This is a genomic window from Sphingorhabdus sp. Alg231-15, assembly GCF_900149705.1.
GTDB lineage: Bacteria > Pseudomonadota > Alphaproteobacteria > Sphingomonadales > Sphingomonadaceae > Parasphingorhabdus.
The window spans coordinates 3,235,903-3,293,573 of sequence record NZ_LT703001.1 but is presented as its reverse complement, the minus strand read 5'-3'; the positions used below and the strand labels follow the sequence as shown (position 1 = coordinate 3,293,573).

The window sequence follows — 57,671 nt, the reverse complement described above, 5'->3', positions numbered from 1 at the left end:
CACGTCGATTGCCATATCCAGCGATACTGACAACAGCGGAGAGACCGTTACAGCAGCATTTGCCGATATCCATTTGGTCCCGGCAGGTTCCAAATGTCAGTATAGATAACTGCCGACTACAAAACCTGAATCAGTCTGTTATAGATTTGATCCTCACCGCTACAGGAACTGATCATGTCTTCGTCCCCCCTCACCTTCTACACCAACCCGATGTCTCGTGGTCAAATTGCGCGATGGGCACTGCATGAGGCCGGAGCCGACTATGATCAGCAGATCATTGAATATGACGGCAAGATGAAGTCCGCAGATTACCTTGCGGTCAATCCGATGGGTAAGGTTCCTGCTATTGTACATAACGGAAAAACGGTGACGGAATGCGCTGCGATCTGTGCCTACTTGGCCGATACTTTCCCAGATGCAGGCCTTGCGCCCAAGTCGGAAGAACGCGCTGACTATTATCGCTGGCTTTTCTTCGCCGCAGGACCGATCGAACAAGCAGTGATGGACCGAAATCTCGGATTGTCACTAACTGCAGAACAAGAGCGTTCGGCGGGTTATGGCAACTACGATCGTGCCATGGATGTACTTGATGAAATGCTGCAATCTCGCAGTTATGTCTGCGGCGATCGCTTCACAATGGCGGATGTCTATGTTGGATCGCAGGTCGATTGGGGCCTCCAGTTCAAAAGCTTTCCCGAGAGAGATAGCTTTGTCGCTTATTCCGAGCGATTAAGGGCACGCGATGCATATAAGGAATCAAAGGCAGTGGACGCTGCACTGATGCCAGAAAGCTAGAGAGACGGGGGCTTTACTATCCATCTGAAGTTGTCAAAACCCGGCTATTGATCAATTTAATCGATAAAAAAATGCAGCGACTGTAACCATATCCGTTGTTGCCGCGAAACCTTCTATGAGAGCAGCGAGCAAGTGCTTGCTGCAGATATAGGAAGGACGAAGTCATGAAAAATGTAGTTATTGTTACCGCCGCTGCCCTTATCAGCATCACAGCAACGCCCGCATTTGCTGATTCCGCCATTGACACCCAAAGCATGGTAGAGGCCGCTGCACCCCAAAAGCATCAGGCCATCGACCTTCCTATCAGTAATTTTGATCTGGCAGGTGTTTCCAGCAAACAAGATCAGAGCTTCATGGCCACCATGGCTCCCGGATTTGAAACCGGCTTCCGGATAGAAAACAACGCCTCGCCTGTCGTTGAGCAACGGAGTACAGGATTGACCGGTTTGTTTGTCCCACAAGAGTTTTCTTACCGCTCTACCGCACAAGATAGCGGTGTCGATGCCGTCAATCCAGGCCGCTTCCTCTCCAGCTCGGTACGCTCGGACTTTCTGTCTGATGCTGGGCCAGGGGCAGCAGACAAAAGCTCCGTCGGTGTCCGCTTCGGTTTCTAAACAAATCTCTCTTTCTTTCAGCGCTCTCTCCTCATCCCCTTGAAAGCTGAAAGACTAAGGCCAGATGGTTCGCACCATCTGGCCTTCTTTTTCGATCTTGTCTTTGATATTTGGGGCCTAGCCTTCCTCGGTCAGGCCAGTTGTATTTATTGTCTCATCCGCCGCGTCCCGGGCCTGCTCCGGTGCATATTGCCGACGCCAGGCATCCAGATCACGCTCATATTCTTCGTACGCTAGGTAGAAATCCGTGAACGGTTTTTCCAATTCGGCCAGCGCCTCCGCTCCAAAGGTTTCCATATCCTCCGGCTTCGTAACGATGGCGCGCTGGCTTACCTGCACGGCTTGATCGCAAAACGGGCGCCGGAGCGGCGAAAAGGACCAATAATTATAAAGGCGCGTCTGTTGGCGGTCGTGAGCCTGCCGATAACCTTTGCCCACATCACGGCTGAATTTACGCAGGATTGCGCTATTAGCGTTGCGCAGAAACTTTTTGTTGTTCCCGATAAACGCGTTGTAATCACTGACAATCCGCGCATATTGCGGACCAGTGCAGCTAAGCGCCGCCACATTTAAAGCGGCACGGACATGCCACACAGTTTGCAATGGTCCTATATCGCGATTGATCGTCTGACGCAGGCCGTCAGGACGCAGCTGCGGCACAATGGTATTCGCGCTGGCGCCAAACGGCGTTGTCGGCGCTCTCGGTGTATATTTAGGCGCCGCAACGGGCGCCGGTGGTGGCGGTGGTGGAGCTGTCTGGCAAGCAGCCAGCGCAGTCACGGCCGTAGCAACGGCAAACAAACGAACTTTTTTTACACCCTGAAGCACTCAATTTCCCCTATAGATCGCACGAAATCCTTAGGTTGCGGGCCCGCTGTTGTCCAGCAAATGCAATGGAAAAACGATCAACTGACAAAAGAAAAAGCCCAGCAGTTTCCTGCCGGGCTTTGTCTTAGGTCAAAGGATATGAATAGAGCCTTAGTCCTGGCTGCCCATGAAGCTGAGCAGGAATTGGAACATATTGATAAAGTCCAGATACAGATTGAGCGCACTCATGATGATGACCTTTCCGACCATATCGGTACCGGCAACATAAGCATACATGCTCTTGATCCGCTGCGTATCATATGCCGTCAGGCCTGCGAAGACTAGAACACCGATTGCACTGATTACAAAATGCATCATTGTTGACTGCAAGAAGATGTTGATGACCATCGCTACCAGCAAGCCAATTACGCCCATGATCAGGAAGCTGCCCCAGCCAGACAAATCTTTCTTTGTCGTATAACCGAACAGGCTAAGACCCAAGAAAGCCGCCGATGTTGCAAAGAAAGTCTGAGCAATCGAAGCACCGGTATAAACGAGAAAAATTGTCGACATGGACAGACCCATCAAGGTCGCAAAGCCCCAGAACATCGCCTGCAGCGTAAATGTTGAAAATTTATTCTGTCCAAAGCTCATGGCAAAAACAATCGCCAGCGGAGACAAGATGATAAGCCATTTCAGTGGTCCACCACCAAACATAATCTCTGCCGCCATTCCGGAGCTGGCAAACAGCATCGCAACAATACCAGTAAGCAGAACACCGCTCGCCATGTAGTTATATACTTTGAGCATGTAAGAACGCAGTCCGGCGTCATAAGCGACGTCAGATTGTGGCGTCGTGCCAACAGGTGTACGCGACATTGTCGCTCGTGGGTCAGGCCAAGCCATGATATTCAAACTCCTCGGTTTATTCCGCCGCAAAAATACGTGATAGCGGCACTATCCTATCCAATATCGGTTTATTATGTGAATTTTTCAAGAAAAACTGAATGCCTAACCGATAAAATCAACCATCATACTCATAGATAGCTTCAATCGATATATGAAATGCAGCCAGAAAATCGATAATCAGGACGAATAAATGACGCAAATCACTCTTTATGAATATGCACCCTCTCGATCTGCTCGCTGTCATTGGACATTATTGGAAGCCAATCTCAAATTCACCTCCGCAAGCGATGGCCCGTCATTGGTCGGTAGCGAGGCGCGGCAGCATTCGACGCTGGGTAGCATCGGCAAGTTCTGACCAAGCGAGCAAGAACGGCCACAGCTTACGACAATTTTATCACCAGCGCTTTGGCCGCCGCCGATACATCATCCCAGGTCTCGTCAAATGCGGTATCCGCTTCATAGTAGGGATCAGCGACGTCTTCGCCGGCGCGGCCTTCGACATGATCCAGCAAAAGCGATAATTGAGCAGAACCATCAGCCGGCTGTTTCGCCAAGAGGTTGACCATATTCTCATTATCCAATGCAATGATATGATCGAAATCTCGAAAATCGGCTGTGCGCAACGCGCGAGCGCGCAGATGGTCGAGTGGTGCCCCGTTTTTCTTCCCGACCGCTTGCGCACGTTCATCCGGCGGCTGCCCCGCGTGCCAATCATGAGTGCCAGCAGAATCGACAATCAAAGATTTGCCCACACGTGCGCATTCTTGACGTAACGCCGCTTCAGCTAAAGGCGAACGACAAATATTACCCATGCAGACGAAAAGAACTGAAATAGCCATGCGACCCCCCGATAGCTAATTGATATGCTTATTTAGACGGGTTGATCGTGATCGCAATCACCAATTTCAAATTATTGTGCTGGTTCAAACCTTTGAATTTCAAAGACACCACAAGCAACCCGGCCACCACTTTCGCCGGATGGATCCGTCTTCAAGTCATCTGGCCCAGCATGCACCACAAACGCAGCGCCGTCCGCATCCATCAACGCATTCGGCCCCTCTTTCAAACTCGCTTCCTCAATGGTGGCTTCGACAGAGCCAGTTCCATCATCACCGATTTCCAGATTAAAAAAGTCACCCATATGAGCACCTTTGGGATTATCAAATCCATGTTCTTTCTGGGTCGGGTTCCAATGACCGCCGGCCGATTTGAAATCCGGCCCTACGCATTTGCCAACTTCGTGGATATGAACGCCCCGCGGGCCTGGCGAGAGGCCTTCGGCTTTTATTTGTACGAGCAGACCACCGTCGCCCTCGCCGATGATCACTTCGCCATATTGCGTCTGATCCGCACCTATCAGGCTGGCGCGTGCGATGCTTTCAGCGGGTTCAAGCTCGGATCCTGCGCCATTTCCACCACAGGCAGCCAATGACAAGATCAATCCGACCGACGTTGCTCCTTTGCCAATGCAACTCAATTGTCGACCGCCCATAGCATGCTCCTTGGTTTGCCTTGTAACGCAACTATGTTAGCAGCGGTTTCATGACCTTGAAACCGTTAGTTTCACGCTAGTTATCACAATTTCCAGAGGATACCGTTGCCCGATACCCGCTTCCTGATCGCCCTGGGGTCCAATCAACGTCATGTGCGCCATGGCCCGCCGCGCGCTGTTTTGAATGCTGCTTTGACAAAACTAGCGCAGCAAGGCCTGACAGTCCTCAAATATTCTTCCACTATAGCGTCGAGGCCTGTTGGACCATCTAGTCGCGCTTATGCAAATGCGGCTGCAATCATCGAAACGGGGCTTGATCCGGTCGACTTGCTCAATCTGCTAAAAACTATCGAATCGCATTTTGGAGCTCGTCGCGGGCAAGCCTGGTCTCGCAGAGTTCTAGACCTGGATATTATTTTGTGGAGCGAAGGCCCGTTTTCGAGCGCGGATCCTGAGCTGACAATTCCTCATCCTTTGTTGCGGGAACGCCCCTTTGTTTTACGTCCAAGCGTCGAAATTGCGCCAGATTGGCGTGATCCAGTAACCGGTCTGACGATTGCACAAATTGCTTCGCGCCAAGGCCTGTGATAAATTACTGGCAAAACATCCCAAAGCCGCTTGACCCCATGGCCAAGCACCACTAGGGAGGCGCTTCGCAACAGCCGCTTGCAGTTGTGGGCCCTTAGCTCAGTCGGTAGAGCAACTGACTTTTAATCAGTAGGTCGCTGGTTCGAACCCAGCAGGGCTCACCATTATTTCTTCTATCCTTTGAATGTGGAATGGTTGGTTAGCCTGCGGATTATGTAGGGCTCGGCTTATTACGCGAAGCTTGCAGAACCATTCTCGGCCTCGCGAATGCACTTGCGATTTTCCACACTTCGACACCATCTGTGCTGAACAATTTCTTGAGCATGCGCTGGTCGCCTCGATGCCCAAATCCTGAGCAGTGAATAACCGCGATGCACTTCCGTTTTAGCAACTGAGAGGGTCTTAGGGGGCTGAACTTTACTTGCGATAGGCCAAAAGAAAAAGGAGGAGCGGTCGCCGCTCCTCCTTGTATTGACCTGTCGAGATCGAGGGTCGCTTGCGATCTCGATCAGGTCAGCACTCCTTGTCATTTTCCTTCTTGCGGAAAATGTTACCCAGACCACAGCCGATTTTTTTCGTCACCTTGCCGGTATTTTCCAAATGGTGCTTGGCCCGATCCCCCATGACTTTTGCAGTCGCTGCGACAGGCTTGTCACTGGTCAGGGCTGCACCGTAAGCTGCGCGCCGTTCCCTGCCACTTTGCAGGTCCATACCGGTGGCATTTTCGACTTTCGCACGATTTTTATCGCCATAGGCCTGCAGATTTTCCTGCATCTTTCCCGGTGTGGTGAATGTTTCGCCAATTTTGCGAAAATTCTCCCGGTGATGCGCTGCACGTGCCTTTGCGACGTCACCCAGGGTCACATCCTTGTCGAAAATCGCGGATCCATATTGGAACGTGGTGGAGACCGGATCCTGAATATCGGCTCCGGTGACGGCTTCAATGCCTTCGGTCGCGGCGATTTCAGCCACCACTACAACCGCTCCTACGCCTGTGCCTGCCACCGCAGCGCGGCCCGCCTTGCCTATTTTTCCGGCGGTTGCGCCGGCCTTGGCCATTTTGGCAAGCTTAGCAGCGTCTACGGCGGTGGATGCGGCTTTCAATCCGCCTGCACCGCGCGCCACCTGAGCAGCACGACCGGCTTTGTTCAGTTTGGAAATATCACCAGCCTTGTTGATACGCTGCATCAATTTCGCTTCGTTGGTGGCTCCGCCGATTCCGCGGGCTGCCTGAGCGGCTGTGCCATTCCCGATAAGTCGTCCGGTTCCCTTGGGACCGGCTTTTTTCAAGATCTCGCCTCTGAGGCGTCCTTCGGTCAGTTTCGTTGCGGCTGTACCACCGCGAGGAACCCTTCCGGCCGAGCCGACCATTTTGGCGGTCTTGCCGATGGATCCGCTTGCCTTGTAAGCGATACCTCCGGCTACGACTGTACCAATACCCAGCTTGGCCTCGTCGGAAAGACCGCCTTCATCGGTGCTGTCATTGCTGCCGGTGGCAAGTTCGGCCTGCCCGGCTACACCTGGGGGTAAAAGACCACAATTGCCACACCGCTCCACGAAAGGCTCTGTGACGCCCGGTTCCAAGGCTGGTTGAGCTTCAATTATCGGCTGCCCGATAACGCCGGGTTGTGGTGGCCCCAGCGCATGTGATGGCGGTCCGGGGCGACTACGATATTGGGCAGGCACCCGGCTTTCCTGTATCGCCGCAATGAAATGCTGGGGATAGAATAACTCAACCGGATCAAGATGGTAGGTGACCGGAACCAGTGATGCGACCGTCGCTGTGATCGAACCGTCTTCCTGAACCACCATATTGGCCTTCGCCATCAGCGGCAGGTCGTCCGCCACATAAACATTGGGCGCTTCCTGTTTGAAATTGCGCAGCACAACCATGTCGGGCTGAATTTCAAAGACAAATGCGTGGATCCAGCTCTCAAGCGCATAAGCACGTCCAGCCTCGACTATAATATGTTTGCCCAGTTCGCGAATTTGCCAGACGCCATCGATAGCCATGGGCTCCGTTACCGCTACCTGATCTGCCTTTGGCAGTAATCCAGGAATCTGTGCCTGGGCCGTTTGATGTGGCATTGGAGCTATGACCGCACCAGCCGCAGCCAGCGTCAGCAAAGCGCCTGAAATTTTCAAACCGAATTTTCTACCCCTAACGGTATTGCTTCCCTTTTTCATCGTCTCTTCCTTCTCATCGGAGACCGATATGGCCCCACTCCCTGTCATCCTGAGTAGCAAGGAAGGCTGTGACGCTGAATGAGGTGAATCCCCCATTTCAAAATCTTGGTGTCCAAGAGTAATCAGCATTCATGCCGACCACTAATTCAGACAGTATCTCTTTAGAGTATTCAGATTTCCGCCGCGGGGTCGATCAATCCCTCGCGCAGGGAATAGGCAATCAGTTGCGCGACCGAATGGACGTCCAGTTTCTGCATGAGATTGGTGCGATGGCGGTCCACGGTCTTGGCGCTGATACCAAGGTGCCCGGAAATCTCCTTGTTGGATTGTCCTGCGACAATCAGGTTCAATATTTGCCGTTCCCGGTCAGTCAGAGCGCTCCGCTCCGGAGCCTTCTCCAAAATATCGGTAAAAAAGGGCGAAATATATCGGCCGCCCTGAAGGATCATCGGAACTTGCTGATAAAGTCCCTGATTGTCTTCCGCCTTGGAAAACAGGCCATCAACCCCGGCCTCGACCAGCTCGCTGACTTTTCCCATTGCGGATATGCCGGTGAACACGATGATCTGAGTATCAGGCGACCAGCGCCGTGTTTCGACAAGCACCTCAACACCGCCCGCCATTGGCATCGACACATCAAGAACAAGTATATCAGGGCGATGTTGTTTGACTTCCGCAATGGCATCCAGGCCATTAGCGGCTTCGGCCACCACCCTTATAACATGTCCGTCAACAAGCCGTTCGTTTTCCAACGCGGCTTTCAATCCCGAACGGACGATCGCATGATCGTCGGCAATAACGGCGGTAAAGTGGCTCATTTCAATTTTCTGCTCCGCTTGCCTTGGGGCATTTTCCTGTTCTACAACATGGAACAAATGATTGTAACCTATGACATTTCTTAGCTTGATCGCATCAAATTTCAAATCGGCTTTACGCCTTTTGACGCCCGTGACCTTTCTTGCGGTGATTGCGATTTTGAATGTTGGGCCAGCATTGGCTGCGCCGGTCCTGTCACTGAAATCCGGTGAAAACCAGACTGATCTGAGTGATCATATGGCGTATCGTCTGGGCGAAAATCGAACGCTGGTGGACATGGTTTCGGAATATGAGGCCAGCGAATTTGAAACCAGCGTTCCGGTAACTGAACAGCAGTTCGAGCCTTATTCTGATCTATGGTCCGCCCTCACCATAAAAAACGTCTCAAAACCGGACGGACGTCTGGCGGATCAGTGGATTGTAACTTTCGATGCGTTTGCTGTACGCGATGCCGATATCTTTCTGGTACGACAGTCTGGTGATGTCGACAGGTTATTATCTTTCTCTTCCGCCAAACCCTATGATCCAGCAATATTGAGCGGCACCCAGCTCAAGTCGAAACCGGTAATCTTGCGGCCTGAGGAAGCGGCCATCCTCATGGTCCGGACATCCAAACTTATGGCAGCCGCGCCAAGCCTTTCAATCAGGGACGAAGCTGATCTGGTCGAACATGAGCTGCGCACGGCTGCGCTTAACGCATCATTCTACACGCTGGCTATCTTCGGATTGATCGTAATGCTGGGGACAAATATTTCGCTCAAGAGTTCCGTCGGAATTCGATATGCCTTGCTATTCTGGCTGTTACTTGCCGCTTTGTCCTTTGACGACAACATTCCTCTCCGATTTCTGTATCCAAGTCATCCGGAATGGAATCCCTATGTCGGTTTTTTGATAAGCTATGCTTGTATCATGTTCGGCTTTTACGTTGCGGGTTCTTCAATGGTGACCCGCAAGGGCAGCCACCCGTGGTCCAAGCACGTCCAATGGTTCGCCTTGCTTCCTATCATAACTCTGGCCATGATTCCCTTTATTCCGCGCGTCACGAGTTACAAGATCCAGCTCGTCTGGACAGGCATCATGTGCCTGTCTCATTTTCTACCGCTCTACTGGTGGGAGAAATCATCCAATCGCAGATTGTTTGAGATGTGGGCTGGCCTGATCATAATCTTCATGGCGTTTCTGGTTTACGCCACATTGATGTTCAGCGGCTATCTGGAAAACCAGATTGTGCTGCGAAATTTTGCCAAAACGACCTTCATAGTGATCGGAACGCTGGTCATGCTCGGCCTTACCTATGGGATCTTTTCTCTGCGAAGGGAACATGATCGAGCGCAACAGGAAAAAATTCGTGTGCTTAAGGAAGACGCTGAGAAAAGCCAGCGGCTGCTTGAGGCCGAAAAAAACTATTCGCGCGCTCGTGATCAGGCTGCGCTTCGACAGCGTCAACTCGCAACGGCTTCTCACGACATCCGGCAGCCGTTGAGCAGTCTGCGGATGAGTCTCGACGCTGGTTCTGATAATCTAAATCATGAGACGAAACAGAATATTCGCGAAGCACTGGATTATCTGGAATCACTATCGGGCGACTATCTGTTTGAAAGTCGGCCCGTTCCAGACGAACCGCTGCCCAACGACCGACAAGTCTCTGAAAAGCCTTATCCGCTTTCGATGATCTTCCAGACCGTCGGCCAAATGTTCCGCGAAGAAGCGATTTCCAAGGGTCTCAGGCTTGATATTGTGGACAGCAGTCTTGAAACCGCACTTCCCCCGCTGGTCTTGATGCGAATGGTCAGCAATCTCGTTTCCAATGCAATCAAATATACCGTCACAGGCAAAGTGCTTGTCGGAGCCAGAAAGCGCGAAAGTGGTTTTACGATCATGGTATTGGATACCGGCTTAGGCATGTCAGATGAGGAGATTGTCCGGTTTCAGTCAGTTTATCAAAAAGGAGACGATTCAAGTGGCGAAGGATTGGGGCTGGCAATCTGCTATGACCTGGCGAAAAAAAATGGGTTGCGCATTGAGGTTTCCTCCACACCAAATCAAGGCACAAGCGTGAGTATCGTCGCCGGCGCGGACGCCCCATAGACCAGTCCGTCGCTACCGATTCACTCGCTCCAGAAACCTTAGAATCGTGGGACAAGGCCCAGTAACGATAAAGTGGTCGCTTTTGGATATGCCAAAGGACGATCAGTAAAATAATTCTCTATCTGGTGCAGTTGAACTTCGCATTGAAGCGGCATGATGTTGTGATGTGCGTGAGGCGCTGATCATATTAGTCCACAGTCACTCTTCCAAATTTTCTAATCATCTATAACCTGCTTGATAGAATGGAGAAAAACTTGTTCACCATCTTGAACAAACGGGGAGAACTCTATGTCCGAAGAAGAAGTAGAAGAAGTTGAAACTGCAGAATCGGAAAAGGCCTATTGGTCGGAAAACATCCGGTTGCTGTGGACATTGATGTCCGTCTGGTTTGTCGTGTCTTTTGGTGCCGGTATATTGTTTCGCGATTGGCTCGATCAATTTTCGTTGGGCGGATATCCCCTAGGGTTCTGGTTCGCGCAACAGGGCTCAATCTACGTCTTCATCGTTTTGATCTTCTATTACACCATCCGGATGAAGATGATCGAACGCAAATATGATCTTGATGATTGAGCGAGGCTGACATGGAAACTCAAAACCTGATCTATCTGTTCGTTGGCCTGTCCTTCGCACTCTATATCGGCATTGCGATATGGAGCCGTGCCGGTTCGACCAAGGATTTTTATGTTGCCGGCGGCGGCGTCAATCCGGTTGTCAACGGCATGGCTACCGCTGCTGACTGGATGTCTGCTGCCAGCTTCATCTCCATGGCTGGGATTATCGCCTTTTCCGGTTATGATGGCTCTGTTTACCTGATGGGCTGGACCGGCGGCTACGTGATGCTAGCGCTATTGCTTGCCCCCTATTTGCGCAAGTTCGGTCAGTTTACGGTACCCGATTTCATCGGCACACGTTACTATTCAAAAGCAGCACGCGTGGTTGCGGTGATCTGCCTGATCTTTATCAGCTTTACCTATATTGCCGGGCAAATGCGCGGTGTGGGTATCGTATTCTCGCGGTTCCTTGATGTGCCGATCACCATGGGTGTCATCATCGGTATGGCCATCGTGTTTTTCTATGCCGTACTCGGAGGTATGAAAGGCATTACCTATACCCAGGTAGCACAATATTGTGTGTTGATCTTCGCCTACATGGTTCCGGCATTCTTTATCAGTTTTCTAGTCACCGGAAATCCCATCCCACAATTGGGACTAGGGTCGACGGTAAATGATGGGTCGGGAATATATGTGTTACAAAAGCTTGATCTTGTTCTGCAGGATATGGGCTTCGGCGCCTATACCGACGGATCAAAGTCGATGATTGATGTGTTTTGCATCACCGCTGCATTGATGATCGGAACGGCAGGATTACCGCATGTGATCGTTCGATTTTTTACCGTGCCCAAAGCGTCAGATGCGCGCAAGTCGGCGGGCTGGGCGTTGGTTTTCATCGCGCTGCTTTACACAACCGCCCCGGCCGTCGGTGCCTTTGCGCGGATCAACTTCATCGAGACGGTTGACCAGACTGAATATGCAAATGCACCCGCATGGTTCAAGAACTGGGAAAGCAATGACCTGATCGCCTTCTATGACAAGAATGACGATGGGGTAATGCAGCTCAGCAGCGGCGATGCGTTTCTCGGCAAACCGACCTTTGCTGATACAACCGGCACTGCCGGACAGCGCATGGTCACCAATCCACCGAACGTGGATAGTGCCAATGAGGTCTATGTCGATCGCGATATCATGGTACTCGCCAACCCAGAAATCGCCAACCTGCCTGGCTGGGTGATTGCATTGGTGGCGGCAGGCGGCCTCGCAGCAGCGCTTTCGACGGCGGCAGGCTTGTTGCTGGTAATATCATCGTCGATCAGCCATGATTTGCTAAAGTCCACCTTTCGCCCGCAAATCACCGAAAAAGGTGAGCTGCTGGCGGCCCGCATTGCCGCTACTGCTGCGATCGTCGTGGCTGGCTTTCTTGGCATCTATCCTCCCGGATGGGTTGCTCAGGTGGTTGCCTTTGCCTTCGGCCTGGCTGCAGCATCGCTATTTCCCGCCATCTTCATGGGTATCTTTTCAAAGTCGATGAACAAGGAGGGAGCGATTGCCGGTATGGTCAGCGGATTGGTGTTTACGTTTAGCTATATCGCCTATTTCAAGCTGTTCGTACCGGATGCCAATGTCGCAGCCAATTGGCTGTTCGGTATCTCACCAGAAGGTATTGGAGTGATCGGTATGATCGTCAACTTTGCGATTGCGATTGCGGTATCGAAGATGACAGAATCGCCGCCGGTCGAAGTGCGCAAACTGATTGACTCGATCCGCGTGCCGCGCGGTGCAGGAGATGCCGCTACGCACTAGATGGATAGCTCCTCTATCAACAAAGGGCGGCCGCGCAGGACGGCGCGCGCGTCCTTGCCTCGTGAGTTCCCTCACTCACAATTAAGCAATGCGCAATCGAGAGGGTTTGCATTGAGTTTAATCGTGGGAAGCGAGAACGGTGCGGACCGGATTGCTTCATACGTCCGGCCCGCACCTATCCTGAGAAGCCTGCAAGCTTCTATGAAATTGCTTCCTCAGAAATATGGGGGTCTTGCCGGATCGAAAGACTAGAACTCTATTTTCAATCCTGTACGCCCGCCATAGCCAGTATAGCCACCGCCGATATCAGCATTGCCTTCAATGAAGCCAGTCACGCCACCCGGCGAGGCGATGTTCACACCCAGTTCGAACCGTCCAAATGTGTTGGATAGTCGATTTTCGACCTCAATGGAGGAAGCACCGCTGGTGAATACCAGACCATCACCATTTTGTGATTGATGCACCGCCTGCCCACCGAGATAATAGGTCAGCCGGTTGCTGCCATTCACACTCGCTTCTCCGCCGAGCCGCACACCGGCCATACCGCGCAAGCCATTGAAACTATCAAAATCAATATCGGCTCCTAAGGCGGAAAAGTCATCCAGACTGGCGAGTTGATATTCGACGCTCGCCAGCGGCTGGATGAAGAAAGTATCGTCGCCCCAGCGGTAACCGGCTTCAAGCCTGATTCCATAGGCTTGACCATCGAGATTGGCATTGTAACCGGCCGTTCTGGCTCTGACATTGGCATCGATAAAATCATATTTTGCCAGTGCATTGACAAAGAACCGTCCGCTGTTGATCCCCGCATAGACGCCAATATTGAAAGCATCGTAATGAACATTATCGGCGGTCCCCTCAAAGCCGAGATCTGAACTTAGATAACCGCCGGTTAGACCGATGACGACGTCTTCGTTGCCAAAGGCCGGAGCAAAATCATAGCCGGTCTGAAAGCCGAAATAGTCCTGATCGTAATCCAGCGAGATTGTCTGGGTAAAGCCAGACGAGGTGAATTCAAAATTGTCATCCTGCTGAGTCAAACTGCCATAAACTTGCATCCAGAGCGGAGAATCTGATGCAGTGCGACGAGAGGCCATATGGGCAGCCCAGGCATCGGCGGAGCGATACCAAAGCGATTGCGCGCCTTCGGCAAATTTCAGCGTTTGGAATGTCGGTACTGCGATCGCATTTGTCAGGAAGAAATCTCCCTCCGCTGCGTCAAAAGACAGTGAATAGGCAAAGAAACCGATCGTCGCGCTTTGGTCCGCTAGCGCAAAAGCATCTTCCGCGGTTCCCGCCCCAGTATCCACAACCAGAACCGTGTTGCCAAAGTTCGGGCTAGTACTGATGTCATCGATGAACAGCGATGTGTTGCCTGATACCGTGCCGCCGATAGTCAGTATGTCTGCCGAGCCTGCTCCATCGAAATTGACATCAACGCCGAGAGCACCGTTGCTCGTATAGTCATCGGGCAGGACCAAGAGGTTCCCCGCTGTGCCATTACGCATGTCGATCAGGCCGTTATTGGCGAATTGCTCAAGACCCAGAAGCGTAACAGCACCTTGCAGCGTGAGCGTGCCGTCATTGGTGAACAGGTCATTGCCGGTTCCAAAATCGCTATCCAGCGAAGCATTGAACAGACCGTTATTCACGGTAAGATCATCAAAGGCGGTCAGCTGTACACGGCCATTGATCGTACCGCTATTGGTCAGGTCCGTAACGCCCCCGCCGGCGGCGAGCGCAAAGCCCGCGCCGCTTTCCAGCGTGCCGCTATTATTCACAGTGATTGTAGAGCCGGTTGTTGCGACCATAATCGCATTGCCCGTGCCGCCCGTAACGGTGCCGGTGGTTGTGACCTCCGCAGCGCCGGTTCCTTCATGCACTACGTTGATACCATCAACGCCGCCTGTGACGTCCGCTGCCGTAATCGACACCGCGGTACCGGTGGCCGCGTTAAACGCGTCAATACCGCTGATATTGCTACCAGTAACAGTACCGGTCGAGATGATCGTCAGCGCACCGTTACCTTCATTCACGGCACTGATCCCATTGCCCTCGCCGGTGGCAGCGTTGCTGATAATCTGTAGGTCGCCGCTACCTAGGCCGTTCAGCGCGTCAATGCCATCGCCAGCCGTCCCGGTCGCGGTCCCGGTTGAGGTAATGGTCAGCGCGCCCTCACCAAGGTTGCTAGTCGAAATACCATTGGTCCCGCTGGTATCCATCGCATTGACGGTCATACCAGTGGTAAGGAGATTATTCACCGCACGAATGCCTTCGCCAGCGATGCCACTCACGCTGCCGGTAGATGTCACGATCATGATACTTTCACCATCGTTGCGCGCGTAAATACCTTGGTCGCCGCCGCTGCTATTGACAGCGGTCACCGCCAAATTGCCGCCGTTAATCGCGTTAAACGCGTAAATACCATCTCCCGCACCTCCGCTTGCGCTGGCGGTTGAAGTGATGGTCAGTGCGCCGTTGCCCTGATTAACAGCATCAATACCACTGACCGCACCTTCCGCCACGTTGCTGGTGATGGTCAAATCGGTGGTGCCCGGACCGTTATTGGCATTAATCCCGTCCCCGGCCAGACCTATGGTCGTGCCAAGCGCGTTGATGGTCAGTGATCCGCCAAAATTATCAGCGTCAATCCCATCATCCGCGCCCGTGGTCGTGGTTCCTACATCGCGATTAATGACCATCGAGGCAGAGACATCATTGGCGCTGTTATAGGCGTAAATACCATCCGCGCTTTGGCCGGTGACATCGCCGCTGACGCTGATGGTTAGACCAGCGCTGCCGAAATTGCGGGCATCTATCCCGGCGGTCCCGCCAATTACATCCGCGGCTGTGATCGACAGAGAAGTGCCGTTAAGATTATACGCAAGAATGCCGCCACCCATATTGCCGATCGCTGATCCGGTCGAGGTAACGCTTAGCGGGCCTTCACCAAAGTTGCTGGCGACGATACCGTAGCTGTTGCCACTGGCATTCACCGCATCGACCGTCAGGTCAGTGCCGTTCGTGGAGTTATATGCACCTATACCACTTAGAGAAAGCCCGGTTGCGGTACCAGCCGAAGTGATGATCAGGGCACCTTCGCCTCGGTTGTTGACCGAAATGCCAAAGGTCCCGCTGGTATCGAGTGCATTAACAGTGACGCCGTTACCATTAGCAGTATTCACCGCCCGAATACCCGCACCAGCGGTACCACTCGCGGTGCCGGTTGATGTCACGATCGTCGTACCGTCACCCTCGTTGTTGGCAAAAATACCGCGGTCGCTGCCGCTGCTATTGACGGCGGTCACCGCCAAATTGCCGCCATTGATCGAATTATACGCGTAAATGCCGTCGCCAGCACCCCCGCTCGCGCTGCCGGTTGACGTGATGGTCAACGCGCCTCCGCCCTGATTGACCGCATCAATGCCGTTAACGGAACCATTTGCGACGTTGCTGGTGATCGTCAGATCCGTGGTGCCGAGACGATTTCTGGCATTAATTCCGTCACCAGCTTCACCGATGCTCGTGCCCAGTGCATTAATGGTCAGCGGCCCTGCGAGATTGTCGGCATAGATGCCATCGGTCGTGCCGGTCGTGGTGGTGCCTGCATCCTGATCTATCTCTGTGCCGTCTTCGGCATTGCCGCTGTTATAAGCGAAGATTCCAGCTTGCGTTTGGCCGGTAACATCGCCGGTCGCGCTGATGGTCAGTATACCGGTGCCTCTGTTAAAGGCTCGTATTCCATAAGTTCCACCGGTGACTTCAGCTGCCGAGATCGACAAGGCGGTGCCATCGGCGGAGTTAACCGCAATTATGCCTTCATTGTCGGTCCCGCTCGCCAAACCGGTTGAAGTAATATTCAGCGCGCCTGTACCAATATTCAGGGCATTGATCCCATATTGGCCGCCGCTGGTATCGGCCGCGGTGATGATCAGGTCCGTACCAAAGAAGAAGTTGAATGCTGCAATGCCGGATGAGCTTGCTCCGTCCGCCATTCCGGTTGAAGTGACTGTTAGCGCGCCATTGCCTCCGTTAAAGACATTAATGCCGCTGCCGGCCCCCTCGACCACATCACTTACGATGGTGAGATCGGCGGTACCTACAGCATTAAGGGCCTCAATCCCGTCCTCGGTTTCACCGACGACCGTGCCCAGCGCGCTGATTGTCATCGATCCGCCACGATTGTCGGCAAAAACACCATCGGTCGCGCCGGTGATGATCGTCGCTTCGGCCTGATCAATCTGCATCAAACTGCCGTTGGCGCTGTTATAAGCGTAGATACCAGCTTGGCCTTGCCCGGTGGCATCACCGGTGGTGCTGATGGTCAGCGCGCCGGCACCACTGTTTCTCGCATCAATACCGCTTTCACCACCACTAGTATCCACCGCATTGACCGTCAGGTTCGTGCCACTGGCAGAGTTGAATGCGTTAATGCCATCGTAATTAGTCCCCATAGCGGTGCCCGTCGAGTTGATGGTCAGCGCACCATCGCCATCGTTAAATGCAACAATACCGTTCTGGCCACCGTCTGTATTGACTGCATTCACTGTAAGGTTTGTACCTGCGTTGGAGTTGAACGCGTCAATGGCACTGAAATCATCCCCGATAGCGGTACCCGTTGAGTCGATGGTCAACGCTTCGCTTCCCTCGTTGATTGCGAGAATCGCGTTTAAACTGCCGTCGGTATTAACGGCGTTGATTGTTAGATCGGTACCCCGGTTGATCGCATAGATACCATATGAACTAGTCCCTCTCGCCGTGTCGGTTGAAGTGATGGTCAACTCGCCACTGCCTTCGTTAAGGGCGTAAATGCCGGTGCTTTCGCCGGTCGCCACATTGCTCGTAATGGTCAGGTCGGTGGTGCCTGCACGGTTTCTGGCATCAATGCCGTCCCCACCGTCGCCATTGACCGTACCGAGCGCATTGATGATGAGGGCACCGCCATAATTTTCGGCATAGATGCCATCCGTTGCGCCGGTGATGGTTGTGGCGGCAGCTTGATCGATCTGAATGAAGGTGGCGACGTTAACATCGGCGTTGTTGTAAGCGTGGATACCGGCTTGGCCTTGGCCGGTGACATCGCCGGTTGTGCTGATGGTCAGACCAGCGTCGCCGTAATTTTGGGCATATATCCCATTGATCCCGCCAATAACATCTGCAGCTGTGATCGACAGGGAGGTGCCATTGGCAGAGTTATAGGCCCGAATGCCGACAATCTCAGTCCCGGTTGCTGTCCCGGTAGATATGATCGTCAGCGCGCCGGTGCCTTCGTTGGAAGCAGTAATGCCTCTCTCTGCGCCGTCCGTATCGACTGCATTGATGGTTAAATCAGTGCCAAAATTACTGGCGCTGATAGCATCATCGCCGGTTGCGGTCGCAATGCCGGTGGAGGTGATGGTGAGCGCGCCGGAGCCTTCATTCGATGCTCGAATACCATTAGTGGAGCCGGTCGCAATATTGCTGACAATCGTCAGGTCGGTGGTACCCGCCCGGTTTCTGGCTTCAATGCCACCCCCCGTAAGGCCGACAGCCGTGCCCAGAGCATTGATGGTGAGCGCATCAGCAAGGTTTTCAGCATAAATCCCATCGGTTGCGCCCGTGATGGTGGAGCCCGCATCCTGATTAATCACCATACCGTCTTCCGCATTGGCGCTGTTATAGGCGAAGATACCGGCTTCGCCTTGCCCAGTGACATCGCCGGTGACGCTGATAGTCAGGCTGCCGGTGCCGTAATTCTGGGCATAGATGCCGTGCCCTTCGCTGCCGCCCGTGGCCTCCGCAGCGTTGATTATCAAGGATGTGCCGTTGGCGCTGTTAAACGCTTCGATCCCGTTATAATAATCACCGGTTGCCGAGCCGGTCGAGGAGATGATCAGCGAACCATTGCCTTGGTTGTCCGCATCGATACCGTCAAAGCGACCCCTTGCTATATTGCTTGTGATTCTCAGGTTTTCAGTTCCGGCACGGTTATAGGCATTAATTCCGCTTTCGGTATCACCGCGGACTGTGCCTTGCGCATAAATCGTCAGCGATCCGCCAAAATTATTGGCGAATATACCATTATCTCTGCCATAAATGACTGTGTCTTCGGCCTGATTGATCTCCATATAGGTGAGAGCGCCGCCATTGGCGTCGTTATAGGCGCTGATACCGTCGAAGGTCTCGCCTCTGATATCTCCCGTTGTGGTGATGGTCAGGCCCTCAGAGCCATTGTTTAAGGCATATATCCCGGCGGTCCCGGTTACATCTGCAGCGGTAACCGACAGAGATGTGGTTGTGGCGGTCTGGTTATACGCATAAATGCCGACAGAGCCAAATCCCGTTGCCGTGCCGGTTGACGTGATCGTCAGCGCGCCATTGCCGGTGCTGGTTGCGCTAATACCTCTTTCAGCACCGGTTACCACATTACTGGTGATTGTTAGGTCCGTGGTGCCGTTGCCGTTGACGGCTAGAATGCCATCATCGCCGTCGGCAATCACAGCGCCGGTGACGTTAATGGTTAGGTCACCGGTGCCTTCATTACCGGCGTTGATACCATGATCCGCGGCCGTCACGTCCGCTGCGGTGATCGTCAGGTCGGTACCTTCATTGACCGCATAAATACCGTCGGTATTGACGCTACTGGTCATGCCGGTCGCAGTGATCGTCAGCACGCCGGTGCCTTGGTTGAGGGCATAAATGCCGTCAAGGGCGCCACCCGTATCATTGCTGGCGATCGTAAGATCCGTGCCGCCGGCGAAATTTGTGGCAGAAATTCCGGAGCGGGTCTGTCCTCTGATGGTGCTGGTTGAAGTCACAGAGAGCAGGCCGCCACCAGCATTGGTTATGAGAATGCCATTTTCCCGGCCGACAATGGCAGAATAGGAATCTTGGATATCTTCGAATCTGGCACCAAATATGCCGCTAATTTCAAACGCATCGGCGTTATCTACCGCTATCCCGAAACCTTCCACGGTCGAGACGGCAACCGCAACACCGCCCAACACCTGCTCAACGTCTGTGTCCGCATCTGAAGGGCCAGAGCAAGTAAAACTGTTCGGAATCGCTGCGGACTCGACACATGTCCCCGCCAGCGCAGGGGCGGTGCCGCCAAATCCCGCACCGAATATCAGCGCCGCACCAACCGCGGCAGCCGATACGGTCAGGCGCAGTTCGGCAATATGCGGAACCATACTGGCGGTGCTGCCTTTCCATTTGACGATACGCCCGCCGCGGTGGAGGACGCTTCTGCGTGAGGGATCTGACAGCAGATTAAAACGAGGCATTGATTTTCCTTCCTGAATAACAAGCACCCAAATTCTGGATCCGGTTAGGAGGCGTCACCCGCCGCCATTTTCCGGTTTTTCATGAGTGATGAATTTAGCCATTTCGGGCGCAGTCGGCCCGATCGCCATTGGGCAGGCATGACCTTCCAGCAATGCAACATCATAGATTTCGGAGACGGCCCCATCGATGCGGAACCAGTCGACACAAGCGCCCTTGGCCAGATCGATGATCTGGATACCGCACCAAGGCGCGCTATCGGCCTCCGCCAGCCGTTGGTCGAGCGCCAGTCCTTCAAAGCGTTTGTAACGGGGCTTCGATAAGCCGACAAAAGCGAAGCCGTCCTTGATCGCAAGACCGCGGCTAAAACCCGGACAGAATACGCGCGGAACGAATTTGCCTTTGCCGCTCGCTACGCCTTCGACAACACCCAGTTCACCGGTGCCGGAATTGAGTAACCACAACTCTCCATTATGAAGACGTGGGGAGTGCGGCATCGACAAACCCTTGCAGACAATCTTATTGCTGCGAACATCGATCACGATGCCGCCATCATCTCGGCGGTCGCGCCAGCCATCAATTGTGTCGGATTGACTGACTGCGGTGACGTAAGCCGCCTCGCCATCCTCCATGGCAAGCCCGTTCAAATGACATCGGTCTTCATCGATCAGTGCCGAGATGAAGGCCGGGCGCCAGACTTCCCGGAAGCTGTGCCTCGGATCAGTTGTGGCGAGACAGTTGAACCGCGTGTTGATGAACAGCGGCAAACCGTTTTTGTCGATGCCGATATCATGCGCATCCAGCTCGCCGGTATTATAGGTCTGCCGAGGAACATAACAGGCATCGAACATGTCGTTCACCCGCTCATTCGCGTCCAGGCCGTTTTGAAACCGCATGATCTGGAAGCCCGCAGAGAGCGTGAAACTATCGCTATCCTCGACGCATAAGCCCATCGGCTTTTTCATTGCTGACTGATGAAGATGTGCACCGCCGCCGGGTTTGCACCCGAGCATATACAGCAGACCAGACTGGTAAGACGAGAAAATCAATGAGACTTTCAGAGCCGCCAGCCGATCAACCAATCCGCCCGATTGCGTGAATGTGGTGGTTTGGGGAGAATCAACGCTGGCCTTGATCTGGGCCGTTGCGATTGCGGCCGTCGCGGTTTCAGCCGTCGCGATTGCGCCTTCATTTTTTTCAGTGGATGGCTTTTTTAGGCCCTCTTCCACCGGAGGATTGGTCTCTTTCGGGTTCGCGGAATCCGGCATTTGCGGTATCTCGCCGACGTCTTCCCGCTGAGCTGGGTCTGCCCTAACAGTGCCTTGTTTGGTCTTCGAACGAGGACCCTCTTTCAACGAAGCTTTAGCCATGAATATTCTTTCTCTTTATGTTCCCTTTTGTCGCTCCCTCATTCATCCACGCGATTGTGACCGTCGTCTATCGACAGCGCTGCAATGCCCGCTTGCATTTATGCAAGAACCGCATTGGGGACTAAAAAACCTATTTTTCTGAGATAATTAGCGGCATTGCTCCGCCACATGACGAAGTGCTGAGCGTCAACAAGGAGCTTGTGTAAGGATAGTTTCGCAGCCGCTTCACCGGCGGCGCTAACTCAATCTGTCTTCAGTTATCGGCCATGAATCGGTGATCGCCTTGGGGACGCGAGAATGTTTCCGCGAACCGGACTCTTAACATCTCCATCACGGCCTGGGTTCGGTTTGCCTGAACCGTATCGGGGTGAGCATGTAGTTTCAGCGTTCTGCAAAGTTCGAATGGCTTGTCACCAAAGGGCACGATCAAATCAGACCGTTCAGCAACGCATATCGGTAACACCGCCTTGCCGATTCCGGCTTCTACGGCTCTCATCACACCACTGGCGTCCGTCGAGGTCAATCGAGGCCGATGACCCCGATCTCCGCGGATCTTTTCCCACAGCCGGACGGGCGCGGTCCGCGGTGCGTCTTCATCAAAGAACGAAACCCATTCCAATTCGCCTGGATCGCGATCTTTTCGCGCATAAATGCCGTAATGCACTTCACCCAGATTCACGGCAAACTCGCTGACCCGGGGCTGGTTTTCAAACCAGAGCGAGAGCGTGACCTCCCCGCGGATGGGAGAGGCCGGGATCAAGCCAAGCAAGCGAATGTCGAGACCTGGGTTTCTTTTCAGAAGATCTGGCAACGCCGCACGCGTGAGCTCTTCCAGAATCCATGGACTTGAAATCAACCTCACCAGTCCGACGATGCTGCCGTCATCGACGGCGATTTCGTCGACCAAATTCTGCATGCGCAGTTCAACTTCTTCCGCACGCTCTATAATGAGCTTGCCGATTTCGGTGGGAACCAATCCGGTCTTCGTTCGCGCGAATAGTGACGTGCCAATGTCGGCCTCCAGAGCCGTCAGCCGTCTTCCTGTTGTCGATTGATCGAGGTCCAATAGATGCGCAGCGCGTGCAAGAGATCCGGCGCGCGAGGCTGCAAGAACAATTTTGAGATTATTCCAGTCAAAAGACACAATTATTTCATCCTATTTTTGCGCGCATCAATCTGGACAACCGGTTTGATGAAAACAAAGTTGTTGGGTTTGCGCATGGTGGAGGTGCAAATTTTCGGGTTCAGCGGGGACAAATTGTAAACTAACGAGAATACTGATTTGTAACGCCGTGTAAAGTCGCTCTTGTAAAGATACGGTTTTGCGCCGGTGCCGACAACCGGACATCAGGAAGCCGAATTCCATGTTTTATCAACCAAGATCCAAGAGATTTCTAACGGTTTCACAAGTTGACATGATCAGGCGAACCTTCCTGATCATCGGCGCGGACAGCGTCTATGCGGAAGAAATTTTCTATCGGCATCTCTTCAGGATCAAGCCGGAACTGGAAGATTTGCTTGATAGAGACAGCTCTATTCGATCAAAGAAACTGACCAACATGTTGGGTTTGATCGTATCGCAGATTCATAACCTGCCTGAATTGTTGCCGATGCTGGGCGATCTGGCGAGCCGTCACATTGACTATGGAGTCCGGGCCGAACATTATCACGACGTCGGTCGTGCGCTTATCGCAATGCTTAGAGATATCCTTGGATCCGAATTTGATTCGGACGCCGAAGCAGCCTGGGTGAAGGCATATGACGGCATAGCTGTCTCAATGATCGGTATCACCTTTGGCGATGCCGGTGCAGTACAATATCAATCGGCATCGAACATTTGCCAGCCCGTGGGGAAAACGTAGTCATCTCATCCAGGCTCCCTGGATTGCCCCGCCATTGAATATGTCATCTTACCCTTGCTTTGACGACTCATTCTGAGGCCATCGCGTTCCTTGTGATCCAAAAAGTTGTTTGAAGAACGCTTCGCATCACGGATGAACCTGAAGAACGTCATGGGTTGCGTACCCCCAATTAAATAGAAGCATTGGCATCGGATTTGATATCCAGAAAACAAGATTGATGACACACAATCAATCTCGCTAATCCATTCATATTAATACCTTTTCTGGTGATCACTGCAGTACCTGCATAATTGCACACTCGCATTGCGAGCCTGTCGATAGACGGCGGCGAAAATCGAGTGGATGAATGAGGCAGCGGCAAATGGGAATAGAAACAGAAAGCATTTTCATGATCAAAGCTTCGTTGAAAAACCATCTCAGGGGAAACCCAAATGCGGTTAGCTCCATAGGCATTCAGGATCAGGCGATCAGTTTAACGCACCGGTTCGCATCAATTGGTTTCATATTGTTGGAACCGAATCAAAAAATTCGCAATCTTGCGTCGCCGGAAGCCCATCACTGTCCAAAGGGTGCGCAGATTGTGCACGGCCGCATTCGCCAATTTCACCACCAACCATAAACCGAGAGCCGTTAGCGACTGACGCCCGCAACCGGACTTTTCACACTCAAAAAAATCAATATTCAGCAAGGAAAATCCAATGCCCCGTTTTGACTTGATTTCAGACATATCACCGATACGCCTCCTCAATCGCGGGGGACGTCTCGTAGAATGGAAGGGCGGCACCGCCAGCATAGTCCCACAGACAGGCCAGCTCCGTTTGACAGTATCGGCCGCGGCCGTTGGTACGGCATTGCTGTTCGGTACCGGAATGCTTGGAACGGCGCCTGCGATGGCGGGTACATGTACCGAAACTGCTCCCGGTTCCGGTGTTTTTGTCTGCTCTGGTCCTGCTGATGCAGCTGCAGATACAACACAGATACTCGGCGGTACACCGGTCACAGTTACCACAGAAGCCGGGTTCGGCATAACGACGGCGGTCGACAATGCGTTGACAATTAACGGCGTAGACGGCGCATCATTCGATGATGCAGAGGCTGCGGCTATAACCGGACAACAAAATGGTATCAGTATTGACAATGAAGTTGGCGGTTCCTTGTCTCTGGTATCTAACGGCATTGTTACCGGTATCTCGGGGAACGGAATTAGCGCCCAGAACGAAACGGATACCTTGAACCTTTCCATCACAAGCAACGTGGCGATCGGTGCCAATGACGGCATTTACGCCACTCAAGAAGGGGATGGCGGGATAACAGTCACGTCTACCGGCATGGCTGTTGGAGAGTTTTACGATGGCATTGATGCATATAATGCTGGAACATATCTGACTGTCAATGCGGTCGAGACCATGGGTGGCGAAAACGGTATTCTCGCAATCAACGAAGGCACGCTTGCCTTGACCGTGACGTCCACCGGCACCGCTGACGGCGACACCGCTGATGGCATTTTCGCGCGTAACTTTGGCAGTGCAAGCGACCTAACGGTCAACAGCAACATAGCAACCGGCGGAGAATATGGCATTCAGGCTCTTAACGAGGGTAGAGGGGCGCTGACTATTAATACAACCGGCACGACAACCGGAACTACCGAAGTCGGTATTTTGGCATTGAACTCCACCAATAGTACTTCCCTGTCGATCACGGCAGCGGACGTTATAGGGGGAACCTATGGAATAGTCGCCACAAATGACGGTAGCGCGGGCCTGACCATCAGCACTACTGGCGACATTACCGGCCAGGGCGATGATGGCATTTACGCCTATAACAGCGTCAATGACCTGTCTGGCATGTTGCAAATAAATCAGGATGCGGGGACGACCATCACCGGCGCGGTCGCCGGTATTGACGCAATTAATCTCAGTGGTGCGATGACCATTAGCGCGCTGGGGACTGTGGAGGGCCAGGCAGGAGATGGCATTAACGCCTTCAATCGTCCGGGCACCACTGATCTAACGATCACCAGTGACGTTGCGGACGGAGCCAACATGGGTATCAGAGCCTATAACGGCGGCACTGGCGTACTGACCGTGACATCGACCGGCATGGCAAACGGCGACGCCTTTGACGGGATCAACGCCCAAAATGAGCCCGTCGGTGGTGATATGATCATCAGTGCCGTGGACACCAGCGGCGGGCAGAACGGTATTTCTGCCTATAATGAAGGCGTAGGCGCCTTGACCATCACCTCAACCGGCACAGCAACCGGTACCAATTTTTATGGTATTGAGGCCATCAACTCTAGCAATAGTACAGATCTGACGATCAATGCGGCGGATAGCCTTGGTGGCATTAATGGCATCAATGCGGATAATGATGGCACTGGCGCGTTGACCATTAATTCGACAGGTACGGCCGAGGGTGAGGCCGTTTCAGGGATATTCGCAACCAATGGATTGGGCGCCACCGATTTGACAATTACCAGCAATGTGGCGACTGGCAATCTGATCGGTGTTGCCGCGCTTAATCTTGGGACCGGCGCGCTGACGATCACCACCACCGGGACGACGACCGGGGAGGTTGGAAGTGGTACTTCTGCGTTTAACTCTGTCTATGGTACGGCGCTGACCGTGAATGCCGCCGATACAAGCGGCGGCGAAAATGGCATTCAAGCTCTTAACGGGGGCCAAGGCGCGCTTACGGTCAATTCAACGGGCGCAGCGATCGGCGCCGGTTCTGACGGCATTTACGCACGAAATTCACCGAATGGCACCGATCTGGCGGTGACGGCAGCGGACACAGATGGTGCTGACCATGGCATTTACGCTCTTAACGAGGGCAACGGTGCGCTTACGATCGATTCAACTGGCACGGCGATCGGTACTTCTGTTGATGGCATTTACTCCCAGAATACTGCGACTGGTACCGACATGACGATCACCAGCAACGTGGCGACCGGCGCCAATAACGGTATTTTCGCCGACCACAATGGACAGGGGGCGCTCACGGTTACGTCAAGTGGCGCGGCGTCAGGAGGGCTGCTAAATGGTATTACTGCGCAGAACTCTTTTGATGGAACTGACCTTACGGTCATCAGCAATGTTGCCACTGGCGCCAGCAACGGCATTTTCGCGTATAACGATGGCGAAGGCGCGCTGACGGTCACGTCGACAGGCGCCACGACTGGGACTGCTTCCGATGGTATTTTCGCTTTCAACACAGCCAATGGTACTTCGCTATCAATAACAGCAGCAGATGTTACCGGCGGACAAATTGGCGTGCGCGCGGAAAATTTCGGCAGCGCTGGCTTGACCGTCAGCGTCACCGGTGATGTTACAGGTCAAGGCGCGGCCGGTATCTTCGCTTATAATAGCGCCAATGATGTCTCTGCTTCGATGGAGATTGATCAGGAAACGGGTACAACCACAACCGGTGCGACGGATGGTATAGACGCCGATAACTTCGGCGGATCGCTGACGATCATTGCGCTGGGCACGGCCATTGGTCAGGCCGGGAACGGGATTAATGCCATAAACAATGCGGGCACCACTGATCTGACCATTACCAGCAATGTAGCGACCGGCTCCGATAACGGCATTTTCGCTGACAATGATGGCGATGGCGCGCTGGCGATCAATTCAACAGGTAGCGCTAGCGGGGATGCTGGCGATGGTATTGAGGCATATAACTCCACAAACGGCACCAGTCTTACGGTCAACGCAGTCAACACGGACGGCGGTGTAAACGGTCTATTTGCAAGGAACAGAGGTGATGGCGCGCTCAGCATCACGTCGACTGGCACGGCGAACGGACATTCAGATGAAGGTATTGATGCCTATAACTCCGCCTTTGGTACGTCGCTCACAATCGCGGCAGCAGATACCGCGGGTCAGGCCAACGGGATATTTGCCAGAAATTTCGGCACCGGCGCACTGGACATAAGCGCGACTGGCTCGGTAAGCGGGACTGAAGCCGATGGGATTGATGCGGTTAACTCCGCCGCTGGCACGTCTCTATCGGTCACGGCAGCTGATGTGAGTGGCGGCGTGGATGGCATTAACGTGCTGCAGGAAGGAACTGAAGCTGCCTCTGTTACCACCAGCGGCACAGTTGCAGGGGGTACCGGCAACGCGATCACTGCAGTTACTACCGGCTCGTCTATTGCAGTCAACAATAGCGGCACGCTGGAAAGCGGTGCGGGCTTTGCTCTGGAAGCCATTGGCGGTGTGACACAGCTGACCAATAGCGGCACGGTTAACGGCCGTGTGCAGTTAAGTGCCTTTGACGATATCACTTTAAATACCGGCCTGTTCAATGCGACGCTGGACAGCGACTTTGGCACCGGCACCGACCTTTTTACCAATGAAGGTACAGTGTCCGTTGGCGGGATCATCGCTTTCACCGGCCTTGAGCAGTTCGTAAATAACGGCCTGATCGAGATGCGAAATGATATGGTTGGCAACAGTCTGACCATTTGGGGTGACTATGCTGGCAGCGGTGATGGCAGTTTCGGTCTCGATGTTAGTTTCGATGGAACAGGTTCGGCAGATGTTTTGGTGGTTGCGGGCACCGCAACAGGCAACACGACATTTGCCATTAACGACATTAGCACCAGTCCGAATTTTGGTAACAGGGTCCTGGTTGTCGATGCCGGAGCCGGAACAAACGAGGACGCCTTTGCGCTTGATGAGCCTGGCGCTACCATAGGTTTCTTTGCCTATTCCGTATTTTACGAGGCGCCCGACAATGACTTCTATCTTACCAATACGATCGGCACGCCCGTATTCCAGACACTGAAATTTGTCGAAGGGGCGCAATCACTCTGGTATCGCTCTGCCGATGCCTGGGCCGCTCATATGGCGACTCCAACAGATAGTTCCGCTTCTCCAGCATGGATGCAGATATATGGCACCGTCACCAATCAGGATGACAGTTTCGAATTTGGCGAAGGCGGCCTGACAGAACCGGTCGCGGTAAATTATGAGCAGGATTATTTCGGGCTTCAGGCTGGCTATGAATTTGGTTCCGGAGTGACTGGCGATGGCGGGTTATTTGGTCTCACAGCTGGTTATTTGAATTCAAATCTGGGCTTTGATGGAACCGCTGATAATGTCCGATACGACGCCTTTAACATTGGTGTTTATGCCGGCCTGAAAAGCGATCGCTTCTTTGCCAACGCACTAGCCAAATACGACTTTATTGCAGCTGATGTCAGGGCGCGATCGGCGGGCTATACTGCGGATCTTGATGGTTCTGCCTATGGCGTAAGGCTTGAAGCCGGCTATCGCTTTGGTGACGAGAAGTTTTTCGTCCAGCCGCTTACCAGCTTCGAATATCAACGCGCCAGTCTGGATGATTTTTCCGCACTTGGAGCCGAAATCGCTTTTGATGAATTTGATGGTGTACGCGCTATGGCCGGGGCCAGACTTGGCGGAGAGGCGACGATCTGGGGCGGCAATAACATGACCTACTATCTCGGTGGGCAAGCGGTGCAACAAAAACAAACAGGTGATGGATTAGCATTTACCAGTGGTGACAGCTCCATCGAAATTGACAACCGATTGTCCAGGACGTTCGGGCGGTTGGAACTGGGCCTAAGCATTGCCACGCAGGGAGGCGTCACTGGCTTCATTGAAGGCAATGCTGATGTCAGCGGCGACTATACCGGCATTGGCGGACGCGGCGGATTGAAAGTGCAGTTCTAGTGGCTTGATTTAGATGATTCAAAGATTTCTGAGAAAGCAATTCCCGTAGGGTCGCAGGCTTCTCAGGATAGGCGGGGACCGGAGGTTCGAAGCACTCCGGTCCCCGCTGACTATTATTCAGAGTTTCTAGCAAGATACGATGAATCCAATTCAACATAACAATTCTCCAAAACCCAAATAAACAAGCCTCAAATCGCTGCGGAGCCAGAGCATATGAAACAAACTGCAACCGATCTCATAGCGACCTTAGATAGAATGGAAAAACGACTTAAACGTATTGAATGCCACCAATCGGCAGCGAGGTTAGAGCGACTCAGTGTCGCCCGATTGGCACTAAACCTTCGACGTGAATGCAGCCGCTCTTTCCCTGCTCAGTATTTTTGCGTCGATAGCTGGGACATTCTGCTGGAGCTTTACACAGCGCATAAAATGAACCGAATCGTGAAAATTTCAATGCATGAAAATGATCCTGTCAGCACCACCACAAATGCACTGCGCTACATTGATATGCTCATGAAAGACGGGCTTCTCTATTTGGAGCACGGTCATTCCGATGATGGCGAAGATCATGCTTTTCTAACCCAAAAAGGTTTAGAACATCTGGAAGCAGTGTTTGAAAAGTCAAAAAGGTGCCTCACTATCCAAAGCTAAAAGCCAGGTTGATACCCGAGCTCCGAGACTGGAACCATCCGAAGCATCCCGGATCCTTATTCTGTTTTAAACAAGCTGAGCGACCCAGCATAAAGCAGGATAGCCTTTTGCTCAGAGTGATTTTTTCTAAACCGCGATATCGGCATCCGGCACATTTCTCGCAAAGCGCCAGAACTTGAGATTCAACATCCACGCATGAATACTCATATGGTTTCCGGTTATCTGCTTTTTTGTCCTATTTTGCCCAGAAATTGGGGCGTATAATGTAAGTATGCGGAGAGGAAAACGATATGCTGATCCCGCACTGTTGCGGGAATCAGGTTTTGAACCGCATCTTTGGCTCGCGTCGAAAAACACGATAGCAAATGACGAAGGGAGAAATACGATGATCCTGTTTGAGCGGGAAATATTATCAGAATTGATGGTCGGGCATACCCACTATATTGATGTCGGAGGCCGCAAACAGGCTTCAGTCTATTATCCCAGCGACACCGAAGTCCATGTGAAAAGACCAGACTCCAAAATAGTTAGCGGTTCGTTGGCTATAAAGGACGTCGGTTACGACGTTATTTGGCACAATGGTCTAAATGATAACTACAACTTGGCTGAGCATTTGGGCGCATTTGTTTATCTAGATGGAAACGGGAAGTCGGCAGGAACGATAACAAAAATCGTCTCCGGAAATCCAGAATATTTCTGATCATCTGGGGATATGCTCACCGACAGTGCATGGGTTTTTGCAAATCAACTGCGTCAGAGATTATTGGATGCCGACAAGAAACTATTCGTTGCTCCGAGACACAGCTCTTACAAGCCAGACTTTGCCTGTTTCGACGGTTCACCTGGCAAGTGATAATCGCAAAGCATTTAAGACCATTTGATGTTCTTGAGCAGCGCGTTTTACAGGATCTGAGATTTCGGAGATAAGTTTTTGGGCTGGAGAAAAGAGCTGATGGTCAACCATCAGCGATGCCGTGCTTTCCAAAAATCTATCCCGGGCGCAACCCTTCTCAATTGATCTGCCGAACTCAAGAGCGGGTTGGGTTTTCCCCACAGAGATAAGTTGAGATGCGAGAATCTGCAAAAAAAGAACCTGCCTATCTGTGGATTCTATCGTTTCAATGGCTTCGCGGGCGATCGCAAAATACCTATCATAATCATCTTTGGAACCATGTGTTGCCGCCATATCGAGATTGAATATCCGGCCGCGAATCTGAAGCTCTTTGTCTTTCACGTGCCTTAGCCGCATCTCGGCGCGCTCATACTGACCGGCCCGCGATTCATATCTTGCTAAATGGCTGATTGTCGTTTCATTTACGGGAACAAACTCAGGCCCCTCGATCAGTCCAATGGCGGTCACAAGCGATTCCTTGGCCAAATCTTTATGCCCGGAGTTTTCCGCCACTTGGGCAAGGGAAATATATCCTTGAACGCGTTTGTCCCAATCCGTCTGAAGCTCCAGCAGATCAAGCGCCTCCTGAAACTGCGAACTGTGCGTTGATGTCCTGACGATTTGGGCGAGATTATGATCCTGCCATTTTTTGTCAGAGATTTTCTTTGTTAGGCGTGCTGCTAATTTTGGATCCCCTGCCATCGCTACTGCGTCGGCCAGACGGCTCCAGCCGCTATCCCGTCTAATACGCGTTGCTTCAGAGGAGACTTCGAGTTTCATTAGTAAGGAAATCGCCCGATCAGCGATCGGCCTCCATTCCGACTGGGTTACTTTTCCTGCCGCGATCTCTACGATCCTGCTTAGTGCAGTTGCTTGGTCTATGGGAAAGTTACCAACACCACCGACTGCGTTGGCCGCCAGGTCCAGTCTCTGTCCAGTCACAGCAGAGCGCGCGAAAGTCTCGAACACGCGGAAGCGGCGATCTGGCTGCTCTAGATTCGCCATCTCCCTTTGTGCTTGATGGAACCATTTCTCCGCCTCTGCCATCTTTCCGGTTTTGGCCAGTGCTCCCGCAATCTCACTTCGGGCGATAGCTTTCCAGAACGGGTCTCTAATGTCAGTCAAGAGCTTCTCGGCATTGGTTATCCGGCCTTGATCAAGTTCATTGATAACAAGAAATGACAGGTAGCTTCCTTCCCGACCCTCATCATTCCCAGTCCCGTTTCGGATAAGCGCGACGGCTTCTTGGAGCCGGCCATCCAAAGCCAATCCCTGCGAGAGTTCACCTACAGCCACATATTTAAGCGGCTTATTCGGACGATTAGTGGCCGCAAGCGCTTGTAGCGCTGTTTCCGGATCGGAAGCACGCGCCAGATTGGCAATATAATTGGCTCGAGCAATCTCATAATATTCCGCAGATTCAATCTGGGCCAGCAAACGCCGAGCTCGACCTGGTGGATCTTCGTGGGATACCGAAACAATTGCGACAAGCGCCGAATCCTTCAAAATGGTATTTCGTGCGTCCGTTGGTATGGCATTGACGATGGCCTCGGCCAGATCAAACTTGCGCCAAAATACCAGTGCTGAAACGCGCCTAAGCTTTAACAGAGATTGCACACTGGTATTCTGCATACCCGTTTCAAGATCGTTCAAGCGTGTGTTTAACCTATCCACGCAGGTGTTACTCGGTGTCAAAAGACATTCTCTAACGCCAGTTTCAGCCTGCAAATTACCGCTAAAAAAGACAAGCCCCGTTGCGGCAAGAGCTGCACAAATAACCAACCGAAGATTAGACATCAAAAAGTCCCTATTGTTAACCGGCCGATACCCATCATGGTCAAAGTTCATATTTTCCAGGCCGGGTAACTGTGGACAGAAAATGGGTGAATGCTTGCGCGCGCAGTCTATTCAGCCAGCTCTGAATTAGAGGCTTTAACGACGGCAAGAAACATCGCGAACCCACATGGCTGCATTGCAAATATGCGCTTTTGCGGGTTCTGACCCAACCCGATATAGGCTATGCCGCTGCCTAGCTTGATGACTATCAATTGAGGCTTGTTCTCACATTTGCCTCACTGCATTCGTCACCGGACTCTTCAATGTCCATCTTTTGGGGCAAAAGTGGGCATTGGAGAGTTGGCAGTAAGGAGAGTCGGCAAGAAAACTCAGTTCGATTTGGCCTGGCGGCTTGGTTTCCCGACAACAATGTCGCGACTTTCTCAGAGTCTGGCGCGACCGGGCCTGAAGCAGTTCCTAATGGTCTTGCTAAATGATAAGTCTGCTATCGGCCGTGTACTGACATATTTCACTGAATTTCAGATAGTTATCGCCCATAACTTACAGTTCAAATTATAATATATGAGAAATACTCGACGAGTTACCTGTTGTTTCCAGAGTCCTGCTTGAACGGTCTTGACCGGTCCCGGTTCGATGTTCAGCTAATCATGCGTGCGGGCCATCTCATATTTTTCGATACCAGCTCTGCCATAACAGCATTGGATCATCGTCAAGGCAATACCCTCATAGGCCTTTGTCCAGGCTGCTTCGACATCAGGTCCGAACTTGGGGCCTAAAACGTCGCGGATCGTACTAATGAGCGCATCACCCACATCTCTATAATGCTCTGCCTCCACCCCATATCCCAGATGACGCCGCGCAAGGTCAGCCAGCATAGGCAGCAACTCTGGCATATTGTGAATCTGTGAGACAATCATACCAAGCATGTTCGTCAGTTTCTCAGATTGAACCGAAATATCACTCAAGAATAGACTTTTTAGTTCGGGCTTATCGTCGAAAAGCTGTTGATAGAAAAGTTCGCCGGCGCGCGCGTTTTCATCGCCCAGGTTCAGAAAACTTCTCCGGACAATATCAATCTCTGCCACCGTAAGAAAATTCTCGAATTTCGATAGATGGTCCATGAAATTAAGTTCTCCAACACATCATGATGGCCTTTCAACCTCCAGGCCACGAGGCGTTATGTACAAAGGCGCAAAGGAGTATTCTGGCGCCCGATCACGCCCATTTTGACTAAAATACTGTAGCCACTCTCAACAATGAACCCGCAAAACTGCAAATTCACCATGCAAAGATATGGGCTTGAAATTTGGATAAGGTATCTACCACCCACCAAGTGGCATTTGTGCAAGGCGACGTTGCGTCATTGCCGGTTCTTGCATCAATTCAACAATAGTAAAGCATTCTAAGCACTCAACATCTTTGTCGTTTTAGTTTTTTGGAATTTCCCAACTTACCATTGGAGGATATCGTTAATGTCGCAATATTGGATTTCGGTAGATGAACGTGACGACATTCCGCAGCCTTCCAACCTGGGTACAAATCAGACGGAAACCACCGCCATAAAAACTGTGTCTCGCAATCGGCCGCAGCCGTTTCCATCACATCCCGATGCCGCATATATTCCAGACTCAGAAATGGAAGGGGCTCACCAAATCAGTGAGAAGCCGAAGGAATTCGGCTTGAAATGCCGATCGAAGGAGGCATCTAATCGGTTATTATTCCAGTCTTTGCATTACCATTTGCAGAAATCGCGAAACCGACGCGTGACCAGCACCCTATTGGCGCTCTACTTGGTCCTTGTGGTCCTGATACTCTCGCAAATTGGTTAGCAGTTGTTGTTTTCCTCACTTTTCCATATCCTTCAGATCAGACTGAATCGACTAGGACCTGCCTCCGTTCCCTCCCTCAAGATTGGAGCTTTTCATGCAACCCATTATCTACGACGTTGCTGTATCCATTGATTGTCTCATCGCTGGCCCCGACGAAGATATAACCAAATTTGCCCATGAAGGCCCAGTCGTTGAAGACTATGGTCAGCGACTGTCTACCTATTCCTGTGCGATCATGGGTCGCAAAACCTATGAATTTGGATATCGATACGGCCTCGAGCCCGGCCAAAATCCATATCCGCATCTCACAACGTACATATTTTCTCAGACATTGGACCTTCCGGCGGATCGGGAAGTCCAGATCGTGCGCGACAATCAGCGAGCGCTTCTGCAGGAGTTGCGCCAGAATCAAGATGGTCCGATCTACCTCTGTGGTGGAGGTGCGTTTGCGGGTGCTCTAATGGCCGACAATGAAATTGACATCATACGTTTGAAACGCGCGCCCATCCTATTGGGTGAGGGCACAAAACTGTTTGGTGAGATGTCATGCGACACAGAAATTTCATGCACGGAAACGAAAATATATGACGGAGGCTATGTTTATCAGGAGTTTAGACTTCGATAGCGTAGGCCCACAGTTGATTCTTAAGCGACATCTGTCCAGTATACAGATATTGGATTGTTGGAATTGAGCCGTTAGCAAACCGAACACAGTGCGCAAAAAAATGAGGGCCAGGCTAGAAAATAGCGGGAAACAAATTTTTTGTTACCCTAGACAGAGTTTATAAAATCGCGGTGTCGGTTTTTCCAAATTATCTCAGAGAAGGCTTTGCCCCAGGGACACTCACTCTAGAAAAGTTAGGTCTGCTAACCGACAACATTGGACTCCGATCCAAAGGTGTGGCGGCAAATCCGGACAAAACTGTAATGTTGGGCATAGCACAGGACCATTCAAAAAAAGCTGTTGCATCTGAAGGTGAGTTCACACATGGACCTTCGCCTTAAATACGAAAGATATTGGTGACAGTTTTTGAAATCGAGATTTTCATGGCCATCACGGTCAAACAAGACTCAATAAAATTTGATCAACTTTTTGTGATTTCAATCTACGGTGCAAGTATCCTATATAATGCCTTTACCGCTACGACAGATTACTTTATTTCTGAGTCTATTAATCAGGTTAATCGCCTATGTGCCGCAAAAAGTCATGCATAGAAAGACTAGTCTAATATGACCAGATCAGTATCTATGACTAAGCAGCAACCGCCGCGCGCACCGTTACCGCTGCTCGGAGTAGCAAATTATTGGGCAATCATGATTATGCCGTTCATGCTCCTTTTTTTTGCTACTAACTCCATCGCGGCCGGCATTTATGTTGCCTTTCCGCTTTCGCTCTCTTGCCACATAATTTTGGCAGCGGTCGGGCAAGTGCGGGCAAAATTTGGCGGACCACTGTTAGCCATTTTGGCGTTTGGATTGGTGATATTGCTCCTTGATGAATCCACCTTCGTGGCTTCATATGATGACTATTATATCTGGCCGCTGCTGATGCTAGTTTCTTGGCCGCTGCTTTACTTTTTGAGGGAGGCTGACAACCAGCCACTTGGTAACTATGTGATCACTGGTACGCTTATGTTTGCCGGTTTGTATCCTTTTTTCCAGAATGAGAACCAAGTAACTGCCCTATTCGGGGCCAATGTACTCTATCGGATCGTATTATTGTGGTATGGCCTTATCGCTTGGGGGTGCATAAAACAACGTCATTGGGCTGGTTTTATTGTCATAAGCGGAATCGCATTTTGGCTAATAAATGTGGTCGATTCACGTGCCGGTCAAATTCTCTATTTGGCTATGCTGGGTATCTTTCTGACTAATATTTTCGCTCCAAAACTTCGGTCTTTGATTTTACCAGTTTCTACAATCATCTTGGTTGTGTCGGTTTCCAACCTTCAGCAGGTTTTCACATTGCTTGGCGAGCTGGGAATCAATCTCAGTATATCGAATGCTTCTGAGTCTTTCCGACTGCTGATGATCAGAGATTTGATGAGCCCTAGAATCATTTTTGGCGACAACTATACAATCGCTGATCTTTACACAATATTTGGTAGCTATCCCCATTCTATACTGGTGGAAGCATTTGCATACCACGGCATAGGGTTTGGTACGTTTATAACCGTTGTAATGGTCTACTGCTTGACCAAAATCATTAGCCAACCCAACAATCTTTACTTACTAGGAATCGTCGCCGGCCCGTTGTTTTCAGGCGACATGCGCGACAATTTTCCTATACTCATCGTTGCATTTCACTTTGCTTTTGAGGCCTATAGGTCTAGAGAACATCGAACAAAACGATCGCAGACAAGGCGTAGACCTCATAAAACCACCAAGTATTCAAAAAAGCGAGAGATTGGCGTCCGAAAAAGACCTTTATGAGCCAAATTGCGATCATAACTCTGACATTCAACAATTCACAAGAATTCCAACGGACCGCACAAAGCTTAGCCAGATCAAGGGCGGCAGGGCTTAAATTCCGTTGGATTATTGTTGATGGTGGATCCTACAATGCCCATCAAGCTATCATTAAGGAAAACATGATCGCAGGTGACACACTTGTCATAGAAACTAAACGGGGAATTTACCGAGCCATGAATTGTGGTTTGAATGCGCTTGAAAATGAAGATCATGCAGTTTTCTTAAATAGCGGAGACTGCCAACATTGGGATGCTGTGCAACATCTTAGCGAATTGGATCCGAATGAAACATATGGATTTAACGCGATTATAGTTGCAGGACCCTACGCTTTTAACCGGACACCTTTGCACGCTGGCACCGGCTTGCAACGACTACCACTACACGGCGCATTTCTGTTTCGCGTGCCCGATGCAAAAAGGATTGCCTTCGAAGATGATCGCATGATTGATGCTGATAGTCGCTGGATGATACGTGTGGTCGGAAACAAACCCTTGAAATTTGTTGACGTACCCCATTCTATTTTTGCTTTAGATGGCGTCTCAGCGGGTCAATCCTTCAAAGCATTGCGCGCCATCCTGAATGACAAACCGTGGTACAAAGCTCCGCTGTATGTTTCACGTTTTATCGGATTCAAATTGCTCGGCTGGCATCTCTATCCACTCTTATATTGGAAAAAATTCTCAAAATTGCCAGCTAGAGATTTTTCGAAGATCAAAGTTTATTTGGAATCATAATAAAAATGAATAATTTTATCTCCCTGTTCTATTTTAATATTTCGTTTCTCTTTCGCGGGGACAGGCGACGTCGCTTGATAGAACGTTCAATAAAATCACAGCCGACAGCGAGCCCAGCATATGGGCGCACACATCTTTTGCCCGCACCTATCAAGAGTTCGATAGCGGATCGGGCGACGATGTTCCTTCTGTCGCGCGCTGCTCGCGTTTGGCAGAATCGGGGTGATGAAGAACTCCGGCCGCCATTCTTGTCACAGATGGCTAAAGATTGGCCCGATAGCCGAGCACAGCTTTTTCAGGACATCTGGGCCCTCTCAGAGCTCGATAGCAAACAGGGCGGCTTTTTTGTCGAATTTGGTGCAACCGACGGTTTGGAAAAGAGTAACAGCTATCTCCTTGAAAAGAAATATGGTTGGAGTGGAATTCTAGCCGAACCCAATCCGGATTGGCATCAGTCTTTGCGTTCTAATCGTCCCGGCTCTACAATCGTCGAGGATTGTGTTTGGAAGGAAACCGGTCAAACTTTACATTTCCAGATTGCCGAAAATGCGGAGCTTGCTGGAGTGACTGACACTGCACAGTCCGACCGACACAGTCGCAGTATCATGCGCACGATTTCGGTCCAAACAATATCGCTGATTGACCTTCTAGAACGGAATAACGCGCCCGACGAGATCGATTTCCTCAGTGTTGATACCGAGGGTAGTGAAGTCGACATTTTATCAGCATACCCCTTTGAAACCGGACCGAAATTTCAGCTTATTGCTGTGGAGCATAACTATATCCAAGAGAAGATCGACGCTCTCGATGCCTTGCTCAAACCATGGGGGTACAGCCGAGTTCTGAAGGAGCATTCAGCGTTTGATGCTTGGTATGTGCGCAACAGGGTTGTCGATTAATGCTTCGGTATATTTTAAGTGCAGGGCAGCGCGCTGCCATCAAATCGAAGTTTCATTCGCTATTAATGCGCCATCCACCTTTAGAAACCCGCTGCGTCCAGCGCGCAATAAAGATGGACCTTCATACAGTCATTGATGTCGGAGCCAATCACGGTCAGTTTGCGTCTCGCGTCCGCGCACTCGGCTGGAGAGGTAAGATACTATCATTTGAGCCCCTCTTGGAACCTTTCGAATCGTTGCACCGCCTAACAACGAAAGACCCTTCACATGAAGCGTTCCAGTTTGGTTTAGGGGAAGAAAATACCGAGCCTGTTATGAATGTAGCTTCCAATCATGGAGCTTCGAGCAGCCTACTTGAATTTGAACCGTTGTTGAAAGATTCGTTCTCGATAACCTCAATCTCTCAGGAGAAGGTTAGTATTCGGCGCCTAGATGACGTTGCTAAAGAGTTGGATCTGGTACCTGAAAAATGCCTATTGAAGATTGATACTCAAGGGTTTGAGAAACAGGTTCTTGAAGGGAGTGGAGAAATTTTGGACCAGATTCAAATGCTGTTTCTGGAAGTATCTCTGCGTCCAGTGTACAAGGATGAACCGCGCCTTTTTGAGATGCTGAGTTTTTTGGACTCACGCGGGTTCGAAGTTAGAGATCTAGAACCATCGGTATTTGACTCGCCTTTCCGTCCCTATCAATGCGATATCTTATGCTTGCGAAAAGGCGTCGATTGACGTGGCGCTACAACCGGGACGGTGGGCCGGGCTGAATGTCCCTGCCGGGCTTGCCGCCCTGATCACCCAAAGCGCATCAATTTTTTTTGTACTCTGGTCCATCAGCGATCGTTTGGGGCTCGAGGAATTGGGGCTTTATTCCTTATTGATCGGTAGTCTAACCATATTGTCATTGACCGAATTTGGTATTGGCACCAGCATGGTATTCTTTTCCCAACGCCCCGATAGTCCTCAAAGAAAAGGGTTTAGCCACTACTATAGTACTGCCCTATGGACCGCGATTGCCGTGACTCTTACTTTTGTTGTCCTAACTTACTGGCCAGCCAACCTTTTTCTCGAGTCACAGATGCCAAATGCAGACTTAGTTGCTAAACTACATCAATGCTTGCCTATCGTGTTTTTAACTGCTGCTGTGATCGGCGTCGGCAAGGTTCCAATCAACGCGCTAAACGGGCTGGACCATTTTGCGCCGGTGCAATTCTTGCGTACCGGATCTTATATGTTACTCCCCCCGCTCGCCTATTTCGGCATTGTAGAGCTTGGTCTATATGGTGTTATTGTTGCAAGATTACTGGTTGAAATTATCCTCACCGTCTCCGCACACGCGATGGTTTGGAGCACTCTTCCAGGTTTGCATTTTTTGCCACGCTGGTTTGGCCGAAACCAACTAAAGGAAATGTTGGGAATTTCACTTAGCTTTCAGACGTCCTCAATCATCCTAATCCTGTTCGAACCGCTAGCAAAGGTTGCACTTACTATGTCCGGATCTCTAGTTATAGTAGGGCAATACGAGGTCGCGGCCAGGATTACCGGCTTTACCAAGGAACTTTTTATCCGACCGATGGCTTTCCTCGGAGGGGTTTTTTCCCGAAACAGCGAAAATCGAGATATCGCTAAGCCTACAATTCTGCTTAGTAATTTGCTGTTGGTTTCTATACCTATGGCAGCGCTTTCGTTTGCGTTTGTTATTGCTTTTCTCCCACTCAGCGGAGAAATCCTGCTGAATGGTCCTGTGGACTTCTATGTACTGGTTTCGCTTTCTCTAGGGATCGGTTGGGCGATCTCCATTTGTGCGGTTGGGCCGTATTTTTACTGTATCGGGGTTGGGAACAATCGACCAAACCTCGAAAGCGCGATGATTATTTCTTTCGGGTCGGCCGCTTTCTCTTGCGCCGCGATTATTCTAGATTCCATTTGGTTAGTGCCGATAGGGACAGGACTAAGCCTTGTTATTGGAGAGATTTATCTTGTGATTCGTGTCCGTTACTTGATCCGGTTGTCACTGTTGCCGATGGATCTAGTGAAGGAATTTCTATTGGCCACTCTTGTTGTCTCCCTGGGCGCTGTCATTTATGTGCTCGACAATAGGGTTTTGCTCGCCGCAGACTTACCTGCGCGGCTGGCTATTGTTGGAATGCTGATAGCCGTGTTGGCAGCAACCACCATTGCAATGAAGCGTGATACGTTAAAACTTATTCTCAGACACAGATGAGGCATCAGCGGGTTTAAAAAAGCCGAGAATCCCATTTTCATCAAAAAGAGAAATCCTCGAAACAAAGTCACTTTTACTCTCTAAACATTTCGCGTATGCGCTATGCGTTGCTCGTCTCGAGCAGCGAAAATCACGGAATGACACAACCCCCACCAACTATCTTTAGTGCCTAAAAGCAGGAATACATGATGACGAAAACCGCTTTGATTACCGGGATTACAGGTCAGGACGGAGCGTATCTGGCCGAACTTCTTCTTTCCAAAGGCTATGAGGTACACGGCGTCAAGCGCCGGTCCTCCAGTTTTAATACGGGCCGGATCGACCATCTTTATCAGGATCCACACGAGAGCGATGTGCGAATGACTTTGCACTACGGAGACATGACAGATGCGACCAACCTGATCCGGCTTGTTAAAGAAACTCAGCCCGACGAAATCTATAACTTGGCCGCTCAATCGCACGTCCAAGTTAGTTTTGAAACAGCCGAGTATACGGCAAATTCAGATGCTCTCGGAACACTTCGATTGCTAGAAGCAATAAGACTGTTAGGGCTTGGTGAAAAAACACGTTTCTATCAAGCTTCCACTTCAGAGCTCTATGGTAAAGTTCAAGAGATTCCTCAAAGCGAAACAACCCCATTTTACCCTCGCTCTCCCTATGCGGCCGCTAAGCTTTATGCTTATTGGATTATTGTGAACTATCGTGAAGCTTATGGTTTACATGCATCAAATGGCATATTGTTCAATCATGAAAGCCCCATCCGGGGCGAAACTTTCGTTACCCGTAAGATCACCCGCGCAGTCGCCGCGATCAGTTTGGGGCTACAAGATACACTGCATTTAGGCAATCTTGATTCCAAGAGAGACTGGGGGCATGCGCGTGACTATGTCGACGGAATGTGGAGAATGTTACAACAGGACACACCGGATGACTATGTTCTTGCCACCGGAGAAACACATGCGGTGCGGGAATTTGTCGAAAGAGCCTTTTCTGAGGCCGGCATTACAATTAGCTGGTCTGGTAGCGGGGTTAATGAAAAGGGAACAGATCAGGCAACCGGGCGTGTTCTGGTTGAAGTTGATCCGCGGTATTTCAGGCCGACCGAAGTTGATCTTTTAATCGGTGATCCATCCAAAGCACAAAAAAAACTTGGCTGGAGAGCGAGCATTTCATTCCCTGAACTTGTCCGTGAGATGATGGAAGCTGACTTGGGATTGGTGAAACGTGAAGCAAAATATCGCAGGCTCGACGAAGAACGCGCGAAGGGATAGGCTGATGACCGACGAAGTTCTTTTCGATCTAGACGGCAAGCGGGTCTTCGTTGCGGGCCATCGCGGTATGGTTGGCTCTGCCATCGCTCGCAGACTAGCAAGTGAAAACGCAAGTATTCTTACGGTCGACCGCAGCGAACTTGATCTAGTCCAACAAGCGTCGGTTGAAAAATGGATGACCAGTAACCGTCCGGATGTCGTGATCCTAGCCGCTGCGAAGGTTGGCGGGATTCTGGCAAATACCAACTATCCCGCTCAGTTTCTATACGAAAACCTGATGATCGAATCGAACATCATCCATGCAGCACATCAAGTCGGAGTAAAGAAACTAGCATTCCTTGGATCAACATGCATCTATCCAAAATTGGCCGATCAGCCCATAAAAGAAGATTATCTGCTCACCGGTCCACTGGAGCCGACGAATGAGTGGTATGCAATTGCCAAGATTGCTGGGATCAAGCTTTGCCAGGCCTATAGAAAACAATATGGCAGTGACTTTATTTCTGCTCAACCGACCAATCTCTATGGCCCGGGAGATAATTACGACCTCAAGGCTAGTCATGTCCTTCCTGCGCTTTTGCGCAAAGCGCACAACGCCAAGTTAAGCGATGCAAAGGAGATGATTGTTTGGGGTTCGGGCAAACCTCTGCGTGAGTTTCTGCACGTCGATGATCTGGCTGATGCAGTGATCCATTTGACAAAACGTTATTCGGCTGACGATCCCATCAATGTTGGGTCTGGGCAAGAAATCCGCATCGCCGATCTTGCAACACTGATCTGTCAGATAGTAGGCTTCGATGGAGAACTGATCTTCGATAAATCAAAACCGGACGGGACACCGCGGAAACTCGCAGATACAACGCGCCTGCGAGAAATCGGTTGGAGAAATGCCCGATCTTTGGAAGAAGGTGTGATTTCTACTTACAAGAATGCTTTGGAGAACAACCTGTTGACATGATAAGCTGTGAAGACGCGCAATGAGCGCTATCATGGTATTATGTGACCAATACCGCAATATTACACCAGCCATGATCGTTCGATCAGAATCAATCTCTGGACTAAGAGGTCGTGCAACAACAATCACAAGTAATTCAGGCACCTGCTGAATGGTCGTTAAGGAAAGTGCACGTTAGGGACAATATTTTTTATCAAATTTAAAAATCTTCAACAATAAACCTAACGAATTTCTCTCCAAGTTTGTCTCGTGCGAACTTAGTTTCTCCCAAAGTTCTAGCATTCAGGCTTTTTTGTCTCAAGTCTCGATCATTTCGCATTTGTATCAGCGCATCAGCAAAAGCATTTGGATCTTGAGGCGGCACAGACACTCCACAATCATATTCTTTCACTAGATCCGCGACCCATCCAGGGTAGTTAGTAATCACCGGAAGGCCGGCCGCCAAATAGTCAAAAAATTTGTTCGGAGACGTCCCGTAGTAAAATGCCGGAATATTTGCCAAGATTTGTAAACCTACATCTGCAGAGGCCATTAGTCCGGGCAATTGCGTTTTGGGTACTTGATCAAGCAATATAACAATCTGCTCCAATGCTTCAGACTGCACACGTTCAGCTAGAAAGGGCTTTTCGGCACCATCACCAACCAGCACAAGCTTTATGTTAGTCACCCCACGGTCTTTTAGCACAGCCGCCGCATCGACTACCGCACCCAGGCCATTCGCTTTTCCATGTGTGCCTGCAAAAATCGCTAAAAAGTCTGATGCCGATGTCTGTTTTGGGCGCCAAAACTTGCTTTTGTCACTGAACATTTTTAGGTCGCATCCGTTAGGAATAAGCGCGATACGGGACTTTTCATGGACATCTTGCGCTATTCCATCCACTATACCGGGACTCAGACCAACCAGCCGATCAGCCGATTTGTAGCTAACCCATTCCAGAACCCGCATTGAATACAACACAAACGGATTAGTGATGACGCCCATAGCTTTAGGGAGCTCTGGCCAAAGATCACGCACTTCGAACACGAATGGCTTTTTTCGAAACCACTTTGCAATTATTCCTGGAATTCCTGCAGTAAGCGGTGTTGTTGTTGCAAAAACGATGTCCGTAGGTTCCCGAAATGCAATCAAAGAGCTCTGCCAGGCAAACGCTATGAAGGTCAGACTTCGCTTTATAAAACCATCTCTATTTCCATAAGTTAGATCAAACTCAATTATATCAATTCCGTTTGCAATTCCTCTTCTTTTACCGTTGATGAACGGCATCTCTAAACCAGTTTTCCCGCTAACATTGGATCCACAAACCATGGTCACTTGATGCCCAGCCTCAATCAATTGCCGCGCCATCTCATAAGAACGCGTTCCGGCAGATCCTGAAGGCGTCGAAAAATGCTGATGGAAGTAGAGAATTTGCATCGAACCAGGAACTTTTTAACGAGAAAGACCGCAGGCATCGAATATTTTCTTACCCGGTTGAAGCTGTTGCAAAGTGCCGTGAAATTGGTCATGTGCAGTTAGAAAGGCGATGATGTCGGCACTCGCAACAGCACTTTCAACATCATGATTTTTTAGTCCCCTCTTTTTAAGGCTTTCCGGTAGTTCGCTCACAAATGGTTCACATACTAGAATTTGGCCAACATCCTGGTCGCTCAATCCCTTAACGACTTCAATTGACGGGCTTTCCCGGAGATCATCCACATTTGGCTTATATGCAAGGCCCATGCAGGCAACAGTAGGATTATCAAATCCTAAGGCAAGAGCTGCAATTTGATCGATTACCCATTTCGGTTTATCATCATTGACTTCTCGCGCTGTACGAATGATGCGCGCTTCTTTAGGAGCGCCGTCGACAATGAACCAGGGGTCCACTGCAATGCAATGCCCGCCTACGCCAGTGCCCGGTTGCAAAATATTGACACGTGGATGGCGATTCGTGAGTGCGATAAGTTCGTAAACATCGATGCCCAGTTTGGCCGAAATGATGGACAATTCATTTGCAAAGGCAATATTTACATCCCGGAAAGAATTTTCTGACAATTTGCATAATTCCGCTGTGCGCGAATTGGTGACATGGCATTGCCCCTTTACAGCGTTGTTATAAAATTGCACTGCCAATTCACTACTTTTTGACGTTATTCCACCGATTACACGATCGTTTTCAACAACCTCCCTCAATACTTTGCCAGGCAAGACACGCTCAGGGCAATATGCCAAGTAAATGTCACCTTCAGAGCCATCAATTTTAGGAACATTTAGGTCCGAGCGAGCCTCACTTAACCAAGCGGCCAGCTGTTCGGTTGCCCCCACTGGAGACGTCGATTCCAATATTATCAAGTTGCCACGTTTGAGAAAAGGAGCGATCATACTCGCAGCCGCTTTAACATGTTTTAGATCCGGCGCGTTTCCTTCTTTAAACGGCGTTGGCACAGCAATAACGAATACGTCACTTTCCTCAACTGCGGTTGAAGCGCGCAAACTTCCATTTCCCACAACTTTTTTTAGCAGTTCGTCCAAACCTGGTTCAACAATGTGCGCACGACCGCTGCTAATTGTTTCTATGGTTTTTCTATCAATATCTACGCCAACAACTCTAAGCCCCGAATCTGCAAATACCGCAGCGGTCGGAAGACCGACATAACCAAGACCAAGAACCGAGATATGACGCATATAAAATCCTAATCATTTTAGAGTTAATCTGAAGCTGAACGATGAATACCGGCAAGAATTTCCACGATACGAGACGCAGCCTTGCCATCACCATAAGGATTATGGGCCATCGACATTCCAGAATAAATTTCAGCACTGTCGAGCAATTCTGTTACGTGGGAGACTAGGCTTTTTGTATCTGTACCAACTAATCTGACTGTACCGGCATTTATTGCTTCTGGGCGCTCTGTGGTGTCGCGGGTTACAAGCACGGGTTTACCAAAACTCGGTGCCTCTTCCTGCAAGCCGCCGGAATCTGTCACCACTAGATGGCAAGCGTTTAGTATCCATACAAAGGACAAGTAGGGTAAAGGGTCAACTAGGAATACATTACCTACTCCAACAAGGACTTTATCCGCGACCTCTTTGACTTTGGGATTCAGGTGCACCGGATACACAATTTGGACGTCACTGCGCAGGCTAAGCGTTGCCAACGCTTCGCACACCCGCTCAATACCTCCATCATGATTCTCCCGACGGTGGCCAGTGACCAATATCAGTCGTTTTGACAAGTCAAGAAACGAAAATTGTTCAGCAATTCTTGCGTTCAGGCTGGCATCGTTTTCAAGTCGTGCTCTTGTCATGAACAAAGCATCGATGACCGTATTGCCCGTGACGTGGATGTTTTCTTCCGAAACACTTTCCTGCAGCAAGTTTTCGCGCGATAAATTCGTAGGCGTAAAATGAAGATTTGCGAGCCGCCCGGTTATTTGCCGATTGGCCTCTTCCGGCCAAGGTGAGAGCATATTATGGGTACGCAAACCAGCCTCAACATGGCCGACTGGGATGCCAGCATAAAATGCTGCCAGCGCCGCTACCATAGATGTAGTGGTGTCCCCATGAACCAAAACATACTCAGGCCGAAAGTCGCCCAGCACCTTCTCTAAGCCTTCAAGAACTGCAGTAGTGATGTGGGTTAAGCCCTGTCCCGCTTTCATAATCTTCAGATCAGTATCCGGGAGTATATCGAACAAATTATTTACTTGATCAAGCATTTCAGCATGTTGACCGGTGACGCACACCTTGGAATCAAAACGCTCATCAGCCGCCAACGCTTTAACAACTGGCGCCATCTTTATCGCCTCAGGGCGCGTGCCAAAAACGCTCAAAATTTTCACAGAAGGTCCTTTTTGACTGAGACGAGAGCGGTGTCGAATTCGTGGGTGTTGAACATCGATCTGTTAAACTTTAAATTAATCACCACTGACACTCTTACGATGAATTTGAACTTACTGGTATTCGGACTGGGTCTTACTGCTCAATAGCGTGTTAGAACCCTATCGTAATCAAGAAAAACGATTGCATTGATGGATGCCCATAGCATATGATTACGCTCAATCAATGCTCTAGAAACGCTGCCTCTGAGACTTGTTGAGGGACGGAATATTATCCAACCTTATCAGTTGATATCTATAGAGTTAGAGTTATTGTTTTCAGCAGCTTAGTGATCACATGAAATATGCAAGGCATGCCCGTTTAATATGATTTCCAATTTTGCTCCATGGCCGTTCTACTCGGATGAGGAAGCGCGAGCCATTTCCGATCTCATTCTTTCAAACAAAGTCAATTATTGGACTGGAACAGAAGGCCGTGCATTCGAACGCGAATTTGCCGATTGGATCGGAGTAAGTCGTGCCGTTGCCGTTGCAAATGGAACGCTTGCGCTCGATCTGGCTCTTAAAGCACTCAATATCGGCCCCGGTGATGAGGTGATCGTGACTCCCCGAACGTTTATCGCCTCTATCTCTTGTGTGGTTAACGCCGGAGCCAGTCCGGTTTTTGCGGATGTGGATGCTAATAGCGGTAACATTAATCCAAGCACCATTGCACCGGTAATTACCGATAAAACCAGAGCAATCATTCCTGTCCATTTAGCTGGATGGCCATGTGATATGGATGGAATCATGAAGCTTGCGAGTGAACACAACCTTCAGGTGATTGAGGATTGTGCACAAGCACATGGGGCGAGAATCGATAGCCGAATGGTAGGCTCAATAGGACATGTGGGTGCTTGGTCTTTTTGCCAGGACAAGATAATGACCACTGGCGGTGAGGGCGGCATCGTCACCACCAATGACAAGCAGCTCTGGGAAGCGATGTGGTCTTACAAAGACCATGGCAAAAGCTGGGATGCTGTTTACAACCGTGATCATCCACCGGGTTTTCGCTGGCTTCACGATAGCTTCGGTACAAATTGGCGGATGCTGGAAGTGCAAGCCGCTATTGGACGCATCCAACTGGGGAGGATCGCGGAGTGGACGCAATTACGCACGCGCAATGCGCATGCGATACAAGATACACTGAATCACTTTCCTAACGCATTGCGTGTTCCAAGCCCACCAAGCGGAATGACGCATGCCTACTACAGACAATATGGCTATATAAAGAGGGAGGGGCTAAAGACCGGCTGGAATAGGGACAGGATTGTCGCCGATATCATTGACCAAGGTTATCCTGCTTTTCAGGGTAGTTGCAGCGAGGTTTATCGTGAAAAAGCCTTCGAAGGAACGGACTGGCGTCCCAAAGTATCACTGCCGGTAGCCCAACAACTTGGAGAGACCAGTGTTATGTTTTTAACACATCCTTCAATCACTAATGGACAGCTCCAAGGTTATTGTAAGGCCATCCGCCTCACATTGGAGAAAGCATCACGTTAGCCGCTTTCAATAACTAACAAATATGGTTCAATTCGCCATTGGAATAGCTGGATTACCGATCACAATGGCTCCGTCCGCTACATCTTTAGTCACAACTGCTCCCATGCCAACGACCGCTCCCTTTCCGATACGCAGAGGTTTTTCTGACGTGCCCTGCTTTAAGATAGCGCCGGTACCAATATAAGCATTGTCGTCTATATGGACGTTGCCGTTGCACTTAACGCCAGGTGCAAAAGTGACATAATCGCCAATCACACAATCATGAGCCACGTAGCTATAGATGTTGCAATGAAAATGCTTGCCGATCTGAATGTTGCTTGTCAGTACGGTATGAGATGAAAAGATAGCTCCCTCGCCAACAGTACAACTGTCCATTCTGATGTGATTGGAAGCAACGATCGATAGAAATTTTATGCTGTCTTTTTCGCATTTTCTTGCAATACTTCGTCGAATAGCAGCGTCGGCGATCGCTATAACAACATATTTTTCTGTATCAGTTTTTGAGATTAGATCGGCATAACTCCAAACTGGGTAGCCATTAACAACCTCTTCCGATTTTGAATCGTCCACAAAAAGTACAACTGAACTATTCAATTCAGCAATTGTGGTCGAAACCAATGGCATCACCTCTCTACCAAACCCACTCTTGCCATAGACCGCAATGATTTTTTTTGATGTCATGATGGTGTTCCAGTGAATTCCGACATCGTCACTCCATTGTCTCCTCTAACGCCCTCACGAGAGATGACTTTTTGAATAGTCATAACTAAAATCTTGATGTCCAACCAATGAGAGCAATTGTCGACGTACCAAATATCAAGGCTAAATTTTTCTTCCCATGATATGGCATTGCGTCCATTGACCTGTGCCCAACCAGTGATGCCGGGAAGTACATTGTGCCGCCGCAGTTGTTCATCAGAATATAGTGGAAGATAGCTCGCAATAAACGGCCTTGGTCCTACTAACGACATTTCGCCTCTTATAACATTCCACAAGCACGGTAACTCATCGATACTCGAACTTCTCAGAAATTTTCCTAGTTTCGTTAATCTCTTAGCATCAGGAAGAAGCTTTCCGTCTACGTCACGTGCGTTAGTCATCGACCGAAGTTTAATCACTTCAAATGTTGAGCAATTGAGGCCCCCACGCATCTGACGGTAAAATACAGGACGTCCAATCCCGAAGAAAACGAACAATATTGCTATACCGAGGATCGGTAATAATAGTGGTGAAGCTACGACAATAAAGGCTAAATCTCTATATCTTCTAATCATCTAGTGCACCAGTTCTGCAATATGATCGAGGTTTGATGAAGAGACAATGGCAGCTTCAATCGCCGGCATATCCAAACTCTCGTCGAACAACGATTTCGGGCTTCCTTTTTCGCCATTAACTAATGATCCAGCAGCAAAAGGACGAATGATAATTGCATCTTTGCCGAGCTCGCCACACCGAGCAAGCGCTGGCTCATATTCTGGCTCATTAATGTTTCTATAAACTGCTAGACCATCTATTCCATCAGCTTCAACTGCAGCGAACGCAAAAGCTGGCGAGTAAGGAAAGCATAAAACCCTATCTATCAGACCCTCTCGCTTCAAGGTTTCTGCGGCCTTGGCAATTGCATCTGTTTCCTTTTGGAATAGACTAATTCGCTTTTCATCATCATTAAGATTTGAGCGCCACATCCATTGCAGGTCTCCGATTTTGTCCGTGTTCAACGCTGTACAGTAAGATTGAATTGAAGATAGGAGCTTTTCATACTGGAAACTAGCTTCATCAAAATGCGGGTTACCAATCTTTACTATATGGTCAAAGCAAACATCCGGCCGCTCGTCATTCAACATTTGTATTATGGCGCGAAACAGATCGAAACTTTCGTATTCCATAGAGCTATGGATTTTTTCTATTCCCAAGCCATGAATCTTAACAAAGAACTCAACCCACTGCTTCAATGTCCAGTCAGATTCTAACAGTCGCATAGAACCAAGTATCAATTTAGAAGGCTCTTTTTCCACGAAATTCAAACAAAGTTTCCAACGTCTATAGCACATTTCCAAAGAAAGCGCTCTGATTCCTTCGTTGCCTTAAATCCGTTTCGGCCATGAAGCACAGCGCGATCCTTCCAAGTCACTGCGTCTCCTGGATTCAACTTCACCGGGATAATCCGTTTACGCAATGCTACTGAATTCTGAAGAAAATCAAAAAAATCATTCGCAAGACTTTTTTCCTCTTCGCCGGTGTTCTTGTCCACGCAGTAGTAGTTAAAATTCAACAATGTATTCGGCTGATCGCGGTTTATGATTTTTTCCACTCTGCTGTCACCAGATCGTGAATGAGGTACAGATAATTGTTCCAGTTTAGTTAGCAAATCTAGCCGCTCTACCGACAAGCAATCGATCAGTTCTTCGCTGTCGATAAATGTTGTTTCCCCTCCCTCCGCAGCATTCGCGACACATACCATCAACGTCGCATTGGGAAAGTCAGGTATATACGATCCGTCTGTATGCAAAGGCTGAGCTTCACATGAATGCCTGTAAGCGTCTGGAAGGTCTGGATCGAACCGAACTTCGGTCCAGATTTGGCCTGTGCGCTGATCTGCCCTGCCTCCTTTCCTCACATCTTCTGCGAGCGGAATAGGCGTGCCTAGAAAACTGAAACTTTCGGTGTAGAATTGTTGAACATCTCCGGCTTCTGCTGCACCACGTAAAACAAAGACTTTATTGTCGTCATTTCGCCACGCCTCAACAAGTGCATCAAATGCAGGTTTTGGATCTTTAAAGTCTATACTTTTTTCCCAAAGCATTGTCTCAAATTACCTTTTTCCTATGATTTTAACTGCTCTGTCGAATGAATCGGCTTGGCTGTGTTCCGATTTGATGGTGGCTTAGAATACGCGTTAGTTACTTTCAATTTCTATGAAAAGCCAAGCTAAGCTCAGACCAAATCAAATCGACAATATCACTAATTGTTTATCACAGACAAGGAGATCGATTCCATTCGAATGTCAAGTCCATCACCGCTATCCGCAGCTCTTGCAGTAAAATCTAACCAATAATATTCACACTGGCTGTTCTCATTACTAATTTTGAATTGCGTGGATTTCTTTTCAACCGGTATTCTAATCGCCTCTGGCCTGTTGTCGACGATCTCAGCACAGGATAACCCGATGAATATCGTGGATTCCCGAGGAATTTCTCGGTCAAATTCCGCTTTAAGGTCCAATATGTTGTTGGGCAATTTCACCAGCTGTCGCGCAAGCAATCCGCCAGAGTTACGAATAGCGCTGACGGCCAGGCTATCCTGTTCAATAGAGGCACCATATTCGCCAGTCGAATAAAGCCGCCAGTCAATTGGGGGGTATTTGGATTGTTTACTGAAATCGCTGTTACGGATTATAGTTTCACGGTTTTTCGTGTCAGATACTAGGGCGTGCAAGCGCTCCGCCGTCTTAAAGTGCCGATTTTTGAGGAGCTCATCGATCATTGCACTGTCTCGATACACACCGAATGGTTCAACCGGTTGATAAAGAATTTGCCGTAGTTTCGCAGCATTGATGATAACCTCAGGCCGCCTAACTACTTGAGCCCAAAAGTCACCAGCCCAAGGAGGGTTTTTTAACAACATTGTCGCGAAAGGTTCAATGAAGTTATCATCCGCCAACGCACCAGCCATTGTAGGGATGATGATCGCTGCAGCCGACGGACTAGTCCGTAAGCTCACATCATAATAGGATAAAAATGAAGGTATATCATTTTTATCACCGCTATCTGTTACCATCCAACCTGTTACGAGAGATTGACGACGCGATAGGTCAAATGCTTTCGCCATCAGTCGCTGCCGAACACTTCCAGTTCTGGCCAGTGCCATCACTGCTATAGCGTCCGAAGCAGTTGGCTCCTGTCGAAACGCCTGGCTCGCCAAAGCAGCCCATTCAGGGTCTAAACGGTCGGGGAACACTCCCTGCAGCTTAGAAATTTCGGTTTTGGTCAGTTTCGAGGCTGCTTTTCCGGCAGCAAAACCATTGGTAGGTTGAAGAGAAAGAGCAAATTCTGGTCTCTTGTTTTTCGCAATCGCACCTAACGCAGAGGTAGCTGAAACAACCGCAACGGTAACAGCTAAAGTCCATATCAGAATATTCTTAATCATCGTATATATTTAACTCTCATCTCATAAATCAGCCGTTGCCTTATCCTTATCTCCGTAGCTGTACTGATAGGCATAGCCATAGCCATAACCCGAATGCTGTTGGGGAATCTTAGTCAAAATGCCACCGAATATATGAGCATGCGAACTGCGAACACGTTCAATAGCCGATTGTATACCTCGAATTCTGACGCCACCGGCCTCGATTGTGTAGATCACTCCTTCAACTGAAGCGGCCAACAATGGAATATCCGCGAGCCCCAATACCGGAGGTGCATCGACTATCACAGTATCGTAATTCTCAGCCAGTTTGCTCAACAGCTCCTGCATCCGGGAGCTGCTGAGTAACTCCGCTGCATTGGGTGGTATTGGGCCTGCCGACATTGCGTCAAATCCATAACTACTCTCTTTGTGAATGAGCTTTGTCAGGTCGTCTGACCCTGATAGATAATTACTCAACCCCAAGCTATTTTCCGTTCCAAGCATTTGATGCAAGGACGGGTTACGCATATCACCATCTATCAACAAGATGCGTTTATCTGTACTCGCTAAAACTGCTGCTAGAGCCAATGCAGAAGTACTCTTCCCTTCATTCGGTCGGGTGCTTGTCAAGAGAAAGGAACGAGGAACACCGTGGTCTGTTAAAAATGCTAGACTGGTGCGAAGCGAAAGATATGCCTCCCAAACCATCGATTTTTTATCGGTTAGGCTTTCCAGAATGTCTTCCTTGTCGAAGTTTGGAATGGAACCAAGCGGAGCAATGCCCAGTTTAGACTTCAAATCAGACGGATCTTTTACTGTCTGGTCAATTTGTTCCATTACAAACACATAAGCCGCAGCAAGGCCGATGCCTGAAAGCAACGCCAATATTATATTGAGCAAGAGTTTTGGACTTGAAGGTTTTTCTCCAGGCTCTGCAAGGTCAACAACTGAGATATTATTGGTTCCTACACCCGCAACACCAATTTCTTTATAGCGCTGCAGCAAACCATCATAAAGCTGCCGATTTGTATCTACTTCACGCTGGAAGATATTATATTGAATCGAGTCCCGACGTTCACTGCTAAACTGACCCTTTAGTTGATTGACTTGTTTGCGTAATTTTCGTTCCGTTTCGAAGGCTTCCGCATATCTTGCCGAAGTTCCGGCTCGAGAGCGGGCTTCTTCGGCAGCAATGCTGCGATCAAGTGCTGAGATCTGTGAAACCAACGCTTGAGCAGCAGGATATTCTGGTTCGAACTGGACCAGAAGCTTTGCATATTCTGCCTGTACCTTTGCGCGCTCCTGGCGAAGATTGTTAAGAGAGGTATTGGCAAGCGCATTTTTATCCCCTGCCCGTTGCCTTGCTTCGCTCTCCGCCAAAATACGATCTGCTGTAGCTTGCGCCAAGGCCTCATTGAGTGCTTCAAGGTTGGCTGATGCTAATGTCTTCTGTGATACAGTTTTGCCATCAGGGGTTTGTTGTGACGACAGTGTTATGATCTCTTTATTATCTGCGTATACCGAAAGATTACGCTCAGAATCCTCCAGTCTTTGCTTTAACTGCGCGAGTTGTTCCTCAAGGAACTTTCTCGCTTCTGCCGTCGAGCTAAACCGCCGGTCCAGATTTGATGCGATGAATTGCTCAACCCACGCATTCGCTATTTCTGCCGATAATGCCGGATTCGGACTTTGGAAACTTATGTCGACAAGACTGGAGCCATGAATTGGCGAAACACTGATATGCTCCTGCAAAAGCTCTACGGCGAGTTTTAGCCGCTCATTCCGCTGAGCGGCGGATTGCGTACTACTGTTCTCGGAAAATAGGCCGGAATTGCTCGGATCGATATTAAAGGTCTGGAAAAACGTGTCTTTCGATGCAAGGTTTCTAGCGCGGACAACGCGTTCCGCAAGCGAGCGAGCTTCCAACAACGAGTACTGTGTCTGATAAAACTCAATATTCTGCGAAGCGTTATCTGAAGAATTCACTCCCTCAACATTCGTCACCTTGTCCTGCTCACGGCTGATTTCAATACGCGATATGGATGTATAGTAAGGCGTCATAAGCAACGTGACTATAATTCCAAATGCAAGACAGACTGCAAGGATAGCTGCAATGGCTATTTTGTGACGCAACACTGATTGCCAATATTCTAACAATAACGGCGTTTCATGAGCCATATCGTCATACGGGTCGTAGCCTATCGCTGTCTGATCGTTCTTGTCGGTCATACTATCCATCTAGTTTTTGAATTTTGGGGCACAATATCATCTTCTGAATAAGATAATCAGAGGTGTTGTTAGCAGCGGTGATGCTTGAATCACGTCACGGAACAAGCGTCTTGCTTGAGAGTCACCTACAACTATGACATCATTGGCGAATACTTCAGGATCGTTATAGTTTCCGCGCCTTATCGCCTTCAAATTGTAGAGACCAGCAAGCTGTTCTCCATCAACGGTACGAAAAATTACTACGTCATTCAGTTTCGCAAATTCTCCAGCGCCACCTGCCGTTGCCACGGCACGCATCAATGTCATACGACCTATAACAGGATAGAGGCCCGGTTTGCCCACTTGTCCATCAACGGTAATAACTTGGCTGACGGTCTCCTCTAGATTGACCGTAACTTCCGGATCGCGAACATAGCGCCCCTTCAAACGACTCTCGATCTCAGCCGCAAGCTCCTCCGGCGTCAAACCAGACGCTTTTACAACACCAATCAGAGGAAAAGACAATCGTCCACTTGCATCAATCTGCACTTCTTTACTCAGGTCCTCAATTCCGAACACGTCAATCTTCAACTTGTCAAAGGGGCCAATCAGATAAGGACGGTTTGAACTCAACAAATCAACCCGCGTAGGCTCTGGCAAGCCTTCGCTGGACGCGAGCGTGACGTTAGGGCTTTCGCCTAGCACGGTTTGCCCAGCACATGATGGCAAGAACACTATTATTAAAAGCAATGAGAGCCGGTTTATAATCGTCATACCTATCCATATTCTGTGTTTAGAGAGCATCGTTAGACCAAGAGAATCCACACGTAAACCACTCTCGGTTCAGCAGACCAATTTGGCCAGAATTATACATTCCTCATCGCTATCGTTACTATTTTGTTGCGCTGAGCTGAACGGCACGAACGCTATCGTTAAAAATGCACGACATAACGACGAATATAGCAATTAGTGAAGGTACCCGAAGAGGATAGTCGATAATACTAGCAGCGAGAAAAATCAACAATACTGCAATAGACATTATTGCACGATATTTGCTGTGTTTCGAGTGGTTCCAGTTTTCTGCCAAGTCTTTCAATCGCTTCAAAAACCAGATAAAAACTACAGCAGCAATCAAGAGTGCGGCAATACCGCCCTCGATAGCATATTGAAGCCAATCGTTGTGCGCTTGGTTTAGGTATCGAGGACTCAATAATTCAAGTGGCTCGTAAATCTTATAAACATGCTCGAACGAACCAAATCCGCTTCCCCATGGCATATAGTCATGGATCATCTTGAATAATGTCGGCAGAACTTCAATACGCTGTTCACTCAGTCCATTGCCGCCAAAAAGCCTGTCATAAGCTAGCGAGCGAGACAACAAAACAGATAAGGCAGCAATGCCAGCAACTGTAAGGACACCTAGAGACAAAAAAACTTGACGTGGTGCTAAACGAAGAGCTTGTTGTTTATTAGAACGTATTTTTCGAGAAAGATTTTCCGCGGCATATGGCCCAACGTAGATAAAAAATAACGCAAATGCGACGCCCGGCACCATCAACAACAACCCAGCTCGCGACCCTGTAACAAAAATTAGGGGGATCAAAACAAATATTGCTGCAACACTTGCGTAGAATTTTAAGGATGCCAATTTGGCTCTAGGTCTCTGTGATGCAGCATACCACCCAAGCATTACAATAGTGGATGTCAGCATAACGGCCTGGTGGTTTCTGTTGGCAAAAAGACCAACTCCGTTTCCGAAGTTGGTAATTTGATAAAGATACAGAGGACTGCGCGATGGACCAGCCAATTGTAGCACAGACCAAAACGCACTGACTACACAAAGAACCATGATTACAGTGATCGCCCGATTTCTATATTCTTGATTAAGATTCAGATACAGCATTACAGCCGCCATCGGTACCGTGAGCGAAAACAGAGTGTTTAGTGTCTTGGATGGCGACAATGAGAGCGGCCGCCATGGTTGATCGATCCCCGCAATGATTGCAATGTCAGCAAAAATTTGCCGTCCTGGCAATGATGTCCAGATGGAAGGTGGAAGGGGAATAAGTTGAAGAACCATAAGTATGATGAAAGCGCCGACAGCATAAAGTGGAAACACCCTGCCATTCCATTGCTCGGTCGCTTTCACGGTTACTGCATAAGCGCAGAATAATGCTGAGAGCGGGCGAAGTACAATCAAAGATTGAATATCATCGCGTGAGCCACCGCCCGTAAAGAACAAAATCACAAAGAAAGCAGCAAAGGCATAAAAACAGGTGACAGGGTCCTGAAATCTATTTCGAATTGCGTTCAGCGAATTTTTGGAGAGTTTCATAAATCAACTACTATCAGAGAAAGCAACAGTTTAACCGGCTTTTGGGCAATCGCTTTGCACCGATCGATTGTGAGGCTGCTTTAGTTGGCAACGCATTAACGAGATCAGCCCTAATCTGGAAATGTAATCGACTGAGAACATATTTAACCGCCGCATACCATTCATTATTGCTGCACTTGAGAAAATGACGCAGTAGCGTCTGCAATTTTTCCTGACAAGATTAATCGGCATTTCGATACAGTTCAATTTGATGTCAGTAGCTTGGCTGTTTGACTCGCAATAACAAAAAAAATGATCATATTGTGCTCAATGACTAGCAACAAAGAACACCGGCGAGGATTCTTGAAGACTATCCTCTCATCAGTCTCTTTCACTGCATTTTCGCAAAATCCAAATATAACCGCAAACTCGCTGCAAGTGCGAAAATCAAATGAACCGTCAGCCTTACCTCAAAACCAATTCTCTTCGTTGACCGCAATCAAGTCCGCTGACGCTAAGGAGCTATCGTTTGATCTAATAACGGGCACATCGATTGATGGTAAGTTTACATATGAGACTGCAGATGCACCCTACACTGCAGACGATATCAACATCATCAAACTTAATAACACAGACTTGGATATTGGAGCTTTGGTCCGCCAAAGAGTCAGCACTTTCTCAACAACTTACGGCCAAGATGCCCAATCAGTTTTCGATAGAATTATAAAATTCGAAAATGTTTCTAACATGCGAAATGATCGTTCAGGAATTTTTACCGAAGGCCTGATAGTGTACGCCGGCGGATATCGATATAAGGTCGCTTCACCGGTTGCATCTGACCATCATTTAACAACTGCTGGAGGTGCGAAACTATACCTTCTCCCGATAAACGGAGCGATTCCTCTCGAGGGGTTAGATATCGATAAAACAGGTGTTGTCGATGAAACGTCCAAGCTAGCTACAGCGGGGCAAGCTGCGCGCCTCAATCTTTGCGGAATTAGCTGCGGCCGGGGCACTATAAAGTTTTCGGGTCAAAAAGCGATTGATTGGAGGGGAATCAGCCAGATCAATAGTACTGCGGATTTTGTTCGCTCAA

General features: G+C 49.8%; 44 protein-coding genes and 1 tRNA gene (2 of these 45 only partly in view). 23 read left to right on the top strand and 22 right to left on the bottom strand.

All coding sequences use genetic code 11. The annotated features are described in order from the left end of the window. The 3 genes from DG177_RS15990 to DG177_RS15980 form a co-directional block, all read left to right on the top strand. Positions 1–109, top strand: the 3' end of a protein-coding gene (locus DG177_RS15990; protein ID WP_108812402.1) for a DUF3047 domain-containing protein. 632 nt of this gene lie to the left of the window's left edge; only the last 109 of its 741 coding nucleotides appear in the window; the start codon falls outside the window, past its left edge; its stop codon occupies positions 107–109. Between the two features lie 65 nt (positions 110–174). Further along, the gene (locus DG177_RS15985) at positions 175–795 is read left to right on the top strand and encodes a glutathione S-transferase N-terminal domain-containing protein (protein WP_108812401.1); all 621 of its coding nucleotides are present in this window, start codon (positions 175–177) and stop codon (positions 793–795) included. A 164-nt stretch (positions 796–959) separates the two neighbouring features. Continuing rightward, positions 960–1,409 carry a hypothetical protein gene (locus DG177_RS15980; protein WP_108812400.1) on the top strand — a complete coding sequence of 150 codons (450 nt, stop codon included), beginning with the start codon at positions 960–962 and terminating at the stop codon, positions 1,407–1,409. 117 nt (positions 1,410–1,526) lie between these two features. Here the strand turns inward: DG177_RS15980 and DG177_RS15975 are convergent, their stop codons facing one another. Together DG177_RS15975 and DG177_RS15970 are read right to left on the bottom strand one after the other, a co-directional pair. Beyond that, positions 1,527–2,237 carry a hypothetical protein gene (locus tag DG177_RS15975; protein WP_108812399.1) on the bottom strand — a complete coding sequence of 237 codons (711 nt, stop codon included), beginning with the start codon at positions 2,235–2,237 and terminating at the stop codon, positions 1,527–1,529. A gap of 150 nt (positions 2,238–2,387) precedes the next feature. Next, complete coding sequence (locus DG177_RS15970) at positions 2,388–3,122, bottom strand: Bax inhibitor-1/YccA family protein (protein ID WP_108812398.1); 735 nt, start codon at positions 3,120–3,122, stop codon at positions 2,388–2,390. 193 nt (positions 3,123–3,315) lie between these two features. On the opposite strand from DG177_RS15970, the gene DG177_RS17810 reads away from it, so the two are divergent. Next, positions 3,316–3,480 carry a hypothetical protein gene (locus DG177_RS17810; RefSeq protein ID WP_337658946.1) on the top strand — a complete coding sequence of 55 codons (165 nt, stop codon included), beginning with the start codon at positions 3,316–3,318 and terminating at the stop codon, positions 3,478–3,480. Positions 3,481–3,505: 25 nt separating this feature from the next. Here the strand turns inward: DG177_RS17810 and DG177_RS15965 are convergent, their stop codons facing one another. Both DG177_RS15965 and DG177_RS15960 read right to left on the bottom strand, forming a co-directional pair. After that, the gene (locus DG177_RS15965; RefSeq protein ID WP_108812397.1) at positions 3,506–3,964 is read right to left on the bottom strand and encodes an arsenate reductase/protein-tyrosine-phosphatase family protein; all 459 of its coding nucleotides are present in this window, start codon (positions 3,962–3,964) and stop codon (positions 3,506–3,508) included. Between the two features lie 71 nt (positions 3,965–4,035). Continuing rightward, entirely contained in the window at positions 4,036–4,617 is a 582-nt protein-coding gene (locus tag DG177_RS15960; protein WP_108812396.1) for a superoxide dismutase family protein, read from the bottom strand. Positions 4,618–4,722: 105 nt separating this feature from the next. On the opposite strand from DG177_RS15960, the gene folK reads away from it, so the two are divergent. Both folK and DG177_RS15950 read left to right on the top strand, forming a co-directional pair. Beyond that, positions 4,723–5,205, top strand: a complete 483-nt coding sequence (gene folK / locus DG177_RS15955) for a 2-amino-4-hydroxy-6-hydroxymethyldihydropteridine diphosphokinase (RefSeq protein ID WP_108812395.1) — start codon at positions 4,723–4,725, stop codon at positions 5,203–5,205. Between the two features lie 88 nt (positions 5,206–5,293). Next, positions 5,294–5,369: transfer RNA gene (locus DG177_RS15950), tRNA-Lys, on the top strand. Between the two features lie 349 nt (positions 5,370–5,718). Here the strand turns inward: DG177_RS15950 and DG177_RS15945 are convergent. Both DG177_RS15945 and DG177_RS15940 read right to left on the bottom strand, forming a co-directional pair. Further along, complete coding sequence (locus DG177_RS15945) at positions 5,719–7,392, bottom strand: hypothetical protein (RefSeq protein ID WP_108812394.1); 1,674 nt, start codon at positions 7,390–7,392, stop codon at positions 5,719–5,721. A gap of 170 nt (positions 7,393–7,562) precedes the next feature. After that, positions 7,563–8,210, bottom strand: coding sequence for a response regulator transcription factor (locus DG177_RS15940; RefSeq protein WP_337658945.1), 648 nt, complete (start codon positions 8,208–8,210; stop codon positions 7,563–7,565). A 70-nt stretch (positions 8,211–8,280) separates the two neighbouring features. Here DG177_RS15940 and DG177_RS15935 point away from each other — a divergent pair, with 70 nt between their 5' ends. From DG177_RS15935 to DG177_RS15925, 3 genes are all read left to right on the top strand, one after another. After that, positions 8,281–10,296 (top strand): ATP-binding protein, encoded by a 2,016-nt coding sequence (locus DG177_RS15935; RefSeq protein WP_108812393.1) that lies wholly within the window; start codon positions 8,281–8,283, stop codon positions 10,294–10,296. A gap of 288 nt (positions 10,297–10,584) precedes the next feature. After that, positions 10,585–10,866, top strand: a complete 282-nt coding sequence (locus DG177_RS15930; RefSeq protein ID WP_108812392.1) for a sodium/substrate symporter small subunit — start codon at positions 10,585–10,587, stop codon at positions 10,864–10,866. 11 nt (positions 10,867–10,877) lie between these two features. After that, a complete protein-coding gene (locus DG177_RS15925; RefSeq protein ID WP_108812391.1) occupies positions 10,878–12,653 on the top strand; it encodes a VC_2705 family sodium/solute symporter in 1,776 nt (591 codons plus the stop codon). A gap of 248 nt (positions 12,654–12,901) precedes the next feature. Here the strand turns inward: DG177_RS15925 and DG177_RS15915 are convergent, their stop codons facing one another. From DG177_RS15915 to DG177_RS15905, 3 genes are all read right to left on the bottom strand, one after another. After that, complete coding sequence (locus tag DG177_RS15915; protein ID WP_108812389.1) at positions 12,902–19,918, bottom strand: hypothetical protein; 7,017 nt, start codon at positions 19,916–19,918, stop codon at positions 12,902–12,904. A 54-nt stretch (positions 19,919–19,972) separates the two neighbouring features. Next, positions 19,973–21,286, bottom strand: coding sequence for a TIGR03032 family protein (locus DG177_RS15910; protein WP_337658944.1), 1,314 nt, complete (start codon positions 21,284–21,286; stop codon positions 19,973–19,975). A 253-nt stretch (positions 21,287–21,539) separates the two neighbouring features. Continuing rightward, positions 21,540–22,430, bottom strand: coding sequence for a LysR family transcriptional regulator (locus DG177_RS15905; RefSeq protein ID WP_108812388.1), 891 nt, complete (start codon positions 22,428–22,430; stop codon positions 21,540–21,542). 220 nt (positions 22,431–22,650) lie between these two features. Between DG177_RS15905 and DG177_RS15900 the strand changes: the two genes are divergently transcribed. The 4 genes from DG177_RS15900 (at position 22,651) to DG177_RS15880 (ending at position 30,198) form a co-directional block, all read left to right on the top strand. Continuing rightward, positions 22,651–23,148: a globin domain-containing protein gene (locus DG177_RS15900; protein WP_108812387.1), complete on the top strand. Its 498-nt coding sequence runs from the start codon at positions 22,651–22,653 to the stop codon at positions 23,146–23,148. 698 nt (positions 23,149–23,846) lie between these two features. Further along, entirely contained in the window at positions 23,847–28,847 is a 5,001-nt protein-coding gene (locus DG177_RS15890) for an autotransporter outer membrane beta-barrel domain-containing protein (protein WP_108812385.1), read from the top strand. A gap of 213 nt (positions 28,848–29,060) precedes the next feature. Beyond that, positions 29,061–29,498, top strand: a complete 438-nt coding sequence (locus DG177_RS17805; protein WP_337658943.1) for a hypothetical protein — start codon at positions 29,061–29,063, stop codon at positions 29,496–29,498. A 385-nt stretch (positions 29,499–29,883) separates the two neighbouring features. Next, the gene (locus tag DG177_RS15880; RefSeq protein ID WP_108812383.1) at positions 29,884–30,198 is read left to right on the top strand and encodes a hypothetical protein; all 315 of its coding nucleotides are present in this window, start codon (positions 29,884–29,886) and stop codon (positions 30,196–30,198) included. 138 nt (positions 30,199–30,336) lie between these two features. On the opposite strand, the gene DG177_RS15875 is transcribed toward DG177_RS15880, so the two are convergent. Beyond that, positions 30,337–32,238, bottom strand: a complete 1,902-nt coding sequence (locus DG177_RS15875) for a hypothetical protein (protein ID WP_108812382.1) — start codon at positions 32,236–32,238, stop codon at positions 30,337–30,339. A gap of 590 nt (positions 32,239–32,828) precedes the next feature. After that, on the bottom strand, positions 32,829–33,308 hold the full coding sequence (locus DG177_RS15865; RefSeq protein ID WP_108812380.1) for a globin domain-containing protein: 480 nt from the start codon (positions 33,306–33,308) through the stop codon (positions 32,829–32,831). Between the two features lie 802 nt (positions 33,309–34,110). Between DG177_RS15865 and DG177_RS15855 the strand changes: the two genes are divergently transcribed. From DG177_RS15855 to fcl, 8 genes are all read left to right on the top strand, one after another. Further along, positions 34,111–34,641, top strand: coding sequence for a dihydrofolate reductase family protein (locus DG177_RS15855; protein WP_108812378.1), 531 nt, complete (start codon positions 34,111–34,113; stop codon positions 34,639–34,641). A 623-nt stretch (positions 34,642–35,264) separates the two neighbouring features. After that, positions 35,265–36,449 carry a hypothetical protein gene (locus tag DG177_RS15845; RefSeq protein ID WP_337658942.1) on the top strand — a complete coding sequence of 395 codons (1,185 nt, stop codon included), beginning with the start codon at positions 35,265–35,267 and terminating at the stop codon, positions 36,447–36,449. Next, complete coding sequence (locus tag DG177_RS15840) at positions 36,446–37,222, top strand: glycosyltransferase (protein WP_108812375.1); 777 nt, start codon at positions 36,446–36,448, stop codon at positions 37,220–37,222. Before DG177_RS15845 ends, DG177_RS15840 begins: the two co-directional genes overlap by 4 nt. A 137-nt stretch (positions 37,223–37,359) precedes the next feature. Beyond that, entirely contained in the window at positions 37,360–38,121 is a 762-nt protein-coding gene (locus DG177_RS15835) for an FkbM family methyltransferase (RefSeq protein ID WP_337658941.1), read from the top strand. Then, positions 38,121–38,849 carry an FkbM family methyltransferase gene (locus DG177_RS15830; protein ID WP_108812373.1) on the top strand — a complete coding sequence of 243 codons (729 nt, stop codon included), beginning with the start codon at positions 38,121–38,123 and terminating at the stop codon, positions 38,847–38,849. The genes DG177_RS15835 and DG177_RS15830 overlap by 1 nt, the downstream gene beginning before the upstream one ends. A 1-nt stretch (position 38,850) precedes the next feature. Continuing rightward, positions 38,851–40,341: a hypothetical protein gene (locus DG177_RS15825; protein WP_108812372.1), complete on the top strand. Its 1,491-nt coding sequence runs from the start codon at positions 38,851–38,853 to the stop codon at positions 40,339–40,341. Between the two features lie 185 nt (positions 40,342–40,526). After that, a complete protein-coding gene (gmd, locus tag DG177_RS15820; RefSeq protein WP_337658940.1) occupies positions 40,527–41,612 on the top strand; it encodes a GDP-mannose 4,6-dehydratase in 1,086 nt (361 codons plus the stop codon). 4 nt (positions 41,613–41,616) lie between these two features. Then, on the top strand, positions 41,617–42,570 hold the full coding sequence (gene fcl / locus DG177_RS15815; protein WP_108812370.1) for a GDP-L-fucose synthase: 954 nt from the start codon (positions 41,617–41,619) through the stop codon (positions 42,568–42,570). A gap of 196 nt (positions 42,571–42,766) precedes the next feature. On the opposite strand, the gene DG177_RS15810 is transcribed toward fcl, so the two are convergent. From DG177_RS15810 to wecB, 3 genes are read right to left on the bottom strand one after another with little or no spacing between them, the layout of a single operon-like run. Continuing rightward, positions 42,767–43,981 (bottom strand): glycosyltransferase, encoded by a 1,215-nt coding sequence (locus tag DG177_RS15810; RefSeq protein WP_108812369.1) that lies wholly within the window; start codon positions 43,979–43,981, stop codon positions 42,767–42,769. 15 nt (positions 43,982–43,996) lie between these two features. Continuing rightward, positions 43,997–45,232, bottom strand: coding sequence for a UDP-N-acetyl-D-mannosamine dehydrogenase (gene wecC, locus DG177_RS15805; RefSeq protein WP_108812368.1), 1,236 nt, complete (start codon positions 45,230–45,232; stop codon positions 43,997–43,999). A gap of 23 nt (positions 45,233–45,255) precedes the next feature. Then, positions 45,256–46,389, bottom strand: coding sequence for a non-hydrolyzing UDP-N-acetylglucosamine 2-epimerase (wecB, locus tag DG177_RS15800; RefSeq protein WP_108812367.1), 1,134 nt, complete (start codon positions 46,387–46,389; stop codon positions 45,256–45,258). Between the two features lie 363 nt (positions 46,390–46,752). Here wecB and DG177_RS15795 point away from each other — a divergent pair, with 363 nt between their 5' ends. Beyond that, entirely contained in the window at positions 46,753–47,928 is a 1,176-nt protein-coding gene (locus DG177_RS15795; protein WP_108812366.1) for a DegT/DnrJ/EryC1/StrS family aminotransferase, read from the top strand. 27 nt (positions 47,929–47,955) lie between these two features. On the opposite strand, the gene DG177_RS15790 is transcribed toward DG177_RS15795, so the two are convergent. From DG177_RS15790 to DG177_RS15755, 8 genes are all read right to left on the bottom strand, one after another. After that, positions 47,956–48,609, bottom strand: coding sequence for a NeuD/PglB/VioB family sugar acetyltransferase (locus DG177_RS15790; protein ID WP_108812365.1), 654 nt, complete (start codon positions 48,607–48,609; stop codon positions 47,956–47,958). After that, positions 48,606–49,202 (bottom strand): sugar transferase, encoded by a 597-nt coding sequence (locus tag DG177_RS15785; protein ID WP_108812364.1) that lies wholly within the window; start codon positions 49,200–49,202, stop codon positions 48,606–48,608. Before DG177_RS15785 ends, DG177_RS15790 begins: the two co-directional genes overlap by 4 nt. Next, a complete protein-coding gene (locus DG177_RS15780) occupies positions 49,203–49,952 on the bottom strand; it encodes a hypothetical protein (protein WP_337658939.1) in 750 nt (249 codons plus the stop codon). After that, positions 49,949–50,731 (bottom strand): TauD/TfdA family dioxygenase, encoded by a 783-nt coding sequence (locus DG177_RS15775; protein WP_108812362.1) that lies wholly within the window; start codon positions 50,729–50,731, stop codon positions 49,949–49,951. The genes DG177_RS15780 and DG177_RS15775 overlap by 4 nt, the downstream gene beginning before the upstream one ends. Positions 50,732–50,889: 158 nt before the next feature. Beyond that, the gene (locus DG177_RS15770) at positions 50,890–52,074 is read right to left on the bottom strand and encodes a hypothetical protein (RefSeq protein ID WP_108812361.1); all 1,185 of its coding nucleotides are present in this window, start codon (positions 52,072–52,074) and stop codon (positions 50,890–50,892) included. A 21-nt stretch (positions 52,075–52,095) separates the two neighbouring features. Beyond that, positions 52,096–54,282 carry a GumC family protein gene (locus DG177_RS15765; RefSeq protein ID WP_337658938.1) on the bottom strand — a complete coding sequence of 729 codons (2,187 nt, stop codon included), beginning with the start codon at positions 54,280–54,282 and terminating at the stop codon, positions 52,096–52,098. A gap of 36 nt (positions 54,283–54,318) precedes the next feature. Continuing rightward, positions 54,319–55,035, bottom strand: coding sequence for a polysaccharide biosynthesis/export family protein (locus DG177_RS15760; protein WP_337658937.1), 717 nt, complete (start codon positions 55,033–55,035; stop codon positions 54,319–54,321). A gap of 118 nt (positions 55,036–55,153) precedes the next feature. Next, the gene (locus DG177_RS15755) at positions 55,154–56,596 is read right to left on the bottom strand and encodes an O-antigen ligase family protein (RefSeq protein WP_108812360.1); all 1,443 of its coding nucleotides are present in this window, start codon (positions 56,594–56,596) and stop codon (positions 55,154–55,156) included. A 342-nt stretch (positions 56,597–56,938) separates the two neighbouring features. On the opposite strand from DG177_RS15755, the gene DG177_RS15750 reads away from it, so the two are divergent. Beyond that, positions 56,939–57,671, top strand: partial view of a hypothetical protein gene (locus DG177_RS15750; RefSeq protein WP_108812359.1) — the 5' end (the start) only. It continues 1,496 nt past the right edge of the window; the window shows 733 of its 2,229 coding nt (coding positions 1–733); its start codon is at positions 56,939–56,941; its stop codon lies off the right edge, out of view.

Bases quoted from the DNA above. Each gene is read 5' to 3' on its own strand.
- DG177_RS15785 (WP_108812364.1), bottom strand. From the start codon at position 49,202: ATGATTAGAAGATATAGAGATTTAGCCTTTATTGTCGTAGCTTCACCA.
- DG177_RS15890 (WP_108812385.1), top strand. From the start codon at position 23,847: ATGCCCCGTTTTGACTTGATTTCAGACATATCACCGATACGCCTCCTC.
- DG177_RS15965 (WP_108812397.1), bottom strand. From the start codon at position 3,964: ATGGCTATTTCAGTTCTTTTCGTCTGCATGGGTAATATTTGTCGTTCG.
- DG177_RS15840 (WP_108812375.1), top strand. From the start codon at position 36,446: ATGAGCCAAATTGCGATCATAACTCTGACATTCAACAATTCACAAGAA.
- DG177_RS15940 (WP_337658945.1), bottom strand. From the start codon at position 8,210: ATGAGCCACTTTACCGCCGTTATTGCCGACGATCATGCGATCGTCCGT.
- DG177_RS15830 (WP_108812373.1), top strand. From the start codon at position 38,121: ATGCTTCGGTATATTTTAAGTGCAGGGCAGCGCGCTGCCATCAAATCG.
- DG177_RS15985 (WP_108812401.1), top strand. From the start codon at position 175: ATGTCTTCGTCCCCCCTCACCTTCTACACCAACCCGATGTCTCGTGGT.
- DG177_RS15845 (WP_337658942.1), top strand. From the start codon at position 35,265: ATGACTAAGCAGCAACCGCCGCGCGCACCGTTACCGCTGCTCGGAGTA.
- DG177_RS15775 (WP_108812362.1), bottom strand. From the start codon at position 50,731: ATGCTTTGGGAAAAAAGTATAGACTTTAAAGATCCAAAACCTGCATTT.
- DG177_RS15810 (WP_108812369.1), bottom strand. From the start codon at position 43,981: ATGCAAATTCTCTACTTCCATCAGCATTTTTCGACGCCTTCAGGATCT.
- DG177_RS15790 (WP_108812365.1), bottom strand. From the start codon at position 48,609: ATGACATCAAAAAAAATCATTGCGGTCTATGGCAAGAGTGGGTTTGGT.
- DG177_RS15945 (WP_108812394.1), bottom strand. From the start codon at position 7,392: ATGAAAAAGGGAAGCAATACCGTTAGGGGTAGAAAATTCGGTTTGAAA.
- DG177_RS15910 (WP_337658944.1), bottom strand. From the start codon at position 21,286: ATGGCTAAAGCTTCGTTGAAAGAGGGTCCTCGTTCGAAGACCAAACAA.
- DG177_RS15795 (WP_108812366.1), top strand. From the start codon at position 46,753: ATGATTTCCAATTTTGCTCCATGGCCGTTCTACTCGGATGAGGAAGCG.
- DG177_RS15880 (WP_108812383.1), top strand. From the start codon at position 29,884: ATGATCCTGTTTGAGCGGGAAATATTATCAGAATTGATGGTCGGGCAT.
- DG177_RS15865 (WP_108812380.1), bottom strand. From the start codon at position 33,308: ATGGACCATCTATCGAAATTCGAGAATTTTCTTACGGTGGCAGAGATT.
- gmd (WP_337658940.1), top strand. From the start codon at position 40,527: ATGATGACGAAAACCGCTTTGATTACCGGGATTACAGGTCAGGACGGA.
- DG177_RS15980 (WP_108812400.1), top strand. From the start codon at position 960: ATGAAAAATGTAGTTATTGTTACCGCCGCTGCCCTTATCAGCATCACA.
- DG177_RS15855 (WP_108812378.1), top strand. From the start codon at position 34,111: ATGCAACCCATTATCTACGACGTTGCTGTATCCATTGATTGTCTCATC.
- DG177_RS15915 (WP_108812389.1), bottom strand. From the start codon at position 19,918: ATGCCTCGTTTTAATCTGCTGTCAGATCCCTCACGCAGAAGCGTCCTC.
- DG177_RS15960 (WP_108812396.1), bottom strand. From the start codon at position 4,617: ATGGGCGGTCGACAATTGAGTTGCATTGGCAAAGGAGCAACGTCGGTC.
- DG177_RS15930 (WP_108812392.1), top strand. From the start codon at position 10,585: ATGTCCGAAGAAGAAGTAGAAGAAGTTGAAACTGCAGAATCGGAAAAG.
- DG177_RS15875 (WP_108812382.1), bottom strand. From the start codon at position 32,238: ATGAACTTTGACCATGATGGGTATCGGCCGGTTAACAATAGGGACTTT.
- DG177_RS15765 (WP_337658938.1), bottom strand. From the start codon at position 54,282: ATGACCGACAAGAACGATCAGACAGCGATAGGCTACGACCCGTATGAC.
- DG177_RS15935 (WP_108812393.1), top strand. From the start codon at position 8,281: ATGACATTTCTTAGCTTGATCGCATCAAATTTCAAATCGGCTTTACGC.
- fcl (WP_108812370.1), top strand. From the start codon at position 41,617: ATGACCGACGAAGTTCTTTTCGATCTAGACGGCAAGCGGGTCTTCGTT.
- DG177_RS15900 (WP_108812387.1), top strand. From the start codon at position 22,651: ATGTTTTATCAACCAAGATCCAAGAGATTTCTAACGGTTTCACAAGTT.
- DG177_RS15770 (WP_108812361.1), bottom strand. From the start codon at position 52,074: ATGATTAAGAATATTCTGATATGGACTTTAGCTGTTACCGTTGCGGTT.
- wecC (WP_108812368.1), bottom strand. From the start codon at position 45,232: ATGCGTCATATCTCGGTTCTTGGTCTTGGTTATGTCGGTCTTCCGACC.
- DG177_RS15925 (WP_108812391.1), top strand. From the start codon at position 10,878: ATGGAAACTCAAAACCTGATCTATCTGTTCGTTGGCCTGTCCTTCGCA.
- DG177_RS15970 (WP_108812398.1), bottom strand. From the start codon at position 3,122: ATGGCTTGGCCTGACCCACGAGCGACAATGTCGCGTACACCTGTTGGC.
- DG177_RS17810 (WP_337658946.1), top strand. From the start codon at position 3,316: ATGACGCAAATCACTCTTTATGAATATGCACCCTCTCGATCTGCTCGC.
- DG177_RS17805 (WP_337658943.1), top strand. From the start codon at position 29,061: ATGAAACAAACTGCAACCGATCTCATAGCGACCTTAGATAGAATGGAA.
- DG177_RS15755 (WP_108812360.1), bottom strand. From the start codon at position 56,596: ATGAAACTCTCCAAAAATTCGCTGAACGCAATTCGAAATAGATTTCAG.
- DG177_RS15760 (WP_337658937.1), bottom strand. From the start codon at position 55,035: ATGACGATTATAAACCGGCTCTCATTGCTTTTAATAATAGTGTTCTTG.